A 57,671-nucleotide genomic window follows, 5' to 3' on the forward strand; every position below is an offset into this window, starting at 1 on the left:
TCAACCGATGGCAGCGGCAGTGGCGCGATCCTCAATGCGCCCTGGCTGCTGCTTAAGTTCTAGCGAATCCCAAGATTTAACCGTCTGTCTTCTTAAAACTCGTGAAATACTTTTTCAGCACGCCCTAAATAACTTTAGATAATTTAGATAAATTTATTTAGGCAAGAATATAGACGATAAAGTTTTCCCAATATTCATGCATTCATTTGCTTCTTTAATTTGTAATGAGGATGTGCCACGGTGGTTCCCATTCGCGATGACAATCCAACGAAGATTACGCCCTACGTCACTTATGTATTAATTCTGCTCAACGTCGCGGTATTTATTTACGAGCTGTCCCTAGCTCCACCCGAGCTCATGGAGTTTTTTCGAACATGGGCGATCATCCCTCGGCAGCTAACCGCGAGCTTTGAAGGAACTCTCTCAGCGCAGGTTTTGCCAGAATGGCTGACCTTGGTTACGTCGCAGTTTTTGCATGGTGGCTTTGCGCATGTTGCGGGTAACATGCTCTATCTCTGGATCTTTGGCAACAATGTTGAAGATAAGTTAGGCCATGGGCGGTTTATAGTTTTTTACTTGGCCTGTGGAGTCCTGGCTGGCTTGGCTCAGTGGTTTTTTTCATCGGGGTCAGATATTCCATCATTGGGGGCGAGTGGGGCGATCGCCGGAGTTATGGGAGCTTATATCTTGCGATTCCCTCAGGCAAAAATTTTGACCCTTGTGCCGCTTGGCATTGTTCTGCTGCCATTTCGAATTCCAGCCCTCTACTTTTTAGGATTTTGGTTTGTGATGCAGGCGTTGTCTAGTGTGGCGAGCTTGTCGGCTCCTATGGATGTGGGCATGAACTCTGGTGGAATTGCCTATTGGGCTCATGCCGGCGGTTTTGTATTTGGGGCTATTTTGGCACCACTGATGGGTTTGTTCCGTCGAGGCTCGGCTGCGTAGCTGGGTGACTTGCCCTGTCCCTAGCGATGGGGCTTGTGTATTTAGAGTTGAGCTGAACTGGTTAGATTTTTCTCTTTTGTCTTGTCGTTACTGCACGGGTGGTAGTAATATAAAAGACTGTGTCAATTAAGCAAGTTTAGAGCAGACCGATGCCCAAACTGAAGACTCGTAAAGCTGCTGCAAAACGTTTTCGTAAGACGGGTAGCGGCAAGATTGCTCGGCGTAAAGCATTTAAGAACCACCTCTTGCAACACAAGTCTCCGTTGCGCAAGCGTCGCCTTTCTAAGACGGCGATCGTCAATGAGCGCGATGCTGAGAATGTGGAGTTGATGCTGCCGTATTTGTAAGAAGCGGGCAGGAGCTGTGAGGTTCGATGGCTCTTTGGCTTAGCTTCTTAGGGTTAGATAAATCAGATTTCTTGGACTAGAACTAGAGGATAGTGAGCGATGACACGGGTTAAGCGCGGCAATGTTGCTCGAAAGCGCCGCAAAAAAATTCTGAAGCTAGCTAAAGGGTTTAGAGGTTCGCACTCTCGCCTGTTCCGCACAGCCAATCAGCAAGTGATGAAGGCTTTGCGCAATGCTTATCGCGATCGCCGTAAGCGCAAGCGTGATTTTCGTCGGTTGTGGATTACGCGTATCAACGCGGCGGCCCGCCAGAATGGTATGAGCTATAGCCAGCTAATTGGCAGCTTGAACAAGGCCAATATTCAAATCAACCGCAAGATGTTGGCTCAAATGGCGGTGCTCGATCCCACTAGCTTTGGCAAAGTGGTTGAGCTTGCCAGTCAGGCAAAGGGTTAGGTTTGTGCGCGGTCTGTTCTCGATAGTGTCGAGATGGGCGATCGCGCTCTCTATTCTCTCTGCTTCATCGCCAGTCCTCGCCGCCGATCTCGTTGAGATTCGGCAGCGAGGATTTTTAATTGTTGCAGTCAAGGATAATGTGCGGCCGCTAGGCTTTCGAGATAGCACTGGCGAACTTGCCGGAATGGAAATTGAAATTGCTCGCCGTTTGGCAACTGAACTATTGGGGCGTAGCGATGCAGTCGTATTTCAGCCAGTTTCCAATCAAGAGCGTATTTCAACATTGCTAGCAGATGAAGCCGACTTGGTAATTGCGCAGCTATCGATTACTGAGGGACGGGCTAGATTGGTGGATTTCAGTCAGGCTTACTATCTGGATCGCACGGCATTTGTAACGCGCCAACCTTCGCTTGGGCAGATCTCGCAGGTGAGACGAGGAAGAGTTGCGGTTCTTCAAAATTCCAGCACCGTGCAGTTGGTGCGATCGCGCCTACCCAATGCGCGTTTGGTTGAGGTGGCCTCTTACCAACAGGCAAAAGAGGTGTTGGATTTGGGACAGGCAGATGTGTTTGCGGCCGATTCCAGCGTTTTAACGGGATGGGTGCAGCAGTTTCCTACCTACCGCCTGTTGCCTGAACGATGGGCGGGTGAGCCTTTAGCGATCGCAATGCCGCGTGGTAGCCAATATCGAACATTGAGGCAGCAAGTGAATGCCGCAATTGATCAGTGGAAGCAAGATGGATGGCTTGCAGAGCAGATCGAAACTTGGGGATTATAAAATTTGCTTTGGCCAGGTCGGTGCGAATGACGAGTGCTAAGGGCTCAAAAGTTGCGCCTTGACATTTTGTACCCTGACATTGAGCGCTAACGTTTGGACCTTAGATTTTTCAGCAAAAAGAACGGTTTTACCGTAACTGCCAAGACAAGTGTGATGGACAGTGTCAGCACCAAAAATGCGATCGCAACCGCTTGTGCCAAAACAGACTCAGTTTCAGATTCAACAAACCCTGCAATATCTGTCATATCAGTTGTTGCAATACCAGAAGTTACGTCGGATGTTAACGGTTCGATTCCATTGCCATAACCCGGTTTTGTAGCCGTTCCCGAGCATCGCTGCTTTAACCACTGAACACTGCTTTGCATGGCTTGTTGTCTGGAGTATGTTCTATAGATAAAAACTATGGAACTCGGGTGTAGCATTTGTCTTTACTAACTAACTTTTCCGCAAATCCTTCTGTAGGGGGAGGACTGATAGAAACATTAATTGATTCTTTACATCTTATGGATATCAGTTGAAGCTCTCTTCACATTACGAAGTTTTTTTCTGGTGTCAGGACAAAACGTTGCTTTTCATTGCTTAGAGTTGCCAAGCAGGATTCCAGTACAGCACAACAGACCTTCTGCCGGAGTGGTCGTGTGCTGCCGCGCAACGATTCATGAAAGATTTAGCATTAAACAGCCATTCATGCAGAAGGTTTAATGATCCATATGACTATGAAGCTGGCGATCGCCGCTTGATCGATAAAGTTGAGTAGATCGAGTAAGCCTGGTTCGTCCATTTGGATGCGTTGACGTTGAATTGGGCCGTCAGCGCGAGTAGTAGCCCAGCTTTAGGTTTCCGCCCAATCCAACCAGCCACACAAACACCACAATCCAATGCATGAGAACAATGGGATAAATTGATCCGCTCAGTTGATACAAGCCGGTGAGGCCCAACCCCAAAAGGCTTGCCATGATTAAGAAAACGGGCGAGAGAAAGAGTGGGTAGGCTCGTTTATAAAGCGTGATGGCATTGAGCGGATGAGCCACGATAAAAACGGCCAGGCTAATGATGAGCCATAGCGTTTGGGCGGATGCACTTGCGCCTTCGCTGGGGTGGGGAATGATGAGAACTCGATACCCCAACTCTTCTAGCAATGCTGGTGCAAATAGCGTCATGAGCGCGGTTTGCCAAATTTGGTGGGGACTGTGATCTCGCCAGGTGGGAGTGAGGAGCTGGTAACGTACGCCAAGCAAAAGCGCGATCGCCGTAAACGCCACAAACACAGCTCCAGTGATAGCCCAGTCTTGCCAGGTGGGAATTGTGATGAAGGATTGAATGATTCGATTGAGCAGTAAGGTCATAAGATTGGGCGATCGCGAGTATTGGCCGCAAAGTGATGCTCACCGCAGGACTGAGAAGAATTATCGGCGGGCTCGTTGCGGCGTCGTTGAGAGTTCCAGACTAGTATCGCAGCCAATAAGATGATTAGGGCAAACACCCCGCCGCGAAATTGGCGTTTACGAGTGAGCAATCGGCCAGAAGATCTAGGTCTCACAGTCGGTATCCTATTGCAAAATGCTGTGATTGAACTTGGAATAAAGGATTGATGGAAAGAGATACGTTGATGAATTACAGATAGGGTGTTGCGATCGCCAGATGAGCGGTAGGAAACCCGAAAGCTTTGCTTTTCAAATGCATGGATCTGAAGAATAGACGATGACTAGATACCCAGTGATGGGGGAGCTAAATCAAACCTGGCATAACAAACAACGCGCCTGATCTATACAACAGAAGGGCTCTGGCCCATGAATATCCGTTTATGTTACTAAGGGAAATGCCATCGTTTCGGTTATCAATTTTTTCAAAAAAGATATTTAACTAAGTTTACACAAGCCACCACCAATATGAATTAAGAACAACAGTAAGAATACGGGAAAAACAGCGAATTCTAGCGCGTTCTATGAAAAATGATTTATGTATTTGGAGGTATTTTTTTAATCTCTACTCAAAGTTCTCGACAAATCCTCCTGTCATGCAGTTAACTTCATGAAGGCTTGACTAGGCATCTGCAGAATCATGCAATGTTGATTGATTTTGCTGGTGGCCTGGAGTTAGTTCAGAGGCTTGTGAGTATGAATATCGACTGCTTTGGGAGCCAGCCCGATGTGGGTGTGGTTCAGGCTGATACGCTGATGCCAAAACTAGTGAGCCAGCCTACTCAAACGGGTGCGTCGCTCAATTCGGATGTGGATGCTGCCGCATCGCTGGCGTTACCGCTAACCAGCACAGAAGACTCATTTGGGCAGATGGCCTCTTCATATGTGCAGAGTTTGGCCTCTAACCTTGGCAATCAGGTCGTTGCCAAGCTGACCAATCTAACGGGAGCAGATAGCTCTGTAGGGTCTGCGGAAACGGCAGACAGTCTACTTCAACAAGCTAGTGCTTCTGCTAGTACCCAAGTGCTAAAAGCTGCATTAGTTTCTCCTTTCCGAATTCAAGCGGAAGATATGCAGCTTGATACTTATCAAATCGAAGAATCGTCCGCTGCCAACAGCAACAAACTGATTAGCCTATTTACCGAAAAGGGCTGGAAAAAGACCGGAACAGCAACGAGTGTTTTTCAAGGACCGGAAGGAACCTACGATGTGGTACTGGGTTACTTTGATGAAAATGACGGCGTTGCCTCAATTGAAGCGAAGATTAATGGCAAATCGGTTAGCCAACTAAGTTTAGATAAAAACCTGTACTGGACGACCTCGGAGCGGAGCTTTACAACCGAGGCGATCGCCACCAAGGTTTATCTGAAACCGGGCGATACGCTTGAGCTCATTGGCAAAGAAACTCAGGGAGAATATGCCCGCATTGACTATGTGGAATTTGTGCCTGTTGCAGGAGCCAGCAAGCCACAACCCACCCAGCCAGATGTCAGCGTCGTTCCCAAAGATGAAGTTCCCGGTTCTACAGGTGGCTCTGGCGCATTGCCCACCGACAAAACGGACTCGGGCGACGGCACCCAAGGAGAAGTGACCGTGCCCGATGCTGCTCCACCCTCTAGCCCTGGCCCTGTGGTTTCCAACCCCTCGACGGGCGGCACCGTTAACTCCGTGCAAACCATTGCCGATGACATGACCTTGCCCCATGCAGGGCGTCCTAGTGGGGTGCCCGAGTTTTGGAGTTGGGGCAGCGGTCCCAATATGTACTTGGGCAACGACCCAGGGGAATTTAAGTCCATGACGGCCTGGGGACAACTGTACGAAGATGAAGCTGGAAATCCAGCGACGAACACTCGCGTGCAGCTTCAAGGAATGAAGTCGTACATTCTCAGTAAATCGACGGGTGAATGGCAACTCGTCCAGGAAAATGTCATTGAAGGGTCTGCCTTTTTGGAAACTTATGCGGACAACGTCAACACGCCACCCGATCTTCAATTTGAAGAAGATGGTACGGTTTCGGTGACCGCTGGCGATGGCTATAACTTCCATTTCTGGCCGAAGGGCACACGTCCTACTATTGACCCAGATGATATTGCGGGTGTATTTACCACGGTGCAGGCACGGTTGATTGTGGATGACGCCAATAAGCCCGACGATCGCGCATCGGCGAAGTATTTGCTCAGTATGGGTGGAGACTATTGGCTGGATGAAACCGGCGGTTGGGATGACTTTAAAACCAATGGTGGTATTGCAATTGGGCGATTTAAGTATGTGACATCCAATTGGCAAGCGTTCAATATGAGTACGCTAACCGCAGAGCAACTGCAAGACAATCCACCTCCCATGGATTAATCATGTTCGGTGATCTTCCTCTAGCAATCGAATAGATTGCTTCTCTCAAGCGTGAGAGAAAGGAAATCAGTGAAAGCCTAAGCAAACCTGAGTTTTGAATAAGCGGAAGTGCCCATTTTTGCGTGCGCGTCGCGCACACAAAAATGGGCTTTTCTGAGGGTTGCGCGTCGCGCAACCCTCAGAAAAGCCCTTAACCGAAACTGACGTTAAGCCAGAAGCCCGTGCGGGGTTCACACGGGCTTCTGGCATTGGACTGGGAAGCGAAAAAGCTGATGTCTGCAACCGATTTGCGGCTTACGCTTCTAGCATTTGCAGGCGGTAAAGACTGGCGTAGAGACCGTTGTGTGCCAGCAGTTCTTCGTGGCTTCCTTGTTCGACTAGTGAGCCCTGTTTCAAGACCAAAATGCGATCGACGCTGCGAATGGTGGACAGGCGATGCGCGATGACAATGGCGGTGCGATCGCTCAACAAGGTTTCCAATGCTTCTTGAATGAGAGACTCGGTGACCACATCTAAGTTTGCAGTGGCCTCATCCAGCACCAAAATACCAGGGTTGCGGATGGCTGCCCGAGCAAAGGCCAACAGCTGCTTCTGCCCACCTGAAATGTTCGCGCCCCGTTGGCGTAGTTCAGTTTTGTACCCTTGGGGCAACTGTTCAATAAACGAGGCAACATTGGTTTGCTCGGCGGCACGCTGAACCTCGGCCATGGTGTAGTTTTCGCCAAGGGTAATGTTGCTACGCACATCGCCAGCAAAGATGAACCCATCTTGCAAAATAACCGTCATGCGGCGACGCAGCTCGGTTTGGGGCAAGTCGCGAATATCTACGCCATCCAGTAAGATGCGCCCTTCGGTTACATCGTACAGGCGGCAGAGTACGCGAATGATCGAGCTTTTGCCAGCTCCAGTAGGGCCAACGAGCGCCACTTTTTCGCCAGGACGAATCGTAAAGCTAAGGTTGCGCAGAACGAGTTCGTCTGGTTTGTAGCCGAAGGAAACGTTATCGAAGCAGATTTCGCCAGGAACGTTGAAACTGGCGATCGCATTCTCTTGAGTGGCCGCAGCAACTGCCGGAAAGCCTCCCGCCTGAACCGTTGCAGCCAAAGCCGGATCGCGAATTTCGATCGGCTCAGTCAGGATATCGCTAATGCGTTCGAGGGCCGTAAACCCTGCCTGGATAGAGGTAAACTGCTCGGCAAACTCACGCAATGGATCAAACAAACGCTGCGCATACAAAATAAACGAAGCCAAAATTCCAAAGCTGAGGGCATCGCGAAGCACTAGCGTACCGCCTAACCACAGCACAGCGGCGATCGCCACTAGCGAAATCCACTCCAGCGTGGCCGATACCGACGAATCAAAGAAAATGGTGCGATCGACTTCGTTGACGTAGCGGCGGTTAATTTTGTTGAAGAGTTGGGAATTGAACTGTTCGCGGCGGAACAACTGCACCACACTCACTCCCACAATGTTTTCTTGTAGGGTGGCATTCAGCGCCGACAGCTCCTCGCGGGCGCGATAGTTGGCCTGACGGTACTCCCGCTGAAAGTAAATAACCAACACAGTGATGGGAATCAACATGCCCAACAGCATGAGAGCGAGTTGCCACTGCAAGACAAACATGGTGATGGCAATCACCACCAGCGAAAATAAATTCCCAATAATGCCGATTGCGCCTGTGGAAAACACATCTCCTAGAGCATCCACATCGCTTGTGAGACGGGTAATCAGCTTGCCTACAGGGGTGCGGTCAAAAAAGCGAACCGCTAGGGAGGTGACATGGACGAACAAGTCGTTGCGAATATCAGCCGTAATCTGTTGCCCCACCTTTTGTACCAAAAAGCCCTGAAACCCGTCTAACGCTAGGCGAACCACAATGGTAATGAACAACAGAATTGCTAGCAGATTGAGACCTGCTCGCAGCCCCATACCCTGTAAAAAAAAGATGACGGGCTCATTGCGAATGAGCGAAATCGCTTGCCCAACCAAAATGGGTTGCAGTGCCTCACCAATGGAAACGGGGATCAAGAGAACTAGGGCGATCGCCAGTGTTTTTCGATGGCGCATGGCATAGGGAACTAGCATTTTCAGCAATCGCCAGTCGGTGGGGCGAGGGCGACGCGGCTTGCGTTCCTGATCATCGAATGAGGCAACGGTCATGGTTCTCAGGGCACAGAAGACAGCTTTTCAACTGTAGCGTAGAGCGAGGATAGTGCGCTGATGCGGGGTGCAAGCGCACTATCCCCGCTCCCAAGTTCTATGAATACCTGAGTTTTGGATAAGCTGAAGTGCCCATTTTTGCGAGCGCGACGCGCTCGCAAAAATGGGCTTTTCTGAGGTTTGCGCGTCGCGCAAACCTCAGAAAAGCCCTTAACCGAAACTGACGTTATGAATCTGCCGGCTTGAAGCTTGGGGTACAGCGCGTAGAAATTTCTCTCATACTTAGCCATGGTGCTGTACGGGTTCGCCGCAAGGGAGGCAAAGCGAGCAGGAATGGTCAAAATGTCAGGATTTGTGGATACTTCTGCCAATTGACTTGACAGTCTTTGCATTCATGAAGAAAATTAAAACATCGTTTTATAACAAATGTTCGATATAAATTCTGCCCCATGCACCATGTTTGCGGCAGGGCTGCTCCCGCTCCATCATGGATGGACAAAAGACGATTGTTTGGTTAACAAACAGTTAAATTTTGCGAAGATGGAAGCCGTAACCCTTGAGTGAGTGCGATTTCGCTTGGGTTGTAGAGCAATGCTGACTCGATGCATTGCTGAGTTGCTTTTTCCCTCGGCCGCTGCCGACGCCTGAACTCGTTATGCCTAAAATTGTTGACCACGATCAGTACCGCAAAGAGCTGTTGAATAAGTGTTTTAATTTGTTTGCAGAAAAAGGGTACGCCGCAATTACGATGCGTCAAATTGCGGAAGGGTTACAAGTTTCGACAGGAACGCTCTATCACTACTTTCCCAATAAGGAGGCGTTGTTTGAACAGGTTGTGGAGGAGTTGGCGCAGCGAGATATTTTGCAAGCAAAAGCCGAAGTAGATAGTGGGCAAACATTGGGCGATCGCCTTCACATTTTGTTTTCCTACTTCGAGCGCAACCGAGACCACTTTTTTAAGCAAATGCTGTTGTGTGTTGACTTTCATCAGCACCTTCAGCGAGAGGGCGCTGAACCTAGCGATTCGATGAAGGGCGTGTCAGAACGCATTGAAAAGTCCATCACCAATTTAACGACAGGACTATTGGGTGTGAACGATCCGCACTTGGTCAGTTTTTTGATGACCTTTATTGATGGCCTGATGTTGTCTCAAATGTATGGCTGCAAACCGGTTGATTTTGCGGCTCAGGCTCAGCTTTTAACGAATCTGCTAGAGGCGTACCTCGAAAAACGCGCCCAAGAGGAGCTTTTGCTTTCCTAGGCACATTGTGGTTGACAAGATTGTAGTATTTTTGTATTAGTCTGCTGGGGGGGTTCGTGTTCATTGCTCTGTTTTATAACGAATGTCCGATATAAGGAGAGAAGCAATGGTTCAGGCAGTCTATTTGATCCTCTGTGTGGTTGGTGCAGCACTGCCCTATTCCCAGTTCATTCCGTTTCTGGTGGAGCATGGGGCTAATCTTTCCCTGTTTTTGCAGTATTTGTTCGCGAATCGCATCTCAAGCTTTTTTGGCTGGGATGTGGTGATCTCGGCCATGGCACTGCTGGTGTTTGCTGCAATTGAAGGACGACGCTTGCAGATGCGAAATCTTTGGATTTACGGTGTCGCTACGTTGCTTGTTGGAGTGTCGTTTGGGTTGCCGTTGTTTTTGTGGATGCGGGAACGCCAGCTTGCGCTGACAACGAATTCTGCGATTAGTTACTCATCGATTCAGGAGGCATAAAGTATGGCGCGATCGCTCACCCCTAACCAATCTCGGCAATTATCAGAACGGGAGCTAGAAGTTCTGAATTTATTGGTAGAAGGACGCAGTAATCCTGAAATTGCAGCGGCTTTATACCTGAGCCCCAACACGGTGAAAACCCATGTTAAAAGCATTATGAATAAGTTTGGTGTGAATGACCGAGTTCAAACAGCCGTGTTTGCCCTGCGGAACGGCTTTGTGTAAGGGGTTTTGGATGACTAGCGATTGCCGTGTGATTGCGAATGCGATCGCACGGTATCCTCTATCTCTTAGGCTACTTGTATGGGATGGTGAACGCTTGCAATAGAATGCCTCGATCTGGATTAAGAACGAGAAAATGAACGTTAGGGAGATGGGCGACGACTCGGTTTTTGTACCTTCGGGCGATCACTCTTGTCTGTTCGTTTGATGGGTTTTTTCTTGGCGTCGTAGCGGCTTTTATTATCTAAGTATTGCAAGTAGCCCACGAGCTTGTTTTGCCCAACGACATACACATTCGTGACCGGCTGAGTTTTAATATCCACAACTGCATGCGAAAACGCCACAATTGGGGTCACATATCCCAAATTCTTGATTTGTTTGATGGCGATCGCTTGTTGCCGCGCTTGATGCAAAAAGTTTTTTTGAAATGGCCGACGTCTTTTGTTTTCCGGCGTGTGGAATAAATAGTTGCCGTTGCTTTGCACCAATCCCGCGTGAGACTTTACTTCAACTACATAGCCACGACCGTTAGGGGAAAGAAGAAATGCATCCACATCCCCTAGCTTTGCAATATAGGAGCCGTATTCGATTTGCCAGCCTTGATGTTTTAGCGGCTCTAGGATCGCTGCGATCGCTTCTTCACCCGTTGCGCCTTGCTCGTTGCGTCTGGCGCGATCGCGTAGCTTCGCAACCTCTCGCCAGCCAAACATAATAGGAAGCGGAACACATGCATAGGCGAGCGGGGATAAACCAAAACCAAAACTCTGGCCAAACAGTTGAACAAGCAGCAAAACCATCAAAATGGCAGCGGAGAGTTTTACCAAAGCCAACAACATTTGATGCGCTTGCTCGTGATACGCCTGAGCCCGACTGCGAACGTATTCCCCTGGTTTTGGCATTGTGATGTTTCCTGCTGTGGATCTCAGGATTCCCATTCTGCCGTTTAAACGCTGCAAGCAACCGCTGCACTTTATTGCCAATAGCTTCACAATGAATGGCCTTAAACGGGTGTCTCAATTCGCTAACAAAGTCGCGCAAAAATTTAGCTAAGATGGGAGACTGAACTCGCTTCAAATCCTTTTGAGAGAATTATTATCCAGGGCTATGAGCAAAGGCACGCTGTTTGACAAAGTTTGGGATTTGCATACGGTCGGTACCCTTCCGTCGGGGCAAACGCAACTATTTATTGGGCTGCACCTTATTCACGAAGTCACCAGTCCTCAAGCCTTTGCTATGCTGCGCGATCGCAATCTAAAGGTGATGTTTCCTGATCGCACGGTTGCCACCGTCGATCACATCGTTCCCACCGATAGTCAGGCGCGTCCCTTCATCGATTCCCTGGCTGAAGAAATGATGCAAGAGCTAGAGCGCAATTGCAAAGATAACAACATTCGCTTTTACAACATTGGCTCGGGAAGCCAAGGCATTGTGCATGTGATTGCGCCAGAACAGGGGCTCACCCAACCCGGCATGACCATTGCCTGCGGAGACAGCCACACCTCCACCCACGGAGCCTTTGGGGCGATCGCTTTTGGCATTGGCACCAGCCAAGTGCGCGACGTGTTGGCCTCGCAAACGTTGGCCTTGGCCAAGCTCAAAGTTCGCAAAGTAGAAGTTAACGGTACGCTCAAACCCGGAGTGTACGCCAAAGATGTGATTCTCCATATCATTCGTAAGCTGGGTGTAAAAGGCGGGGTGGGCTATGCCTATGAGTACGCAGGCACCACCTTTGAGCACATGAGCATGGAAGAGCGCATGACCGTGTGCAACATGGCGATCGAAGGCGGCGCTCGCTGCGGCTATGTCAATCCCGATGCGGTCACGTTTGAGTATTTGAAAGGTCGTGACTTTGCACCGACCGGGGCAGATTGGGGCAAAGCGGTGGAATGGTGGACCAGCTTGCGTAGCGATGCTGATGCGGAATACGACGATGTGGTGGTGTTCGATGCAGCAGACATTGAACCGACCGTGACGTGGGGGATTACCCCTGGACAAGGCATTGGCGTGAGCGAAGCTGTGCCAACGGCCGATTCCTGGGCTGAAGAAGACCGAGTGCTAGCGCAGGAAGCTTATAGCTACATGGATTTGGCTCCGGGCGCTCCCATTAAAGGCACCAAGATCGACGTGTGCTTTATCGGGAGCTGCACCAACGGGCGCATTAGCGATTTGCGCGAGGCGGCCAAGGTGGCCAAGGGTCGCCATGTGGCTGACGGCATCAAAGCTTTTGTGGTGCCTGGGTCGGAGCGAGTTAAGCAGCAGGCTGAGTCGGAAGGGTTGGATAAAATCTTTGAAGCGGCGGGGTTTGAGTGGCGCAATGCAGGCTGCTCGATGTGTCTGGCTATGAACCCCGATAAGCTGGTGGGTCAGCAAATTAGCGCTTCCTCTTCCAACCGTAACTTTAAGGGACGGCAGGGCTCGTCCTCTGGCCGAACGCTGCTCATGAGTCCGGCGATGGTGGCGGCAGCAGCGATTAAGGGCCAAGTTACCGATGTGCGTGAACTCCTGTAGCGATCGGACGTTGAACTGCTCATAACACGGCTGACAATGGGTTTATCCCGACATTAAAGCTGGGAGGTTGTCCACAACAGGTGGATATGCGGCGCGATTTTTGATGTCCTGCTGGAGGGTCGCCGTTGGCGCTGATGAATCGGTGGCTTTCCAGCCTGGCACATGCTCCACACTTGGCTTGAGGTCATGTCAGTTGTGGATAAGCGGAAGTTCTCATTTTGGCGCGCCCAACACGCACACCAAAGTAGGCTTTTTTGAGGGTTGTGCACCGCGCAATCCTCACAACCAATTCTTCAAGTGTTTTGATCTGTATCTGAACGCGGATTTGCCAGAGCTACAGCTCTATTCTGGAAGTGGATAGGGAATGTTTGCCAAACCATGATTGGAGGTTGCTTTATGCTGACCCGGTGGTTGGTTCATTCAGTACTTCCTTGGGTGGTGATTGCCGCAGGGTTTGCTCTGGAAGTCGGGGGCTTGCAGTGTTCCTCAACGCGACAGTCGAGACGCGAGCCAACAGAAGAAATTCAGCGCGATCGCCCACTCCTAGAACAGGTTGCTTTACAGAAAATTCAGCATTTGGAATCGTTGGCTTGGCGATCGCCATTGGCGCATTCAACTACGCTGCCGTTTGGTTATGTAGGCGGCTACATTTTGGTTTCAGCCGATCTGCAAAATACAGGTGCAACCAAAACGGTGCTGCTCGATTTAGGCTCGTTTATTTGTATCGTGCTAGCTGTGTCTTTATGCAGCGGATTGAGGTGCATCGATTGATAAATGCCAATTTGAGAAATTGAGCCAATCCATGGTGTAGAGACTAATAGTACGTTGCAAACACCCCCTAATTGCATATGAAATTGAGTCATTGGACTGATCGATTACTTCTGTCTGGCTTGGTTGTGGCGATCGCTGCCTGTAGTGCCCCTCCCTCCAATTCCACTGCACCTCAGCCAAGCGCTTCTCCCTCTTCTCCTCCTGCTGCCGCTGCTGATTCTGGCAGAGATGCCCAGCCAGTTGCGAGTGCTCCCGCTGCAAGCCCATCGCCTGCGCCAACGGTCTCCTCATCACGGCCCAAAACCGAATTCCAGCCCGATCCCGACAATCCTGACCTGTTCCGCGATGTGATCCCCACGGAGCCCATTCCAGCAACCGGACGGCTGACCGTACGCGGCGACTTGCGCCAAGCAGATGAATCCCTCCTGTTTGCTCAATGTCCAAGTGATAGTGCCCCCTATGCGATCGCGGCGAGTGGCAACTATCGAATTCAAATTTGCTCGGCTGAGTACGATCCCTGGCAGCCCAAGTACTACATTGGCCAAACCCATGATGGAACCGAAGAACTTAAAATTACCAGCACCAACCCCGACGAAGCGCGGCAGCTAATTTTCCAAAATGGTGGCTATGTATACAACCTATATCGCGATGGGGGCCAGCCTGACATGCTCAATGCCTACTTAGAGGTGTACACTCCTGAAGGCAAAATCTACGCTGAAGCATTGCACTACATCTACGAACGGCAAGACATGCCGCAATAGGGTCGCCAACCGTTGCCGTTGCCTCCAAAAGGGCGCTCGAAAGGGTAGATGAGCGATCGCTACACAAAACTTAATGACAGTGCTAGGGTTGATTTGCAGCAAGTAGTTTGTGGAGTATTTTCGGGAATGAATCCTCAAATCAGAGAACGGTTGCTAATGGGACTTCTCTGTGTGGCTTCTGTATCTGGAACCTTGATGTTATTTGGAAGTGTGCCCCTTGTGGCGCGGGTTGCGGCCAGTCTGGAACATGCCTTGCCTTATCGCGCCTCATCCACCACTCAGGGCCATCCTAAGGGGCTCTAGTGGCTTTGCCTGGGTTAAATTTGAATCTTTTGCGAAACCATCTGTGGTTTTTCTGGAACCTCTTTCGTCTGCAATGCTATGAAAGCGAGTTCAGAAACCTGATCCACCATGAGTTTCGGTCGTGAGTTTTGATTCTGGGCTTTTCTAGAGGGTGCGCGCCGTGTAACCTCTAGAAAAGCCAACTTTGGGGTACACAACGGACCGAAAAACTGAGTGCGTTGGCTTATCTAAACCAACGTTAACCAGAAGCCTTAAAGTTCTCTACAGCGGTGCAACTTCTGCTGGTTTACGCTTGTGCGATCGCCGTGACGCTGTGCGGTTGTCTGCGCCAGGGGCTTGCCTGGCTCTTGCAGCCGTTTTTTTGCAGGACTGACGCAGTTGAATGATCTTTCGTATGAAGTGCGTAAGCCCTATTGGGGTTCGCATTATCTGTTTGGCGATACGGGTTCAGCCTATGTTCAGCGGTGCCGCTTTTCGGTAGGATGTCGGGGGCGAGTTTACCAGATACGAGATGGCTGTTGGTACTGGTGACGGACTTGCTGAACTTCTGGCTTGGTCAGAAGTTGCCAATCTCTTGCCCAATTCACGAATGCAATTGCTGTAGATGCTGCTGTGGATGGATTTTTGAATTTGAATAAGCCAGCCGGACTCACCTCGCATGATTGTGTGGCGCGAGTGCGGCGATCGCTCAAAATGAAGCGAGTGGGCCATGCCGGAACACTAGACCCGGCAGCAACAGGCGTATTGCCCATGGCGGTAGGACGCGCCACGAGGCTGCTACAATTTTTGCCATCTGATAAGGCATACCGTGCTGTAGTGCGCTTTGGCGTGCAAACCACGACAGATGATTTAGAAGGCGATGTGTTGTTGCAGGCTCCGGCCCCTTGGCTCACGCTGGAGGCTGTACAAACTGTACTGTCTCAATTTGAGGGAACGATCCAGCAAATTCCGCCTCGCTACAGTGCGATTCAGGTTGGGGGTAAGCGGTTGTACGACTTGGCTCGGGCTGGCGAAGCGGTGGATGTGCCCGTGCGGACTGTGGTCGTGCACGGCATTGAGGTGTTGGGCTGGCAAAGGGGCGATTTTCCCGAACTGGAGGTGGCGATCGCCTGTGGATCGGGCACCTATATTCGCTCTATTGCCCGTGACTTGGGCGATCAGCTCAAAACCGGAGCAACGTTAGCCTCACTCTTGCGAACCCACAGCAGCGGCTTTGACCTGGACCACAGCCTGTCGTTAGACGATTTGCAAACTCAAGCCGCAGATGCGATCGCCCAGTCCTCCACATCGCCCAGCTTCCTCACGCAGCCAGCCCTGGCTTTGGCCCACCTGCCTAGCATTTCCCTTGCAGACTCGGAGACCCAGGCATGGCTTCAAGGCAAACGCCTATCGCTTCCTACACCACCCATGTTTATGGATGAGCAACCCCTCTGCATCATTGGTCCAAACGATACCTTTCTCGGCATTGGCCGCTACTCCACCGATACTCACTTGCTTATCCCTTGGGTCGTTTGGAACTAAACTTCTGGATTAGGACTGACGCAGTTGAATGATTTGTGGAGCGCTTAGCGCTCCACAAATCATTCAATCCCCTGGTTTTTCGGATGAAGTGCGTAAGCCCTAGGGATCTCAACTTCTGACTCTCTAGCCAAGTTCCTGCTCCGAGGGACTTCCCCCCTGCTAACTGATTTTCGCTGGCATAGCGTCATCTAAAACCAGTTGTCCCCCGCTTCCTGGGGGGCTCGACTCCCCCAGTCCCCCGCAAGGGGTTGACCGCTCAATGCCAATCCGCCCACCGGGTTAGGGCTGGGGCAACGTCGCAAACAGCCGCGAATTGGGCTAGCCGTCCGCCCCATCGAACCGGGGCCGCTGTCTCCATCCTCATCCCTACGCCCTCTATACCCTAGCCTCTAGTACCCAAATCTTAATTTCTTTCCGACTCCTATGCTTCCACCTACCATTCGCCTCATTGCCACTGATATGGACGGAACCCTAACCTGTGAGGGCAAATTTTCGTCTCGGCTGCTTCATGAGTTGGAACAGCTAGCTGCGGCACAGATTCCAGTTGTGATTGTGACGGGGCGGTCGGCTGGTTGGGTAGAGTCGGTTGCCCACTATCTGCCGGTGGCGGGAGCGATCGCCGAAAATGGGGGACTGTTCTACACGGCCAATGCTGCTCAGCACGAACTGTTGGTGCCACTGCCTTCGTTCGAAGCCCATCGTGCCAAGCTGGCGCATATGTTTGCTGAATTGCAGCAGCGGTTTCCCCATCTTGTCGAATCGAGCGATAACCGGTTTCGCATCACCGACTGGACTTTTGATGTGACAGACTTGAGTGTAGAAGACCTGAACTGGATGAACGATCACTGTCAGCAGTTGGGATGGGGCTTTACCTACAGCACGGTGCAGTGCCATATTCGGCCATTGGCTCAAGATAAAGCAATCGCTTTGCAGCATGTGTTGCACAGGTACTATCCCGACCTTACCTCTCAGCAGGTCGTCACCGTTGGCGATAGCCCCAACGACCAAAGCTTGTTTAATCCTGAGATGTTTCCCTATTCGGTTGGGGTGGCCAATGTGCGTCATTACCTTGCTCAGCTTTCCTTTGCTCCAGCTCACATTACTGCTGCTGCTGAGGTGGATGGCTTTTGTGAAGTGATGCAGCAGGTGCTCGCTCAGTGATGAATTTTGCTGGTGGTTCGATGACCATTGAAGTTAAATAAAATCGAGACATTCGGCCCATCTTCCGAAAACCAGTCAGAATTGATGGTATTTCCGCTTAGTGGCGTTGCATTGAGTTTGTTTGCCCATTTTGCCCGTTGAAATCATGACTAAGAAAAACGAAACCCCAGCTCTCATTCTTTCCCTTTTGGTGACGTTGGCGCTGATTGGGGCTGGCCTGTGGTGGTTTGGTCGGCAGTTAAATCTTGGCAATGTCGTTCAACCGGGAGAAACGGGTTCATCCACGGTCGATCGGCCAGGGTGGGGTTCTCAGGGGCCAGTGGCGCAACGGTTTAGTGCTGGCGATCGCATTTTGCTGCCAGACTTGGCTACTCCAGAAAAGGAATCGGCTGTTCAGGCGATCGCTGCCGGAGACTATGCCCAGGCTGTATCCCAGTTAGAAGCCTCGCTTCAAACCCAGCGAAATGATCCCGAAGCGCTGATTTACTTGAATAATGCCCGGATTGGCAATGCGGATGCCTACACCATTGCCGTGGCGGTTCCGGCGGGTGCTTCGCCCAACTCGGCGCTAGAACTGCTGCGGGGTGCAGCCCAAGCTCAAAACGAAATGAATCAGGCTGGCGGGGTGAATGGCACGCCCATTCGGGTGGTGATTGTGAATGATGACAACGATCCCAGTACGTGCGAGGCCGTTGCCCGAGCCTTGGTGCAAGATGATTCGGTGCTGGGGGTCATTGGTCACTTTGGCAGCGAAGCGACGCTGGCAGCGGCTCCTGTGTACAACGAAGGCGGTCTGCCGATGATTTCGCCAACCAGTACGTCGATTCAGCTATCCGGCCAGGGACAGTACATTTTCCGTACGGTCCCCAGCGACAAGTTTACGGCTACAACCCTGTCGCGCTATCTCATCAATGGCTTGGGCGATCGCAGTGCGGCTGTGTTCTACAACTCCCAAAGCGGCTATAGCGAATCCCTTAAAAATGAGTTCACCACGGCGTTGACAACCGATGGTGGGCAAGTGGTGATGGAATTTGACTTGTCGGCGGGATTTGACGCAGGGCAGGCGGTAAGCCAGGCGCAGCAGCAAGGTGCAGAAGTGTTGGTGCTAGCGGCAAATACCGCAACGCTCGATCCGGCGTTACAGGTTGTGGCTGTAAACCGGGGTGAGCTGGAAATTTTGGGAGGCGACAGTTTGTACAATCCTAAAACGCTGCAAGTGGGTGGCCCCAATGCAGAAGGCATGGTAGTCGCCGTGCCGTGGATTATTCAGTCCACTCCCAATTCTGAGTTTGCTCAAGCATCGCGCCAACTCTGGGGAGGCGATGTTAACTGGCGCACTGCCATGACGTTTGATGCGGTGATGACGCTGGCTGAGGCTCTGAAGCAAAGCCCCACCCGAGAGGGGCTCATGACGACGTTGCGATCGCCCGGGTTTGCGGTGGAAGGCGCAACAGGCACGGTGCGGTTTTTGCCATCGGGCGATCGCAATCAGGCAATGCAGTTAGTGATGGTACAACCGGGCAACCGCTCTGGCTACGGTTACGATTTCTACCCACTTCAGCCTTAGGTCAACCTGAGTTTTGGATAAGCTAAAAAGCTTTTAGCCGAAACTGACGTTAGGTCAGGTGGAGCGATCGCATCTGTTCAGCACCTCATTACATGAATTCGACAAAACAAAAAGAGTGCCCACGGGATCAGTCAGGCACTCTTTGATGGCTTAAAAGCGTTCAACAGGCTATCCATTTGCTTGTTGGCGCTGCTTTAACACAGCCGAATCTGCTGGTAGGGCAATCAAATTGTCACCATAGGTGCGAATCAGTCCTTTTTGGCGGAGCTTGCCCATCAGTCGCGTCACTGTGACGCGGGTAGAACCAATGGCGCTGCCAATTTGGGCATGGGTGAGCGACCAGGGTAAATAATAGCCATCATCACTCGGTTCACCAAATTCTTCGATCAGCAGAGTGATGAACCCCAGGAGGCGGTCAATGGTGCGCCGCTGTCCCAAAGTGCTGAGCCACAGAAGTTTGCGTTGATGCTGATAGCGAAAAGCATCCAACACTTCACGACGAAAATGAGGCCAGTTATCGAGATCGTGCCAGTACAGCCAAATGACTGAGGTTTGATCGACATGGGCAAAGGCCTGCAGCGTAAAAGGAGACTGTGCCACAATCTCAAACGGTTGTCCGGCACCAACAAAGCCCAAAAATGCCTCTTCAGAATTGACCCGAGGTAAGCGAGATGAGGCGTTGGATGTGCTCACTTGCGCCTCTCCTACCAATCGCACCGAACCTCGCTGCACCAGGTACAACAAGCCAGGTCGGGCGGGAATTTTTTCATCTTTGGCGAAACTGCGGCTGCGGTAATGCTCTTGCGCCCAATCGAGAATACGTTGCCAGGTGAGAAAAGGTCTTGCCGTTTCTGAGGGTGTCGTCGAGGAAGGAGGAGAGACGGAGTGCATAGGTGGGGTTCCTAAGATTCAGTAAGAATGCGGTTGACTCTAGGCATTCTTGAGGGCGGTTCAGGGCTGCGACGAAGACAGGAAAGGCTAAGAGAGTAATAACTATCAGTAACTAAAGCGGTAACTAAAGTATTACTACTAGCTTACGACTCAGTTCCTGTAGCTAAAGTAAGAAAATTTACGAGGCTGGAAGGTAGTATTACACTTTATACCCCTCCCTTTTATGCCAGATTCACCAGGAATCCGCAAACTTTTATGAGACTTTCACAAAAGATTCAAATTTTTATACCTCTACGGTGGGTTTTACGCAGTGTTCTCTCTGATTTGGTTGATGGTTGTTTGGTTAATGGTTGAATGAAGCCGAATCATTTAAGCGCTGCAACGTCGCCTTTGAGTTTGCAAGGGGCCGTGTGGAAGGGACTGTTGCCTATCTATTTACAACATTGGCATGAGGGATGGGGTCAATTCGAACCAGCGCTAGATGTACTTGGTGAACCGACTGTAGGGTTGGTATACGTAAAACGCGTCCCAGAGCAGATTTGCTACGCTTGGGCGATCGCCCATTCCCTAGCCTCTAGGCTGCATCTTGCTCCTACCGACATTGCCATGCAGCTCGCGCAGCGATTGAACCAATCGATTACTGACTCCGCCTCTGCAACGGGCCCCAATTGGGCATTGCCAGATTGGACTTCGTTTGAGGGAAGCGATCGCTCATTCACCTTAGCTCAATTCGTGTGGGCGAGTTGTAGAGTGCGTGCCCATTCTTCGGGGATTGTGCAATTGGGGGTGGGTGACTACGGTGTGGCGGTATGGCTGCATGGCATGAGCCAGAGGTGGCTGTATCCCCCACCGCGGCTGCGGGAAAGTCCTGTTGCGGTTGAGATTCTCCCACAAGTTACGCGGGTTTGGCTGATTCAGGTTGCCCATGGGCGCTGCTGTTCGCTGTTGCGACTGGCGGCTGATGCTGGAATGATTGCATTGCAGATTGCAGGGTCGCATGAGGGCGGGTGGCGCATTCCTCAACCATTGCCATGGCTAACAGATGCGGGCGTGTTGCAGTGTCGCGATCGCATTGAGTATGAGTTGGTGCAAAGGTTGGTTGCTGTGTTGGACGATGCTTGGGCTGAGAGAATCACACCCAAAACTGCGTTACGACATGCCGAGCATGTCAGCGATCGCCTGAGCCAACTCGATGCGGCGTATCCATTATTTGGAGCGACAAAAGGGATTGGAGACGCAAGAGGGAACCTTGTCGCGCGGGTGCAGGTGCGCATGGGGTTGGTATGCATTGCCAAAGAGGTTTTGGGATGGCTGCTGCACACTTGGCTGGGAGCCGAAGCACCTACAGAACTGTAGCGCGATCGCCCGGTTTATAGAGGCGAGTTGATATGAGATACGACGGAAATTGTGGATTGTTCTGTTTTATGTCAAGTTTTACGGAGTTCCTGACCTGGGTTCCCAATCAGTCAAATTTTTTGTGCGAAAGACTAACATTTTTCTTCTACTTCTGATATACTAACGACCAGTGTGAGGAGCGAACCAGCAAGGGCATCGAGACGAAACACGGTCAGTCGTCGATGCCCTTTCTGATTTCTACTTTTCCAGAAGTTTTTCCTAAATTCAAAGCAATTTGCATTAGCCTTTCCGAACTTGGTTGCTGGGAAGGCTAATGCTTTTTTTAAGTTGGTGTTTTTTGGATTGAGGTAGAGGATGGAGCAACGGCTGAGTCGGGCGGCACGCGATCGCTGCTTTAACAGTCGCTACTTCAGCAAAAACTCCTCAATGGCTGCGGCTGCACCTCCAACTTCGACTTCGGGGGCAATCCAGTTGGCGATCGCCTTTACCCCATCCGGGGCATTGCCCATGGCAACTCCGATCCCTGCATATTGAATCATTTCCAAATCATTAAAGTTGTCGCCGATCGCCATCACCTGCGCTGGCTGAAGTCCCAATATCTCCTCTGCCAGATATTGAACCGCAGCGCCTTTATTCACAAGCGGGTTGGCCGCTTCCAAAAAGATATCGACCGATTTAGTCAGATATAGCTCAGTAGGGCGATAGCGCTGACGCAGTGCTGCCAACAATTGGTTGATCAAATCAACATTTTGGCTTTGCACCAGCACCTTGGTGGGATCAACGCTGAGCATATTGCGCAAATCGCCAACGGGGGTGGGCTCAACGTGCGATCGCTCCGCATAGCGAGCGGTTTCTTCGGTCAGTTCGCGAACATACAGCTCATCTTCGATATACAAATGCACCGAGAGTTGATCGCGGTGTTCTGGCTGTTCAAAAAAGTCCAACAGTTGTCGCACATAGTCTTTGGAAACGGCCCAGTGACGATGCACATGGGCCGTGGCTGGATCTTTAATCAGCGCCCCTTGATACACCATGAGCGGCAAGTCGGAGGTGAGGTCATGGTGAAATCTAAGCGCTGAGCGAAACATCCGCCCCGTGGCGATCGCCACCCGAATGCCCCGTTGCTGTGCAGCCCGAATCGCCTGAATGACGATCGGCTCTATTTGGTTGGAGCGCCCGACAACTGTTCCATCCAAGTCAACCACGAGCAGTTGAATATCGGCCATGAACTCACCACAAAATGTTGACGTTTAGAGCTTACGCAATTCATCCGAAAGACTAGGGGGTTGAATGATTTTTGGAGCGCTTAGCGCTCCAAAAATCATTCAACTGCATAAGTCCTGATATTGCCAGCGGCAAGGGCGATCGTCCTTAGGGATTCATGACAAGAATAAAACCTCGCCAAACGAGAAACCCAATCAGCAACCTCATCATGAGACAGGCTGTTTGGCCTGACTGGAGGGTTCTTCAGTCACTAAATACTGACGATTTTGCGATCGCACCACAGCAGCTTCATCATTGTAGAAGAAGGACAGCAACGCATAGCGTGTTCCTTGCAGCACTGAGGTCGCCTCATGCAGCAGCGAACACGAAAATATGACCGCTTCACCCGTATTGGGACGATAAAGCTGCGACCCAAACTCAGGAAAGCGCAAATAGCCCCCTTCAAACTCTTCGGTATTGAGATTGATCGTCATCGCAAAGCGACGATGGGCCGTTCCCTTGGTTGTGTTGTCGCGATGCCGATTGAAAAATCCCTGATTGCTTGCGTCGTAACAGGCGACAAGATGCCGCTCAAACCGTGTGATTTCGTATTGATAGGCTTTTTGGATTTCGGGCTTGACCCGGCGCAGCATGTGGGAATTGAGCGTTTCTAATAACCCCTGATCCTGAATATTAAAATCACGCCGCCGTTTGAAGCCATCATCCATCACGGCAACCGTTTTGCCATCGACTTGCCGCATAAAGCCAGAAGGCTCGCCACCGTTAGCCTTGTATTGTGAAATGAGGTGGCGACACATCTCCTGACTCAGCACATGGGGAATGAATAGCACCGGAGCCTGTCGCTGGGCTACCACCGATGGTGGAATCGGCGGTAAGCTTGCAACGAATTCCACCACTTGGGCAACGTGGGTTTCTGGCTCGGTGATTGGAATGATGTGAATGATCTGCATGCGTTCGTTTAGCACAAAGGTGATGGGCGAAAACCGCATGTAGGAGCCATTGTCGATAGGGGTGGCAATACCATAAAGCCGACTGACTTGCCGCTCAAAGTCCCAAATGAGCTTGCAAAAGGCGGTGCTTTCGGGGGTGGAAATGTGGTCTTGGTCTTGCGCATCAATGCACACGCCAAAGAAGGGAACCGTGAGTTTGGCAAAAATGGGTTGGGCGGCACAAAACCCCTCAATGACCTGGTGCATGCCGGGAAGTTGGGTACTGCCAAAAAAGCTTAAGACCGTGCGATGCCCACCCACCGTATCGAAGTGGTAGGTCGGGTTGACATTAGACGGGGCAATAAACCACGGAGCCGGATCGCCAATGGTGAGGTGGGTCATAGTGCTGCGCCAAACTCGACAGGTAACTTTGCGGTTGTGTATTGGTTGTGCGATCGCCCATGGGGTTTTCCCAAACGAAGCACCAACAAAACCAAGCTGTTGAATGAATATGTTCTATTTATTAACCTCTAGTGGCACAACATTTACGCCAACTTCAGACAAAACTTAGAAATTGACACATGGATACCGTTGGCCGATGGAGCATATGAGCCGATGGAGCATATGAGCCGATGGAACATATCAATTGCGGAGAGGCGCAGCCATGGAGATGGGCGATCGCTAAGAGACAAGTTCCCTATCGGCTAGCCTTGAGCTGTCGTGAGGCTGCTTTTGTTGCAGGTACCACATGAGTGTGGCAAACAAACCCACGCCAACGATATATTTTGCAAGGTCGGGCACGGCGGGATTGGGCGAAAAGAAGCCTTCGATAATACCCGCAATCACCAGCAGCGGAATAACGCCATACAGCAACCGAATCGCCTTGAGACCATAGTGCTTGAGTGCATCGATGCGGCGATCGCGTCCCGGAAACAGCAGCGCTCGACCAATGAGCAGTCCCGCTCCCCCCGCTAAAAAAATAGCAGGCAGCTCCAGCGACCCATGGGGAAACACAAAAGCCCAAAAGGGAAATGCCAGGTTGTTTTGCCCCACCAATGTGCCGATCGCGCCAATCATGCAGCCGTTGAGCAGCATGATGTAAGTGGTGAGCAGTCCTGCCGTGATTCCTCCGGCGATCGCACTCATGGCCACGCGAATGTTGTTGATCATGATGCTGCTAGAGGCAAAGGGCTCAATGCCGATGATGGAACCCATCCACAGTTCGCCGCGATCGCGCACTTGCTGCACAATCTCATCGGGCACAATCACGTTCATAAAGTTGGGATCAACCCAGGCATACCACCACGACACCAGCCCCGCCACCACAAACATGGCAGTTGCCAGCGCAATGTATCCTGCACACTCCTGCACCGTAGCCGGAAACCCCCATCGGTAAAACTGCCATAGCGATCGCCACTCTTGCCGCCGCGATCCTTGATAAACCTGGGTATAGCCTCGGGTGACCAACCGCTGCAAATCTTGCACAACCAAATTGCCGACTGATTGGGTGCGCGCCCGGGCCAAGTCTCCCGAAACCGAGCGGTACAGGCTGGCAAGCTGGTGAATTTCCTGAGCCGTGAGCGATCGCAACCCGCGCTTTTCCGCCCGAGTGAGCAGGGCATCCAACTGTTTCCAGCTTGTTTCTCGCCGCGCGATCCAACGCTGAACATTCATGCGGTTACCCCGACGAATCCCAATAAGTAAAGCAGGCTTAACACAGCAGGCTAATCCTAGAAATGAATTGGAGACTTCTGTCAGCGTAGACTACCATAGCTTCAACGCTACGCGTTCTGTTCCTCCTGCGTTTCTCATTTACTATGACACCGGGCTTAGAACCACAACCCCTGCCGCAACCTCTAACCATTGGCAATATTGTGAATGCAGGGTTTCGCCTATATACAACGCGGTTGAAGCCGTATCTCAAAGTTGCTGCCATTGGGTCGCTGTGGCTGATGTTGCCGTGGCTGTTGGCTATTGTCGTCGCCATTTTTTACGCAACGGTGCGCGACTATTGGGCGTGGCTGGGGCTAATCATTCCTGCGCTGCTGGTGGTCCTCTTCATGTCGCTCACGCGCTATTTAGCCGAGTCGGCGGCGATCGCCCGTTTAGCCTATGGAGAGTTAATTAACCAACCCGAGACGGTGCAAGCAGCGCGGCGCTATACCAGCTCACGCAAGTGGAGCTTTTTTGGCGTCAACATGCTCCTGGGCCTCATGTTTACGGCAGTGTTCGTTGCAATGTATTTGCTGGCGGCCCTGTGCGTTGTCGTCATTTTTGCGGCAACGGGCGGCGTTGATTTTTTGCTCAATCCTGGTCCGGCGGCGGCGGTCAATCCTGGCTTATTGGTGTTGACCGGGTTGATTGTCCTGGTGGTGCTGCTGCTGCTGTTGCTGATTGCCTCGTGGTTTAGCGTGCGGTTTGCGATCGCCGAATTGCCCTTGGCGATTGAACCCGGGCTGACCGCGACCCAAAGTATTGGTCGCAGCTGGAACCTGACCAACCGCAATGTGTGGCGCATTTTTCTGGTCATGTTTGTCACGCTGCTGATTACGCTTCCGGTTCAGCTTGTGCTGCAAATTGTGCTGGCTTTGGTTCAAGGGGCGATCGCATCCTTTGTTCCGAGCGATTCCCCATCGTTTGTGCTGTTTTCCAACCTAATTGCTCTGCCGTTAGGAATTGGGGTAGGCATTTTGCTGCTGCCCCTCTGGCAAACCATCAAGGCTGTCATTTACTACGACCTGCGCAGCCGCTCCGAAGGGATTGATCTGGTATTGAACAACATCCCGCAAGACGGTTCAGGAAAGGAATTCCCGCCGGTGTAACCTATGCGCTTTTTCAATCGGGTGACGGTGCCCACTCCCGAAAGCACCGAACTGGATTTTAGTTTGGCTGGCATTGGCAATCGGGCGCTGGCGTTGGTGATTGACTACCTCATTTTGCTCACGGTCCTCATGACCTTTTGGATCGTGTGGCTGCTCATTTCAATTCAGCTGTTGTCCTACCTTTCCGAGGTCAGTTCTCCCTGGGCAAGTGGGCTAATCAATTGGCTGTTGGCGATCGCCCTGTTGCTCAATTTCGTCATTTCGTTGGGCTATTTCGTCTTTTTTGAAGTGAAGTGGCGGGGCCAAACTCCGGGCAAGCGCTTTGCCCACATCCGCGTCATTCGCGAAAATGGCACCCCGGTTGGCCTATCGCAAGCCGCCTTGCGAGCCCTGCTGCGGCCTATTGATGACTCGTTTTTTATCGGAGCGCTCTTCATCTTGCTCAGTGCCAAAGAAAAACGCATTGGCGATATGCTGGCGGGCACTATCGTGGTGCAAACTCAGCCAAGTGGCAATCGAGCGGCGATCGCCACATCAGATACCGCCAATCAATTGGCTAGCCAACTGCCTCAGCTCACACAGCTCGCCAACCTCTCGCCCGACGATTTTGGGGTTGTGCGGGAGTACCTGCGCCGCCGCAAAACGCTAGCTACCAAAGCTCGCACCGAGCTGAGTATGAACCTCGCTCGCCAAATTCGCGATCGCATCCAGCTCGAAACCATTCCGCCTGATTTAACCTCCGACGACTTTCTGGAAGCGGTTTATATGGCATATCAAGCCCAAAACCAGCACTAGGCCATGATCCCTTGACAAACCAGTTTGTATCCTGGATTACTTAACCTTGTCTTTACACTCGGCGACTAGAATGCAATCGTTTGTTGAAAGGAATCTCTAGAGCTATGGCATTTAATTTTCGGAACAAGCGATCTGTTGCGATCGCAACCATGACAGCCTTCACGTTGGGTCTGGCCGCCTGTGCCCCCAGCACCACCGACACCTCCTCGGGTGGCACCGAAACTGAAACTGCAGCTGCCGGCTCAGATGTCAGCGGCACCATTCTCATCGACGGTTCCAGCACGGTTTATCCGGTTTCTGAAGCCATGGCCGAAGAGTTTATGGCAGCCAACTCTGGCGTTCAAGTGACCGTGGGTACCTCTGGTACGGGCGGTGGCTTCGAAAAGTTCTGTAGTGGCGAAACCGATATCTCCAACGCCTCCCGTCCTATCGACGAAGAAGAAATTGCAAGCTGCGAAGCGGCTGGCATCGAATATGTGGAACTGCCCGTTGCCACTGATGCGTTGACCGTTGTGGTCAACCCCGAAAATGACTGGGCAGAGTGTCTTACCATCGAGCAACTCGAAACCATTTGGAGACCCGAATCTCAAGGCACCATCTCTAACTGGAACCAGGTTGACCCCAGCTTCCCCGATGCTCCTTTGGCCCTGTACGGCCCTGGTACCGACTCTGGAACCTTCGACTACTTCACCGAAGTGATTGGTGGCGAAAGCGGAGCCAGCCGTGGGGACTACACTGCCAGCGAAGATGACAACGTGCTGGTGCAAGGTGTGACAGGCGACACCAATGCCATTGCCTACTTTGGCTATGCCTACTACGTTGAGAACACCGATAGCCTCAAGGCTGTCAGCATCGACGACGGCAACGGCTGCGTTGAACCGACTCAAGAAAACGTGCTGAGTGGTAACTATACCCCCTTGGCTCGTCCCTTGTTTATCTACGTTTCTCGTGCATCCCTCGAAGAAAAGCCCCAAGTGCAGGCATTCATAGACTTCTACCTTGACCCTGCAAATAAAGAATTTGTGGGTGAGACCGGCTACGTTACCCTCACCGATGCGCAATACACTGAAGCAAAAGGTCTGCTGGACAAATAGTGACGAATTCGGTCTCTTTGATGCGTCCAGCGTGACTCGCCAAGGGATTTAATGTTTGTAAGTAGCGGGTTTAGCAGCTTTTATGCTCAAAACCCGCTACCCAAAATTTTCCGATCGCAACACGACCAAGGCCATCTCATCGTAGGATGGGATTAACATGTAAAGGGTCTTGACGCAGAGCGACCTTTTTCAGAAAGACATCACTCCCAGGTAATTTTTATGACCGAAAGTTCCATACCTCCCGGTCAACAGCAATCCGGTGTATGGCATCCAAACCGGGCTGCGAGCAAGCGCAACGAACTGATTGTAAAGGTCCTTACTGGAGCCTTTGCCGCCATTTCAATTCTCACCACAATTGGGATTATTTACTCCTTAATTGGAGAAACTCTCCGGTTTTTTCAGCAGGTTCCGCTCTGGAACTTTTTGTTTGATACCGAGTGGACTCCACTATTTACCAACTCTCGATATGGAATTGGGGTGCTCATCAGCGCAACGTTTTTGACCTCGTTCATTGCGCTGTTGGTTGCGGTTCCCTTGGGTATTTTAGCGGCTGTGTGTTTAAGTGAGTATGCACCCACAGGTGTACGAGCTTGGCTAAAGCCCGCTCTTGAGGTCTTGGCGGGTATTCCAACGGTGGTGTTTGGCTACTTTGCCTTGCTGTTTGTTACGCCAATTTTGAAGGCTTTTATTCCTGGGTTGCAAACGTTTAACGGACTGAGTGCAGGGCTGATTTTAGGAATCGCTCTGCTTCCTACGATCGCATCCTTAAGCGAAGATGCCATCTATGCCGTTCCCAGTAGCTTGCGCCAAGGTTCCTACGCGCTAGGGGCAACCAAGAGGGAAACCATTACTAGTGTTGTGCTGCCTGCGGCCTTGTCGGGGATTGTGGCCTCGATTGTGCTGGGGGTGGCGCGGGCAGTAGGCGAAACCATGATCGTGACTTTGGCGGCTGGCCAAAACCCCAACCTCACGCTTGACCCACGAGTTGCCATTCAAACCATGACCTCGTTTATTGTGCAGGTGGCTGGTGGAGATATTGCTGTCGGAACGCTGAAATACGACACGTTGTTTGTCGTTGGTACAACGTTGTTTTTGATTACTCTGGCGTTGAATATCTTTAGTTTCTGGTTTGTGCGGAAGTATCAGGAGAAGTACGAATAATATGACGACGACTGATCCAAACCTAACAGAACGCTCTGGAACGCAAGCCGCCGGAGGATTCGACGTTAACCTTGAGAAACGGTATTTTTACGATCGCATCTTTAAGATTGCAGCCTGGACGGCCACGTTGATTGGCTTGCTTGTGCTGGCGGTTTTGCTCATCGATACCTTTGTGGATGGCTTTCCTCGATTGGGCTGGGATTTTATTACCAACTTTCCTTCACGACGACCTGAGCGTGCGGGGGTAGCTTCGGCTCTTGTTGGTACGGTATGGTTACTATCGATTACAGCCCTGTTTGCGTTCCCAATTGGGGTTGGTACAGGCATCTTTTTGCAAGAATTTGCCACAGATAACTGGTTTACCCGTGCGATTGAAATTAACATCAGCAACTTGGCTGCGGTTCCATCTATCATTTACGGGCTGCTGGGTCTGGCGATGTTTGTGGAGGTGCTATCGCCAATAACGGGTGGTCGTACCTTGCTGTCGGGTGGGTTAACGTTGGCTCTGTTGATTCTGCCTGTGATTATTGTGGCCACCCGGGAGGCTTTAAAGGCGGTACCAGATAGTTTGCGGATGGCCGGTATGGCGTTGGGCTCTACCCGCTGGCAAACGGTTTGGGCTCATGTACTGCCTCAGGCCATGCCTGGAATTTTGACCGGGACGATTTTGGCTCTGTCTCGGGCAATCGGAGAGACCGCTCCTCTGATTGTGATCGGGGCGCAAACATTTGTGGCGTTTATGCCCAATAGTTGGTATTCATCTTTTTCGGCGATGCCCATTCAAATTTTTAACTGGACCTCTCGCCCCCAAGCGGAGTTTCATACGAACGCGGCGGCAGGTAGCATTGTGCTGTTGGTGGTGTTGCTGATGATGAATGCGACTGCAATTTATTTGAGAAACCGGTTCCAAAGAGCACGATAGGCTGTGGCTGACGTTATGGCGATCGCGCATTGCTTGATGTTGACGAAATTAGGGAAACCCCAAGGCAAATGAACACAACCTCACCCATCCGAACTGATGTCGCGTTTCGTGTTGAAAATGCGAGCTACTACTACGGCTCAAATCTTGCAGTCCGCGATGTTTTCATGGATGTACCGGAGAGCAAAATTACATCCTTAATTGGCCCTTCTGGCTGCGGAAAAAGCACGGTGCTGCGGTGCTTTAACCGATTGAATGATTTGATTTCGGGGGCGCATGTAAAGGGCAAGATTACCTACCGTGGCGTTGATTTGTACGACAAGAGTGTCGATGCAACGGAACTGCGGCGGCGGATCGGGATGGTGTTTCAAAAGCCAAACCCCTTTCCCAAGTCAATTTACGAAAATATTGCGTTTGGGGCACGGATTAACGGTTACCGAGGCGATATGGATGCACTCGTTGAGCGATCGCTGCGGGGTGCGGCACTTTGGGAAGAGGTGAAGGATAAGCTGAAGGAGAGTGGCTTATCGCTATCGGGTGGTCAGCAGCAGCGATTGTGTATTGCCCGCGCGATCGCCATTGAGCCCGAAGTGTTGTTGATGGACGAGCCTTGCTCGGCTCTCGATCCGATCTCGACCTTGCGGATTGAAGAATTGATGCAGGAGCTGAAATCGAATTACACCATCATTATTGTGACGCACAATATGCAGCAGGCTGCTCGCGTGTCGGATATGACGGCTTTCTTTAATGCTCAGGCAACTGAAGCGGGCGGCAAGCAGGGATATTTGGTTGAGTTTGCCCCAACGCAAACGATCTTCAACAATCCGGCTCAACAAGCAACCCAAGACTACGTTAGTGGTCGGTTTGGCTAAGCGCGATCGCCAAACTAAGTTGTCTGTCAATCGTTGAGAAAAAGCCCTGTACAGCAGGGCTTTTTTGTTGTGAATTCAGCATGAACTGGGTGGATTGAGGATAACGACGGCTTGAGCCATGCAGCAGGCAAATGTAAGGAGGGGCGAGAGTGAGTCGTGGGATGCGGCACTTTATCCCACGGCAGCCAAGCACGCGGTTTCACCTAATAAGTGATGGGGTAGGGACAAAATGAAATTGCTCAGCTCGTCCAACCGTTGATAGGGCTTGCTAATAAAGTGCTGATTTTCAACCCAATAAAAGAGCGCTCCATCATACTGCATAATTTTGAGAACGCATCCCCGATCTTGGGCCAATCTGAAGATCTCGTTAATGCTAGGGGTCATACTTTTCATCTATCTGTGCGCATAATTCATTTAATTCTTCATATATTCTTTATCGACCCTTTAAGTTTTGATTCCGTATTATCCACAAAAAATGTCGAGTGGATTTGGGATGACTCCGGGTTTTTGCGAGGATACCAGGGCTGACTTTGGCGATCGCTTCATCAACAGGCCGAGTGAGATTGTCGAGAGAATTGCGTTTTTGGTGCAAGAATAGTACCTTTGACCTAACATTTAGGTAGTCTCTGCATTGGGAATTGTTGTTGTCTGCCAATGTTGAGATCGCTGTTGTCAGATGTTCTGGACTTACGCATTGGTGTTGTGGGGGGGGGGGGGGGGGGGCCCCCCCCCCCCCCACAACACCAACACACCAGATTTAGTGGGCTTGCGTAAGTCTTGATGTTGTTATAAATCGAGATATTCAGTCGAGATATTCAATCGCATGCCGATTAAGCCGTCTCAAATTTTGCATTGCTTGACCGATAAGCGCGAAGCCTTCACCGCGTTTGATGCCAAAGCCGTTAAGCGGATGAATGAGTATCATCAAGCATTTGAGGATTTTGTTTCCCAAACGGAAGAGGAGCGATCGCAGTTGTTGCAAGGGCATGCGCCAGCATTGGGAGCGCGTCCGTTGGAATCGTTTGCAGAGACGGATGGTGGGGTTGTACGGAGCGGCCTCCGCTGGAACAACCGTGAAGAAAGTCTGGCCTGGGTGCGCGATCGCCTCACGGGAATCACCACATTTGCGGTAGACGGCTCACAGATTTATCCCGGAAAAGATTTATCAATTCCTGTAGCGTTGGTGCAGATTGGCTGGTTTGAAAATCAGCATTTGCCCATGGGGGGATACGAAAAAGACATTCGTCTTGATGTGCTGACGCCGCACGACTTGCAGGCAGGCAACAGTGGTGAGCCTGTTGATCGGCGGGTGAATATGCGTCGATTTGAAATGGAGACGCAGCGGCTTGTGGAATATATGGAGGCTCACTCTGGGCAAAAAAACTGTTTGCTATTTTTGGATGGGTCGCTGGTTGCGACGTTTGCGCGATCGTTTGAGCCAGAGGTGCGGCAATTTTACATTGAAGCTTTGTTGGCGGTTCTGCGAGCCAGCGAGGCCCATCGAGTGCCGCTGGTGGCCTATATCGACACATCCTATGCAGATGATGTAACGGTGATGCTGCAAAGCTTGTATGACTTGCCGCGTTCCAACAGCATTCACGATGCCAATTTGGTAAACCGCTTAGGGATGGAGTGGGGCGATCGGGTTCCCTTATTTCTGTGCAAGCGGGCCGATATTCTGCAGGAATATGCCGAACACAGCGATCGCATTGCCTTTACCTATCTCAAAACCACGCGAGACAACTACCCAGCCCGACTTGAAATGCCTTTGTGGATGGTAGAGGAGGGATTGCACACTCAAGTTTTGGACTGGGTGCGCGCCGAAGTGGTAATTGGTGCGGGCTATCCGTACGCGATTGAAACGGCAGACAAAACGGCGGTGCTTCAAGCGGGCGATCGCCAACTCTTTTTTCGGGTGCTGCAAGAGTGGCTTGAGCAAGAGCGGCTCAATCTGCGCCTATCGCGCAAAATGGTCAGCAAAATGCGCCGACGCTAACCTGCTGCTGGGGGATGAGGGCTATTTGTTGACTTCTCAGACACCCTCTTAAATTTGTTTTGCAAACTTTAGGTAAACCTGATGGCATATCGGTTTACCTAAAGTTTGCTGTCAGTTTCTTCATGGTGCTTGAAAACCCTGACGTGGGAATGCTCTACTAGAGGCAACTTCGATTTAGTGCTGTTTTCTCGTGTCATTTGCGATGCCACCTCAAGATATGTTGGCGTTAGCCCAACAGGGCGATCCAACCGTACTCACCAGCATTTTTAACCACGCGTTCAAGCCGATGGGCATTGAGGCGCGAGTGGCGAATCGGTCTCAGGCGTTGCATGTGGTGCTGCGGGCTGCCCACATTCCCGACCAGGCTAGGGCGATCGCCCTAGTGCAGCGGCTTGTGACGGAATTAAGCATTCAAGCGGTCGATATGCTTCAACTTTATGCCCATCAGATTGGAGCAAAGCAGTTGGCTTGGCAACACACTTTTACGCTGCGTCCGACGGGATCTTCCTCGCAGATCTGGCTTGATGCTCAACCGCATCTTCAGCGCGGGGAGGACACCGCACCGGGTACCATAGAAGCGATCGCCCCAAACGAGGCGGATCCCATTCCCGACTTTGAAAACCCGTTTGAACACCCGCCTATCTTAGACACCATGAGCCCAAACGAATGGTTTGAACAGCCACAAGCTCAACCCTCAAACGAGCTTCCCTTCAAAGAAGTGGAGCCTTTGAACCTGCTGCCTGAGCAACCCCTTGCTACCCCAAAACCAGCGCTTGATTTGGCGACTCCTCCCGAAGAAGATTGGCTAAAACGTCCAGAATCAGCCATCTTAATTATTTTTGTGATTTTGGTGGCGATTTGGGAGTTTTATTTGGAGTTGGTAGAAGGGGATGGTTCGCTGTCGAGTGTGGGCTTGGCGAAGCGGCTAGGAGTGAGCCGAAGTACCGTTAGCCGGCGCAAGCGCGACTCCGACTTTAGTGCGTGGAGCCAAAGCTTAGATCCAGATGGAATTGCCTGGAGCTATCGCACGGGGCGGTTTTTGCCGCAGTGGTAGCCAAGTAGCCAGCTTTCAACGGCGATAAAATGGCTATAAAAACTGTTCTAAGACGCTGGATGTGAGCTGACCAGTTTTGCGCCAACTGAAATGCTCGATATGGGCAAATCCAGCGTGCCGAAGTTGCGATCGCGCCGTCTCATCGGTGGCAAGTTGATGCATTGCTGCGGCGATTGCGCGAATATGCGTTGGGTCTACCAATAGGGCGGCTGAACCTGCCACCTCGGGCAAGGCTGCCACGGTCGAAGTAATGACAGGCGTGCCACAGGCCATTGCTTCCAAGACAGGAATGCCAAACCCTTCCCATAAGCTGGGAAATACCAGGGCGATCGCTCCAGCAAACAATTGCAGCAACTCTGCACTGGGCACATAGTTGAGCCAGCGAACTTGGGGCGAAATGCCCAGCGATCGCGCAAGTTGCATCAGCTTTGGAGTGTAGCGTCGATCTACAGGGCCAACCAGCCTTAGTTCATACGCTTGACGATTGGGCAACGCCGCAAATGCCTGCAACACACGGGCCAGGTTTTTATGTGGATCATGCCGACCGACGTACAAAAAGTAATTGTGCCGGGGCATGGATACCGGATGAAAGCGCTGGTCATCATAAGCCAGGGGAATGGGAGTGATGTGCCGAGCCGAAATGCCAAACCAATCCATAATGTCTTGTGCGGTTGCCTTGGAGTTACAGACGATGTGAGTTGCTTGTTGCAACACCATGGGCACGTAGAACCGAAAGTAAGGCGTTAACGGTGAGGTCCAGCAGGGAAATCGCAGCGGAATCAGGTCGTGCACCATCACTACAGTGCGACATGAGGAAAATAGCGGAGCTTCTGGTACGGGTGAAAATAGCAGTTGGCCTCCATGCTGGTGATACATCTTGGGAAGGTGTACCTGAGTCCACCACAGTCGGTTGATATGGCCCCGTTTGCCATGGTCTGCACTCATACGGCTTGAGATGGGTTTGTGGACCCAGGTGCGATCGCTCGGGGCGGTTTCAAGTTCGGCAATTCCTGGAGGCGCTAAAAGTAGTGCAGGCTCAAGGGTTAAATTGGAGACGAGGTTGATCGCGTAGTTGGCGATACCAGTGCGACGAGTGCCCACAAACGATAGGTTAATCACACAGGGTAAGCGCATCAAAAACTGTTGAAGGACGAACAAATAGAAATCGGCCAGCGTCAAGCGACCAGTATCAAGCGACCAGTATCAAGCGGCCAGTTAGTACGGTTGGGCAACTAAATTGCCAAATGAAGGTGAAATGCAGGCAAGGCTGCGTTCGAAACAGGTTGCAACCATTTGTATGGCGGCTTCCATGGCGGCTCCTATGGCGGCCTGAACTTAGGTTCTAGATGTGACTAGGCTTAGCCTGTACCAAGGTACTGTACCTTGGCTCCAAAAAAAGTTGACCATCATCCTATCCTAGTTCTACGTCAGCGTGATTCGATAAGGATGAGCTAAACTCCTGCATGGCACGTTTTTGTGCAGTGACTCCTCCCATGGGTTCCAAAATTTATTTCATCACAATCAATTATTACTCGGCAAAATTGTTGCGATCGCTGTTGCATTCTATTCAGCAAGCGGCAGATTCGTCGGGCGATCGCGCCTTCGAAATCCTCATTGTGAACAACTCTCCCGATGACTCTGAGGTGGAATCCTTGATCCATGCTCCTTCTATATCGCTCATCTCACCCAAAATTAATTTGGGCTTTGGTGGAGGCTGCAACGTCGGAATTCAAGCGGTGTATCAGCGCGATCCTCAAGCCATTGTTTGGTTGATTAACCCCGATGCCTTGCTGACTGCTGATGCGATCGCCTATGTACGCCAATGTTTGCAACAGGAACCTGCGATCGCAATTCTGGGCACTCGCATTCAAGACTTGGAGGGTCGCCTGTGGTATAGCCAAGGCACCTTCAACCGTTGGACAGGCTCCCTCAAGCATCGGTTCGACACCGTTGACTGCACGCCATCCCCACCTGCAACTCATCCAACCCGCTGGGTGTCGGGCTGTAGCCTCATTCTCAACCTGGCAACCTTTGACCAGTGTCCCAGCTTCGACACCACCTACTTTTTAGATTACGAAGATGCCGACCTCTGCGAACGCTATGCCCAGCAGGGTTACCCTGTTCATGTAACCCAAGCTGTGTTGGTGCATCATCATGTGTCGGCCATTACTCAGCGCAACCTCACGGCTAAGTTTCAACATGCTGCCTTTAGCAAGCTCTATTTTCTCTATCGCCATGCCACTCCCCTTGCTCTGTGGGCCAATATGGTCTACATCATGGGCAAGGTGCTGTGGCACTTACCCCGCCGACCCGACATTGCTCATGGACGATTACGCGGCCTCTTCGATTTTTGGCAATGGCGATATCATTCCGCTCAGCCAAATACTCCCTTTCGGCCTCGGTCTAGCTTTACCCGCGCACCAGCAACCACAACCGATGGGCCAAAGCTCTAAAGGTTTTCCATTGCGATCGCCATGGGCAGTATCGGAAAAAGATATACATCAGCGGTGGCCAAAACAGATGCGACTTGCGATGGCAAAATGTGTAGTACACATCTGCCCAACGGTTCAAGCGCAGCTTTTTTTGCTCTACTGAAAAGTCGTTATATAGCACCACCTGCGGGCTGACAAATACTGGAATTCCGTTGCTGCGTGCCCGCATCGTAAATTCTGAATCGGCATGGTAGTGCGGCAGCCAACGCTCGTTGTACAAACCAATTTGCTCAAACACACGGCGATGAATCAAAACTCCGTTGCCGGGTAGCGCTTCGGTTTCCATGACCTCGCGTTGCCTCACCTCGTCTGGCAGGTCTTGTTCTAGAACATCGGCATCGGCCAACCGCAAAAAGTCGGGAGTTCCCCAGTCTGTGTAGCATCCCAAACTCCAAATGCGATCGCGCTCCGCCAAATAATTGATGCGATTCCCCAAAATCCAACAGTCACAGCGTTGGGCTATTTTCACCAACTGCTCAATATGATCGTCTGCCAAGATGGAGTCATCGTTCACGGTGAAAATATATTCCGCATCAGTCGTCAACGCTCTTTTGACTCCTGCATTCGTCGATCCGGTCCAAAAATTACGGGCCGAAACCGACAGTACGGTTACTTCCGGATAATGTTGCTTCACCGCTTCTTGGGTGCCATCGGATGATGAGGCATCAACAACAAACACGTGAAGGTAAGAATATGTTTGCGATCGCATCCGTTCTAAAAAACGCAGCGTCTTCGCCTTGCGATTGTAAGTTGGCACCACAACCGCAACGGCTGGATTGTTCACAATTGCTAGCGCTTTGCTATCCCACTTGCCCACTCGCCTACTCAATCCAACAGTCTTGATTCATCATACGGCGCTTCATGGTTGAACGCGTGGACCGGAGCTATAGACGGGAATATATTTGCTCTGTCTCAATTCTGACAAGATAGAGTGTGTAGCCAGCCGCGAAACCGGAGCGGTTTCAACGCTCTGGTGTTCGTTTTAGTAACTGCGCATTCTTAACAGAAAATGCTGGACAGACTTCGGGATTTTGGACATCAATCCGAAGCGACCTGAGATGGTGTGCCTGATGCCAGCGAGCTGAGGTATCTAATGGAATTCTGACGGGGCCATTCGGCGCAACAAAACGGATAACAGATTGCTCGTCAGGGCCTCCGAAAGACTTGCTACCCCAGTAAATCTCCAGCGTTGGGGCTGATGCTTGAGGAGCAACTGAACTGCCTAAGCATGCAAAATCGAAACCTAAAATGTCGGCATCTGTACCATTCAATTGAAAAAGTTGAAGGTCATATCGAATGCCCGGATCTTTATCCGTGACTTGATAACCCCCATTACCCAAAGGCGAAACATTTTGTAGTGCTGATGGGTTGGCGATGTTTGCAACCGGTTCTACCTGTGTGGATTGCTCCGCAATATGCCGAGGCAGCATCATTGCCCACGGTGGAGTGGTGGGATAAATCGGTACAAAAACAAACTTCCCATCTGCTGCTGGCTGCCATTCTTCATTTATGAAGCTTTGACGGGCAACAGCTTGCATTAAATTCTGTTCAAATGTTCCAATTTGCCTCAAATTACCGGCGTGCCTCTCAATATTTCCATATGAGGATGCCTGATTGGCACCACTCAGTAATACAACGAAGGCGATCGTCAAAACCCCCAACTGCATAGAGCGCTTCAGGAAACAACTTGCAATATCCTGAACGAGAAGAACCACTAAAAAGATTGAGAGTAAATTTTGGCCATAGTAATAGCGATCCGGCCAGGTTGTTGAATATCCATTGAGCAAACTCGTTAACCCTGGCCGAAATACCACCGCCAAGAGTGAAAATATCGCCAAAGAATACACTCCAGCCCAATACATTTCATAATTTTTAGGATTGGCAAATTTGATAAATAGTGCAACAACAGCAATCAATAACAAAACTGTAAATACATCATTCATATACCTGTAGAACGGATATATGACGGGATATAGAATTGAGCGAGCAAGCACCATTTCGATCAGGCTTGCGGGTGTCCAGGAAGAATCCAACCCCCCTGTGTATGAATTTCGGCTAGCCAGCATGAAAAAGAGCTGAATGCACAAGACTGTGCTTAACCCTATTAAGCTTAAAAATGTTCTATCGCGGAAAATGCTTTGCCATGAGCTTCCCTTTTTCCATACCTTCTTTAAATAAGGGAAGTAGGCAATTGGTTGAAGCATAAAAACGACTGGGTTTGTGGCTGCACAAACCCAAATGCAAATATCTAACCCCAAAAATATCCAAATGTTTTGTTTGGTATCACCCTGTTCAAGTCTTATATTTCTATAAGCAATTAGAATAAATGCGAGATATACAAAGGCGTATCCTAAGTTTAGAATTCTTCCAATTACCTCAAAATCTGAGCCGCCTAGTGGGAAAAAACTCACCGCCAAGGCGAGTAGTATTAGATATCGCATGCGCAACTTTTGGTGAAGCAGCAGGATCGGAAGAGCCGCAACAAAAGCAAGAAAAGAATACGAGGTAATCGCAATGATTTGCGGAAGATTTAGAACATTACTCCCAAAAATTAATTGATTAATCAGAATGGCGATGCCAGTAATAACAATATTGCCTAAAACCAGGTAGTCCGCTCTAGCCTCAAAGAGAGCGGGGAAAAAACCGTGGCTCAAAATTGGGCCGACATACGAGCGTCCATCCTCGGCATAAAAAACAGGATTGAAAAATGCATCAGGATTGCGAATAAAAAAGATAAGGCATGAAATACAAAAGATGCCAATGAACAATTGGGTTCTTTTCAACATAAAAATCTGGTTTTGTCAGAAAGAGCAATGTACAAAGCTTGGGTATTTATTCGGTCTAGCTTTTGAGCTTGCTCGACGTGACGTTAATGTCATTTTTACGAGTTAGAACCAAGCTACGGCTTTCTTTATCGATTAGATAGAATGGTCGATTTTGATTGCTAAGGAAAAGTCTGGAAATATATTCGGAAAGGACGCTTAAAATCATAAATAAAATGAAAAACATAAGCGAGTTTTGTAAGGATAATGTTGTCCAGCCTTCTGCAACATTATCCTTGAATATATTAATTAAAATGACATAGAAACTGTAGATGATATTTAAAGATGCGGCTAAAAGCGCTATGACAGATAGGAGACGAAGTGGATAGTGAGATGATAAGAAAACAAGACGCAGTGCGCGAGCGATCGCATCTGAGTAACTTTGTCGATATAAAGAGCCTGTACGATTAATTCTTTGATAGTTAAACGTGGTATACGCTAGTCCTGAAAAAGCAGCGATAACTGGAAATAGACTATAGCGATCGCTATTATCTAAAAACGAATTAATTGCGCGGCGAGTATAGAGCCGCAGAGTTGAGATGGCAATTGGTAAATCTTCTTTTGTAATGTAGCGGTAGAAACGAAAGAAAAATCGACTCATGAAATGGTAAGGACTTGATCGATTAATTCGATCATTCCTTAAACCATAGATCACATTAATTCCGCTATAGCTGAGATCAATCATCTTAATTAGAGGATCGACCGGATCATACGCGGCATCCATCGTGATGACCACATCACCAATGGCATTTTCAAGCCCGACAATAAATGCACTTTCATGAGGAATAGAGCGGGCTAGACAGTAAACTTGAATATTTTTTAACTCAGCCTGAAGCTGCTCAACAATGGTAATCGTTTCATCTTGTGAGGCGTTATCGACGAGTACAATCTCATAGTCTTTAAACTCTTGGGATAAAATATTAGAGACATCACGAAGATAATCTGCAATCCATCCACCTGCATTATGAATGGGCGACACCACAGAAACCAATAGATCTGACTTTTGGGGATTGCTTATCTTCATAAATGAATCAATTTGCCTGGTATTTCAAAAACGATTGAGTTTGAGTAAAGACTTTTCCTATGAAAAGACATCAGATGCAGCGATAAAGGCGTCGTAAATATTATCGATCTTAGAGCCTAAGACGGAGATAATATTGGGCTGATGTGTATTCTTTTCAAATAAGATGGGTCTGCCGTCATCGCCTTCGTTGCGAACTAAAACAGTCTTCACCTCAAATAAAGAATCGCAGTGCCGAGCCTCGCCTAAGCATGGCATAAAGCGTTGTGCGTCACGCAGCATAAACCCAAATGTGGTTTGTTTACTATAAGCGGCTAAGACTTCATAGGGATTCAGCTCAGGATGAGTGGATTCTAGCCATGAACTGTGGGGAGTGTAGCGAACGTGAGACAACGTTGAGAGCCGACGATCGGGAAATGGCATAAATGAGAAAAATGGCCCGTCCATGACAGTAACCGAGATGTCTTGTATCTCCTCGGGCAATTGCACGAGAGCCATCTCTGTGATTTCGTGCTTGAGTTGATGATGAGTTTTTTGAATGCCTTGAATTTGATTCAGCCCTGCATAGGTACAGTTCACAACATAACTACAACATAGATGGTTGCCAACATCATCAATGACATCCAATGGTTCGCTAAGGTTGTTATGGGGTTGAATGGCAATAACTTTGGTGTTGCACTTAATGATGACTCCTTGAGCGTCCAATCGTTGTCTCAGTAAACGCCTTAGCACCGCTGCATCAAATGCGTATTCCTGAGTTTCGTAAACTGCCGCGATCGCACGGGGCGAAAAGAGTTGTGTAAATTGCTTTCTGGCCGGTTGAATTGGAGCTTCAATCGTTTGGCAAAAGGTTTCAAATTGTCGAGGACTAACTTTTGAATGATGACGGGCGATCGCATATAGCTTGACAAACTCAGTCGCGATTGCTGGTCGAAACTCGTGTAAAAACCGAGCAAAGTTTAATCGGCTACGGTAGGCTGTGCTAAAGCTGCGGGGATAGTGGTAACCGCCATGCAGTCGAGCCTGGTTATGGTAAGACGCGCGGGTGAGTAAATCTGACGCTTGCTCGATTAAGACAACAGAAGCGCCTTGATCGGCCAAGTGACTTGCTAAGCTACACCCGTAGAAGCCACCACCGATCACAACAATTGGGTACTTCAGCGGCTTGATCATTACCTTTAACGGTGATGCGAAGTGGGACGATAACCGCCCAAAGCAGCTCGAAATAGCTGCATTAACATGCTCCAGTGCGTTTTCAGTCCCTTAATTTTGCTAGGGGTTGGGCCAGCGTTGGGATACCGCCTTGAAACTGGAATTTCTTTGACCCGGTAGCCAAGTTGAGGAGCCATAACCGATAGATAGTAGTGCAGGTTGTACGTATCAAAAATATGCCGAAACGGCTGCACTCGTTCATCGATTAAAAACTGTCGGCTGAGGGCACGAAAACCATTGGTGGTATCGGTGTAACGAAACCCTGCTCCCAAGCTAATGACAGGTGCATGGATGAGCTTGACAGAAAGCTTACGGATGAGTGGGGTGTTTTCTTCAATGCCGCCAGGAATATAGCGGGAACCTTGCACATAGTCCCACCCTTGGCTGAGAGCCTCAAGAAAAGCTGGAATGGCGTCTACTCCATCTTTGTTGTTGCCGTCTATGATGACGACTCCTTCGTATCCTTGGGTGAGAGCGTAGGCAAAAAACATGCGCAGTTGGGCACTCAGCTTTCCCGAACCTGTTTTGGTCAGGAGGGTTCTAACATGGCAAGGCTTTAAGTTTGCATCGGAAACAGAACCATCCCGACTGCCTCCATCGGCAATTACGATATCTGCTAACTGATGCAATCCTAATTGGTGCATCGTTTTGAGCTGCGTTTGAATGCGATCGCCCTCATTGATAACAGGAATGCCAATACAATAACGTGCTGTTTTGGGAGCATATTCCGTGATGACAAAATCTGGAACTTGCCATGAGGTGTGAAGCAGGTCTGACTCCGATGGCTCTGACCTTTTTCCAGTACGTTCAAACGCGAGATCCAATTCCTCATCCATCAACGCTTACGCTCCATACACCTGCATCACATAATCTAGCGCCTTCTCTACCCCTTGAATAGGCTGCTCAGTGGCCCTCATTTCGATCGAAATCCACTTTGTCCAGCCTAGGGTATGCAAGCTGGCCGCAACGCTCGCGTGATCAATGACGGGCTCTGCAAAGGAGCCCAAATGAGGCTCGCTGATGTGAATATGTTCCAACACATCCATGCATGAGTCGAGCGATCGGGGAATATCTTCCCCAGCCAGGTACATGCCTGCCACATCAAGATGCAGCCGAAATCCAGGAGAATTGACGGCTCGAACCAACTCGGCCCCTTGAGCACTGTGGGTTACAAAGTCGCATCCATAAAGGGTGGGATTGGGCTCAATACACAGGCAAACATCCAAATCCGCACAGTATTGCCCCACTTCTTGAAAAAGGTCAACCGCTTGGGCAAAGGCGTCAGTTTCGGACAATGGGCCCCGGAGTCGGTTTTTAGGAGCCCCAAATACGAGAGGCCTTGCGCCCAGCTGGGCAGCCAAATCTGCCACACGCTTTAAGTGCTGCACTAACTTGGCTTTGGTGTCTACTCCACCAAATACCTTCAAATCAGGGCAGGCATAGAGAATGGCCTGTAGGGAAGAACACTGTAGCCCTTGTTCTTCCAGACGATTGCGAAACTTGGTAATCACATCTGCTGTCAATTGCCAATCGGGGCTAATACGAGTTGGCGCTACTTCAATTGCAGCGACTTTGCGGTCCGCAAGCAAAGACAAGATGGTCTCATCGACTTCATCTGGCCATGCAATGTTCGAAACCGTCAATTTCACAATGTTTACCCCTTATTGAGTCGATACTCAGCAACAAATCTCCCAATGTCCTCTAAAACAGTTTCTTTCGAGAGAAGATAGCCGCGATCGCCACCAAGCACATCATCATAACAAGTTTTAACGTCATAACATGCCTGTGGAGTAGCCGCACTGCCCACCTTGACATTAGAAAAAAAACGAGAGGAAATTTCAGACGTTTGAATTGGCTCTGTTGCCAACATCACTAACATAATTTGAGATTGAATGACTCGCTGAACATCTCCCCACAGCCGAGTAATGTCGTACCATTGAAACCGGCTATCTGGATTGATCTTTTCTACCTCATTCTCATTCAGGAGATCAAAAATCACATTCTTCTTCAATCCTGGCCCAAACAAAGCCGGAAGGCGAATCACGAAACTCTCTCGAAACTGAGAAATGACAAATTGTTCTAAATAATAACGATTTCTTCCATAGGCATGGTTTTCCGCACTACCGCAATCAAATGTTTCATCAACATTCTGCACGCGAGGAAATACATCAATCGAGGAAATTAAGACAAATTGTCGAGATTCAACTTGCTTTAATTTCGATATCAAATTCTGAATTAGTGCTAAGTCTTCATCAGGGTTTTGGTTTGCCCACCATTTTTTAGCCTGAGGAGCAGCACAAATTAAGGTTTCAAACGTTTGCCCACAAATGGTGTCGATATTCTGAGTGTTATAGAAGCGATCGAAATGAGCCAGGCTGCTCAGATTGCTGCCGACAAAGCCCGTATGACCAATTAACCCATTCAACGCCTATACCCCTTCGTTAAGAATAGCTATCAACAATTAGTTTGAAGACGACTGTAGCAAGAATATTCGCCAACAAAAAAGACCCAAGTTTTGATCCTAATTGATAATAAAATGCGGACTTTGCTGGAAAAAGTTTGCGTTGTAGTAAGGATCACCTTGAAAGCTATCAAGATAAACATTCCATCGTTCGCGAATCCGCTCAAGCTCTCCTGGCTTTAGTCCAGGCTTTCGAGTCACAGATTCATGATGAGTGAGTTGAGCATGTGGAGTAAAGACGTTGCGATAGCCAGCCTGATGCACTTTTAAGCAAAAATCAACATCGTTGTAGTTCATCGGAAAACTTTCATCAAAGCCTCCAACTTGCTCAAACACTTCCCTTCTCACCATTAAGCAAGCAGCCGTAACAGCTAAGTAATTCCGATTCACAACATTGGAACCAAAGTATCCCAAGTGGCTTTCATGAGCGTTATAAAAAGCGTGCCCTGGATTTCCCTCTAAGATCAGGACCCCAGCATGCTGAATATTGCCATTTGGAAAAAGTAGCTTGGCTCCAACACAACCAACCTCTTGTTGCTGGGCTAGCTCCAACAAGGACTCAAGCCAATCTTGGGTGATCACTTCGGTATCATCGTTGAGCAAAAGAATCAACTCGCCTGAGCTCGCTTGAACACCAAAATTGATGCGATCGGAAAAGTTAAATGGTTCTGCACGTCGAACAAGCTTTACCTTAGGAGATTGAAGCATTGTGTCAACAACCTCATCTGGCGCATCGTAACCATCGACGACAACCACCTCATAGTTGGAGTAAGTGGTTTTTTTCAAAATACTTTGAATGCAGTTTTCCACAAATGCTGATTTTTTTTCTGAACCAGTCATTTGCTTCCCAGCGGTGGGAATTACAATACTGATCAGAGGATTCCCCACGATATGACGGCGAACTCTAAAGCACCCTGGTTGGGGCAATTCTTCAACCCTTCCAGGGTAAGAACTCCGCTGAACCATATCTTCTAAAGCTCGCTTGGCAGCGTTATAAGCCCAAGGTTTGGCGGTTTCTCCTGAAGCCGTTGAACTGGCCAATGTGCGCCAGTGATATAAAATTTTAGGGATGTGATAGACGTGATTCGTTTTCTCTGTAATTCTTAAAACTAGGTCCCAATCTTGAGCCCCATCGTATTCACTTCGAAAACCTCCAACAGCTCGAACTAGCTGAGTTCGGTATACTCCAAAGTGGCAGGTGTACATGCAACCTTGCAGGTAGTCGGGTGACCAATCTGGCTTAAAAAAGGGAGCAAACCGTTGGCCTGATTCATCAATTTTATCTTCGTCGCTGTATATAAAGTCAGCATCTGGATGTTGATGAATGAGCTTTGCATTTTCATAAAGGGCATTGAGCGGAAGCTCGTCGTCGTGATCTAAAAGCCCAATGTAATCTCCTGTTGCGAGATCCAAACCAACATTACTAGATGCAGAGATTCCGCCACGTTCTTTGCGGAAACTGACTTTTACTCGTGGATCAAGTTGAGCGTATTTTTCAAGAACTGGCTGAATCGCTGGCAATGTAGACCCATCGTCAACAATGCATAATTCCCAATTTTTATACAACTGGTTGCGGACGGACTCAATCGCTCGAACCAGAAAGGCGGGCTCAATGTTGTAGACAGGTAATATAATTGAAAATCTTGGTTGATACGAAAGCTGTTGAATGTCTGCTTGTATTGAAAGAATATCTTTTTTCGTTAGCGAATTTCTCGTAATCCAGGCTTGGTAATTTTTTCGAACTTTGAGCCTGCGTATGATGAAGTTGAAAGTCACATGAAACGCATGAGCAACTCCATGACTTTGAGAAATTTCTTTGAAGGTCTTGAATTTTTTTTGTAGCCTATCTAGGATTCGCATTATAAAACTCAAGTATCAATAGAATTGAAATAAGTCGCCGGACAGTTCAAAAGCTCTTCATCAAAGTCGGGAGCAATCACAGTAACTTCATTTTCACCAGGTGACAGGAAGGGCTTGATATCGATGAAAAAGCCCACTTTTCCGTCATTTGCTTTGACATCTTCTCGGGGTAGATTGGCGACTGTTGAAGCGACTTTTTTCTGATTGATCAGAATGTCGAGCTGGATTTCATCCTGCGATGAGTTTGAATAAGCCCAGCCTCTAACAATGCCATCTGTAATCGGTTCTAAAATCCCAACAACTGGCATTTTTCTTGCCCGTTTTAGATATTCAGGTCTATCTAATTCAATGGCTTTTTTCACTTCTAATAATTTTTCGTCGTCCATGGGCACGTTGCAGAAGTGAGCTAGATGCTTCAAAAAGCTATCTTGCTTTAAAATCGCTTTTTCATAAGAAACAAGCAAGACAGGATACTGAGTTTCGGCACAGAAATTGATGAGAGTTTCGTATTCCCTATTGGTTCTGGTGAGATTTCGGAGAACATCAGTATTCACTGAGATTGAGTTTCTGACAGCGATCGCCAAATGATCTCTAAAGACGATGACAAAATGAGGGTTACGAAGCTCATTCTGAAAGCTGTCAATATAGTTCATCGCCGTAGGCCGCTTCCAACCCCATATCTGAGGACACTTCTCATTACGGCTTTCGACAATCTGCTTGAATGTCTCAAGGTCGCCATTCTCGAGAGCCTGATGAACTTCGACGTCTTCAAGTACGGCTGGGTCGCGCTTGTCACCCATGAAAACACCCATCGCCTCTAAAACTCTTGCAACCATGGATGTGCCACTTCTGGCAACGCCGAGGACAACAATTGTTTTGGGGTTTAGCCGATGCTCATCTGTTTGGTTGAGAGTGTATATTCCTAAATTGATTAGCTTCTGTATTGACATCTCGATAACCAGTCCTATTCTGCTAGCCGTTGAGAACAAATTGACGCACGTGGCGTATGGCGTTGACAGCCACTTTTCTGTTTTTGATATAGCAATCCGCTTTGTTTAAATGCCCTTATTCAACCGCGATCGCATATCCACCTGACTGCAAACTCAAGTTCTTGTTGTAATAAGGGTCTCTCTCAATTAAATCTTTCCACCTCTCTTTCATATAATCCGCTTCCCCTTCAAAGCGTGCTCTCTTTTCTGGGGTGTCTTCATAACCTCTACTCTTGGACTCGTAGTGATAGAGAACAACGTGAGGTAGATACACGTTTTGATATCCCTTCTCAATCAACTTGAAGCAAAAATCAATGTCATTAAATGCAACCTTGAGTGCTTCTTCAAATCCACCAACTTCTTCGAAAACTGAGCGCCTGCACATTAAACAGGCTGCGGTCAATGCCGAGTAGTTGTTGATGGTTTGAATTTGGTCGAAATATCCTGGGGAATCACCAGGGTGATACTTATGGCTATGCCCAGCGACGCCACCAATCCCGGCAATAACGCCAGCATGTTGAACCGTATCGTCGGGATAGAGGAGCAAAGGCCCGACAGCGCCAATGGATGGGCGTTGTGCTTGCTCGACCATGGCTTCGAGCCAATCTGAATGAATAACCTCGGTGTCGTTATTGAGGAATAACAGGTATTGACCTGTCGCTTTTTCAACTCCAAAGTTGTTCAGTTTTGAGTAGTTAAACGGGATGTCGTTGGTGAAGACCTGGAACCGCTCTGGTTCTTTCGTTTTCCACTTTTGGAAGACATTAAGAGCCTCTTCTTCTGTGGTGCCATTATCAACTAGAACGACTTCAAAGTTGGGGTAAGTTGTTTTGGTGAAGATGGAGATTAAGCACCGATCAAGCACCGCACCTAAGTCTCGAGTTGGAATGATGATGCTGACGCGATCGCACGTTTTGATGTCGTACCGGATGAGGTAATGATTGTTTGGGGTTGTAATGACTTTTCCTGGTTCTTGCCGCCTGGCGATCGCATCTTCTAGAGCTTTTTGGCCTGCAATCAAAGCGTAATCTTTTGTATCGATAGAGCTAGAGGTAGAGCCAGCGTGAATTCGCCAGTGATACAGAACGTTGGAAATGTGGAAGATATTCGACGTCTTTTCTGTAAACCTCAGCACCAGATCATAGTCCTGCGCTCCTTCGTAGCCAGGGCGGAACCCACCAACTTCATCCACAATCTTTTTGCGATAGACCCCCATGTGACAAACGTACATTTTTGATAGGAGTGTATCTGGACTCCAATCGGGTTTGAAATAGGGATCTCGCAAATAATTTTTATCGTCAATCTTATCTTCATCCGAATAAATGAGATCGGCTTCGGGATGATGGTTGATGAGATCAACAACTTCGTATAAGGCGTCTCCAGTTAAGACGTCATCATGATCGAGTAAGGCAACGTATTCACCTGTGGCGATTGCAAGTGCAGAATTTGATGCTTCGGAAATATGGCCATTCTGTTCCCGAAAAACAACCTTGATCCGAGGATCGGTCTTAGAGTAACCCTGGAGTAGGCTTTTGATTCGAGAATCAGTTGATGCATCATCTGCAATACATAGTTCCCAATTCTGATAAGTCTGACCAATAACGGATTGAATTGCAGCCTTTAAAAACTCCGGTTTGGGATTATAGACTGGCATGATGATGCTAATTAGCGGCTGCTTAACAAAGCTGGCGGCCTTGCCAATAAGAGCTTGAAGTTCCCGTTTGCCACGATAGTTTTTATCTAGCCACACCTGATAGCGTGGATTATCGCTCAGTGGCTTGCCTTCAATCCAACTAAAAACTCTTCTAGAAAGCTTATTAAGCTGCTTGATTTGTTTAACCAGACCTCGGTTTTTCTTCGCCTCAATAATTTGATGAAGCGCGTGCAGAGACTCCACATTTGGAGTAGGGCGTCTACCCTCGGCTGCCCCAGAAAGAACGTAATGCAGCAGTGGATTGACCCTGGCTTTGGCTACATCCGGGTATTGTTCAAGATAGTACTGACTGCTGAAATGAGGATTGGGATCTCGATCTTCAAATGCTCCATGATGCAGGTAATGAAGAATTGGATCTGCTCCACCCAGCAAAACATCTATATTCTTTCGAAGGTAGTAGCTTGCATCAAATAAACCACTCGTTTCCACTTTGATTGTGTTTTTCAGGGCTTGAATTTCTGCATGAGAACGCAATGTTAATATGCGAAATATCAACATAATTCTGCGTCTAAAGAAATGGAAGCCAAGGTTCCTAATCCAAGAACGCCATGACAAAAAGCCAGATGCTTTTTCAAGCAAAATAAAGTTTTGTAGAACTTCCATCTGGCGATTTAGCTCTTTGACCTCATCAGACAACGTCTCTATCTGTTCTTGGCTAGTTGAGAGTTCGTGAGATAGGGTACTGACCTTTTGTTTACTATCAAGAAGCTTGGTCGATAGGTGTTCTACCTGCTGAACCCGTTCAGACAATTCCTTCGAGAACTCAGTAACTTGCTCATTGAGAACTTGAAGATGATTGGAGTAATTGCTGACTTCTTGCTTATAGCTTGCCAACTCTTGGTTGAGTATCAGTAGACTATCTTGGTGGTCTTTTTGTTGATGCTCTAGAAGTGGGCTGAATGCTCGATTAGCTTCTTGAAAAGCGTCGTACATTTTGTCCAGTTCCTCGTAGCTTACAGAGTGAATGTTGTTGCTTGCACGTATTGCCCAATCGTAGGTTTTAGCTACCCAACTAGGCACAAAAGGATTTTGAAGAATATCTGCAAAATCGCTGTGATGATGACGCAGATCAGGTCTCAAAAACTGAGCGATCGCAGCTTCTGCCTCGGTAGAAACTTCTCCAAAGCACACTTCAAGCTCGCGTTCTACCTTATGGATGGTTCCACGCCAGTCATTCAAAAGCTGTTCATAAGTAACAAAGGCTCGCTTCTGGTTTCGGGTATGGCGTTCTGCGGCTAAAAAGTGCTGTAACCAGAGCAGTACTGATTTCGACACCAAAAAACCATCACGTTTCTCTAAAGAAGCCGCAACCTCTAAGGGATTTCGAATTGGGAGGATAAATAGAGGCTCAGCCCCATACTCATGGACAACGTGGGTCCAAAATGGAACGAGCCGACAAACTCTAGGATCTTTAATCACGAACAACGGATGATCCTGAAAGTTGCTCGTGACGAGTTTTAGGGCTTTTGCATGAAGCTTAGCAGCAGCTTCAGACCCAAACCATCGCTCAGGAAAATCCGTGTAGTCGTCCCATGCAGAGTTTGCTGACCTTAGAACCTCTTCATTGAAGTGAACAAGATCGGCGGGCTCCCAAAAGCCAGTCTCATTGTTGTTTTGCTTTGGGGGCATTAGCTTGTCTGGGAGAAACGCGCCACAAAGATTTAGCACTCTTGTCAGTGCTGACGTGCCACTGCGATGCATTCCTAAGATAAAAATGGCTTGCTTCGTATTGGCTGGGCTACTACCTCTGCAGGGTTGATCTTCCATGGTTGGCGACGGCGGCTATGGCAAATGGGAATAGAACTCAGAGTTTGGATCTTTGAATGTAGTTTTAAGCTACCATCTTGCGTGTCTTGCTAATGCTTAGATTTCAAGCCAATATTCGAGATCTCGTTCAAAGAAACGCGATAGGTTTCGAATTTCTTCTCGATACAAATCCTTCAAATAAAGTTTAAGAGACGGCCTTTTGTCCAACGCGTTAGATATCACAACAAATGTATCGCCAATTAAAGGGGGACGAACAACCGCTTGTAACTCATCAAGGGGGAAGTCCTGCCAGATGGAGGGAGAGACCTCAATATGGTTGGATACATCGGCTAAGACTTTTTCAGGATGAGTGCGGATGTCATCAAAGAAAATGGTGAGTAGAGAAGAACTAGGATAGATGGAAGTCCAATTTTTGATGCTTCTAAGGTAATTACACTGTGATCGAGAAGTGTGACATAAAAAGTGATCAATAAACCATTGATCAGAAGCCTCGTGCATCTCCATTTGGGATCTAATTAGAGCCATGATTGCTGATGAGAAGGCTCGTTCAATAGGGTTGCGAATGCTGAAAATCAACCGCACGGAAGGAGCCACTTCGTAAATTGATTGAATAATATTGGGCTCCAGTATTCCATAAGCCGGCGTGATTTCTCCCTGTTTGATATGTTCAGGGCAAGGTGGAAATAGCTTTAACCATGCATCGCCCCCGTCTTGCGATCGCCTATCCCAGAAATGCACTTCCTTACCTGCTGGAAACTTGATCTGGGGATGGCGATCTAAGTTCTTGTACAGCCAGGTAGTTGCTGATTTTTGAGCCCCTATACCCAAAAAATGTATCAAACGATTGCTCCTCGATCTCGGTACTTCATGCAAAGTAGGCTATTGAACACATGGCACACACAGTTGACTCTATCAACCTATCGTTCACAGGCCGTGAACTGGGCTTATCATTCAGCCTTTAAGTTGAACTATGAAAGGCAATCAGGGTTTTGTTAATGCTGATAGTTGGTAATTTGGTTGCCGAAAAATCAATATAGCCATTCGTCTGCCTTTTCTTGATGGGGGCGATGCGAAACATAAGTGCGTCTGTAATGCGATGCAATTGCTCTCGTTTGTCTTTTAAATAGCCTGATGTTCCCGCATTGAGAAAAAAGACACCGGGGCTAAGAGCGGCTTGAAAGTGGAACGTCACGTTTAAGGTGGAGCCAGATTCAACGTACTCAAGGCCATCATCTGGCAAGGGATGGGTGACAATGCCACCTAGCTCAATGCCTGTAACCGATTTAATCATCATTCCACATCGAACTTTGTAGGCGGGTTGGGTAATGTTGACTTTGTAGGTATAGCGGTACAGGTGGCCTGAGGTTAAAATGTTGACCCGTTGGTTAGCCTGATTCAGAATTTTAATGTCGTAAATTTCGGCTCCGTTTTGCGTGTAGTAAACGGTACTTTTGGGCTGTAGATTCGGGTCAAAATCATCATCAATTCCCGGAAATTGGGCTTCGGCAGAACAAAGGAGTTGCCCTTGGCCTTGAGCAGTAGGTTTTGCTGTAGAAATGACAGACATACTGCCGCTTTTCGACGGTATGTCTTGACTGACAGATGAATCGCTATCGCTGTCGAATGCTTCGGGGCTTTGATCCAGTCGTCGAATTTCATCTCGAACGGTTTGCAATCTATCGGTTGGAGCGTAAATGAGCTTTTGATATTTGCTGACGGCAATTTTGGGTGTGGCGGTTAACAACCGCTCTCCTTTGTCGAGGAGGATGGCGCGATCGCACAACTCAACGATGCGGCTTGCTGAATGCGACACAAACAAAATGGTGCTGCCCTGTTTGCGAATTTCATCGAGACGGGAATAACACTTGCGTTGAAAGGCTTCATCCCCAACTGATAACGCCTCATCCACAATGAGAATATCCGGATCAACATTGATGGCAACAGCAAAGGCCAACCGCGCGTACATCCCGCTTGAATAGGACTTTACCGGCTGCTCAATAAAATCACCAATGTCTGCAAAGGCTGCAATTGTGTCGAACCGACGCTCAATTTCGCTGCGAGATAAGCCAAGAATGCTGGCATTCATAAAGACATTATCTCGACCAGTAAACTCGGGGTTAAACCCAGACCCCAGTTCCAATAAAGCCGCAATACGCCCGTTGACGGTGACTTGCCCATGAGTTGGCTGCAACGTTCCACAAATCAGTTGAAGAAGCGTAGATTTGCCTGCTCCATTGCGCCCTAATATGCCAACTGTTTCACCCCGATAGACTTCTAAATCGATCGAGCGAACTGCCCAAAATTCTCGGTAGTACTGTTTGCGATCGCCCACAACAAGCTGCTTGAGCCGATCGGATGGTTGATTGTAAATTGCAAACGCTTTACTAACCCCCTGCAAGCGAATGGCCACCTCAGGAGTTGAAGAGTCTAACGGCATAGGTGATGGCTGCTCGGTCATCGTTCTACTCTTTCGTTACTACAACACATCAGCAAAAGCAGGACGCAATTTACGATAAATCCACAACCCTCCTACAAAGATTACCAGCGAAATGCCAGAGGCAAACAGCCACTCTCTCCAGTGCTGAATTTCGCCTATGAGGATGATATCTCGATATAGCTCGGCGACTGCTGCCATCGGGTTGAACCATAACACCAACTTTTGAATTGGCTGTGGAATCAATGACGCGGGGTAAATGATTGGTGTTGCATAGAACCAAATGTTGAGAACAATCCCAATCGCCTGAGGAATATCCCTTAAAAAAACCGAAAGTGCTGCAGCTGCATAGGTTAAGCCTGCCGTCAATAGCAACTGCGGTATCCAAGCTAAAGGCAGCAGCAGCAGTGTTAGATGAATTTTTTGGGTTAGGACAGCCACAAAAGCAATGAGAATGGCCAATCCAAATGTACTTTCAACAAAGGCTGAGAGAACAGGCACGGCTGGCAACAACATGAGCGGAAACACAACCTTGGTTACCAAATTCTTTTGCCGGATTACAGCAGTGGCACCCTGGATGAATGCGCCCGTCACGGCAGTCCAGGGGAGTAATCCCGCAAACAGCCATAAACCAAAGGTTAAGTTTTGGTTTTGGCTGGGTAGACCTTGGGCGCTAAGCCGAACCTGAAGAACCACCGAAAATACGTAGGTGAAAATCAGCAGTTGAGACAGCTGGCGCACAATAGGCCACAGGCTACCTAACGCTGTACCTGTGTAATGAGAGCGCAGATCTCGCTGAACCAACCCCTTGAGCAGATTTAGGTTTCCCCACTGCTGTTCGGTTAAAGGAACGGCGTTTTGTATCTCGGCTATGCTTTGTGAGAACCTGCGCCTAAGTTCTAGCAACGTCAGCACCTAAATAACGGATCTCAGAACTGTTGATGGTGTTATCCAACTTAACATTCTGGGTGTGTTCGTCAGATAGTATACACTGCGATTCAACAAGGCGGCCTTTGCCAAGGCGATCGGAATTTGAGCTTCGTTAAAGCTGCGCTTTATCCAGGAATTCAGGGGCTTTGCTTGTGAGGCTTTATCGGTCTGAACCCTGTTGCATAACGATAAACCAAGTGTCTGAACGGCGAAAACTGTAAGATTCGGTTGCGTCCACGGTTCCGGCGATTTGGAGTTAGGGCGATTTGACTGAACGTCAGTTTTGGTTAAGAGCTTTTCTGAGGGTTGCGCGTCGCGCAACCCTCAGAAAAGCTCTTTTTTGTGTGCGTGTCGCGCATGCCAAAATGGGCCCTTCAGCTTATCCAAAACTCAGGTTGAGTTAGGGCGATTTGAGTTCGTCTACCCAACAGGCGACGAGGCATCGCTGCTTTTGATCGCGCGTTTGGCCTTGCCAGCAGCGTGTTAGACAGCGTTGTTCGCTGCGGGGTTGGTGCAGAGTGGATTCTGGGTTATGGTCGGTGGTGTTTTTTGGCAAATGATTTGGGCATTGATGAGGGTTTTCGGTGGGCGGGTCGGCGCTGCTGTAGGCTTCTGAGCTAGGGTTTTGAGAAAGATAGATGCGATTGCCCATGGCGTGAGGAATGAACGAAAGTGACGTTTCACATGATTGGTAGCTAGTTTTACGGTAGATGACTGCTTGGCTCAAAGCTTCGTTCAAGCGCGTGATCTCATCGGGTGAGCATTTCACAGGTAATGTTGCCCTGAATTGGCAAGAATGGGGTGAAGGGCGATCGCCCGAATGGTTGAGCTTGGTTTGGGATGGTTTCAAAGAAGGGACCATCGCTTGATAAGATGACCAGGGAGGATGCGATCGCACCTAACACTGGTTCTCGCAAGTCTTTCAAGGTTTATTTCATTTCAAAATTGGTAGCGAAGCGAGCGCATGATTACTGTGGCACTGCCGAAGGGCGGCTTGTTGAAAGACAGCATTCGCATGCTGAAAGCCGTTGGGCTGGACTTTAGCGCATTTTTGGACGAATCGAATCGGCAGCTAGAAATTTGGGATGCCAGCCACCAGGCCAAAGCCTTGTTGGTGCGCAACTACGATGTGCCCGTGTATGTGGAGTACGGTCAAGCTCAGCTTGGCGTCGTTGGGTATGACGTGTTTCGAGAAAAGCAGCCGCGAGTGGCGCATCTCATTGATTTGGGTTTTGGGCACTGTCGCATGTCGATTGCGGTTAAGGCTGACAGCCCTTATCGTTCGGCACGGCAACTGCCACCCCACTGCCGCATCGCGTCAAAGTTTGTGCGCTGTGCTCATGACTATTTTCAAAGCATTGATCTGCCGGTGGAGATTGTGCCGCTGTATGGCTCGGTAGAACTGGGGCCGATAACGGGCATGTCGGAGGCGATTGTGGACTTGGTGGCTACTGGCCGCACGCTGCAAGAGAATAATTTGGTCGAGATTGAAACGCTGTTTGACAGTACGGCGCGGCTGATTGGCCATCCCCTGAGCTATCGGTTAAATGAAGGGAATATGCAGTCGGTGATTGAGTCGATTCGGCAGCAGGTGAGCCAGCCAGTTGCCTAAGCTGGCCTGAAAGATTTGCCAAAAGCTGATTAATCAGCTTGATTTTTCTGTAAGACATAGGAAAATCAGATTTTAGTGCTGGGCTGGGGCGATCGCCCACAACCCTGACAGAACTGACGCAGTTGAATGATGGTTGGGGTTTAGCGCTCCAACCATCATTCAACCCCCTGATTTTTCGGATGACGTGCGTCAGTCCTAACTAAGTAGAGTAAAACAGGTCTGAAGATGAAGTACTGGCTGATGAAGTCGGAACCGGATGTGTACGGCATTGATGATTTGCAGCGCGATGGCGAAACGCTGTGGGATGGCGTACGCAATTACCAGGCGCGCAATTTTTTAACATCAATGGAACCGGGCGATCGCGCCTTCTTCTATCACTCCAATACGTCGCCACCGGGCATTGTCGGCATGATGGAGGTGGCAAAACCTCGCGTGGTCGATCCAACCCAGTTCGATGCGAAGAGCAAGTACTACGACCCCAAATCACCTGAAGAAAAGCCCCGCTGGCATACCGTGACGGTGTCATTTGTGGAGAAATATCCCACAGTGGTGACGCTAGAGGCGTTGCGGCAGGCATTTACCCCTGATGAGCTGCTGCTGGTGCGCCAGGGCAATCGCCTGTCGGTCATGCCGATTGATGAAGCTGTTGCCCAAAAAATTATCGAGATGTCGCAATAGCGATGTGCCTGCAAACTTACCCTTGGCTTGCAGGCGGGTTGTCAATCTGCTGCCAGATGAAGGCAACCAGATGAAGGCAGCTAGCGCTTGCCACGATTGAATTTGGCTTTTAGGTCTTCGAGGCTGGGTACCGGTTTGCTGGACTGAGATTGGGTGCGATCGCCAAGTTTTGCAGCCGATTTGGTCGCCTTTGGGGCTGGCTTTTCTGTCGTTTCCGATCGCATGGATAGGCTAATGCGTTTCAGAGCCTCGTTCACCTCTAGCACACGCACTGTGACGATTTGTCCAACTTTCACAATCTCCTTGGGGTCTTTGACAAAGCGATCGGCCAGTTGCGACACATGCACCAAGCCGTCTTGATGCACGCCAATATCCACAAATGCCCCAAAGTTTGCGACGTTTGTAATCACGCCTTCCAACGTCATGCCAACTTTTAGATCTCGGACTTCCTGAATATCGTCGCGGAAGGTGGCATAGGCAAACTGAGCGCGGGGATCGCGTCCGGGCTTTTCCAACTCAGCCAGAATGTCGCGAAGCGTAGGTTCACCAATGGTATCGGTGACGTAGCGCTTTAGGTCTAACGCTTTGAGGCGATCGCTCACCTGGGTCACTTGGTTGAGGGGTACTTGCAAATCCTTGGCGATCGCTTCCACTACCTTGTAGCTTTCGGGGTGCACTGCCGTGTTATCCAACGGATTTTTGCCCTCTCGAATGCGCAAGAATCCTGCTGCTTGCTCAAAGGCTTTGGGGCCAAGCTTGGCAACTTTCAGGAGTTCACGGCGATCGCGAAACACTCCATTTTGGTTGCGGTACTGCACAATATTGTTGGCCACGCTAGCCGAAATGCCCGACACGTAGCTCAGCAGTTCTTTCGAGGCCGTGTTCAGGTCTACGCCCACGTAGTTCACACAGCTTTCCACCGTTTCATCTAGCTTTTTCTTCAGCAGCTTTTGATCGACATCGTGCTGATACTGGCCAACGCCAATGGATTTGGGGTCAATCTTCACCAGCTCGGCTAGGGGATCTTGCAGGCGACGCCCAATGCTAATGGCACCCCGCACGGTGATATCCAACTCAGGAAATTCGGCGATCGCCACCTCACTGGCCGAGTAGATGGATGCTCCCGATTCATTCACCATCACCTTTACAGGCTTAGTGTCGAATGATTGCAGCACCTCAGCTACAAAGGCGTCGGTTTCCCGGCTGGCGGTACCGTTGCCAATGGCAATCAAGTTGATCTCGTATTTCCGAATCAGGTTTGCCAGGGTTTGCCCAGCCTTCTCTCGCTGACCCGCGCCCGTATGGGGAAAGATGGCTTGATATTCCAAAAACTTGCCCGTTTGATCAATCACGGCAACCTTGCAACCGGTTCGGAATCCAGGATCGAGTGCCAGGGTGGGCTTCATCCCCGCAGGCGGCGACAGCAGCAGTTCCCGCAAGTTGGCCTCAAACGTAGTGATGGATTCGGTATCGGCCCACAGCTTTTTCTCGGCTATGACCTCCCCTGTGAGGGAAGTCCGCATTAGTCGGTTGAAGGCATCGCGCAGCATCACTTGGTAAAAAGCCCGTACA

54 protein-coding genes (1 of these 54 running past the window's edge) are annotated in these 57,671 nt (G+C 49.5%); 27 read left to right on the forward strand and 27 right to left on the reverse strand.

What is annotated here, in order from left to right:
* Positions 1-240: 240 nt before the first annotated feature.
* The 4 genes from ACQ4M4_RS08850 to ACQ4M4_RS08865 all read left to right on the forward strand — a co-directional run bounded on the left by ACQ4M4_RS08850 (position 241) and on the right by ACQ4M4_RS08865 (position 2,526).
* The gene (locus ACQ4M4_RS08850) at positions 241-945 is read left to right on the forward strand and encodes a rhomboid family intramembrane serine protease (protein ID WP_430684125.1); all 705 of its coding nucleotides are present in this window, start codon (positions 241-243) and stop codon (positions 943-945) included.
* Between the two features lie 149 nt (positions 946-1,094).
* Positions 1,095-1,292 carry a 50S ribosomal protein L35 gene (gene rpmI / locus ACQ4M4_RS08855; RefSeq protein ID WP_430684126.1) on the forward strand — a complete coding sequence of 66 codons (198 nt, stop codon included), beginning with the start codon at positions 1,095-1,097 and terminating at the stop codon, positions 1,290-1,292.
* A gap of 99 nt (positions 1,293-1,391) precedes the next feature.
* Positions 1,392-1,748 carry a 50S ribosomal protein L20 gene (rplT, locus tag ACQ4M4_RS08860; protein WP_430684127.1) on the forward strand — a complete coding sequence of 119 codons (357 nt, stop codon included), beginning with the start codon at positions 1,392-1,394 and terminating at the stop codon, positions 1,746-1,748.
* Between the two features lie 4 nt (positions 1,749-1,752).
* Positions 1,753-2,526 (forward strand): transporter substrate-binding domain-containing protein, encoded by a 774-nt coding sequence (locus ACQ4M4_RS08865; protein WP_430684128.1) that lies wholly within the window; start codon positions 1,753-1,755, stop codon positions 2,524-2,526.
* A gap of 86 nt (positions 2,527-2,612) precedes the next feature.
* Here ACQ4M4_RS08865 and ACQ4M4_RS08870 read toward each other — a convergent pair whose 3' ends face one another.
* The 3 genes from ACQ4M4_RS08870 to ACQ4M4_RS08880 form a co-directional block, all read right to left on the reverse strand.
* Positions 2,613-2,891: a hypothetical protein gene (locus ACQ4M4_RS08870; protein ID WP_430684129.1), complete on the reverse strand. Its 279-nt coding sequence runs from the start codon at positions 2,889-2,891 to the stop codon at positions 2,613-2,615.
* A gap of 444 nt (positions 2,892-3,335) precedes the next feature.
* Positions 3,336-3,872, reverse strand: coding sequence for a CPBP family glutamic-type intramembrane protease (locus tag ACQ4M4_RS08875; protein WP_430684130.1), 537 nt, complete (start codon positions 3,870-3,872; stop codon positions 3,336-3,338).
* Positions 3,869-4,066 carry a hypothetical protein gene (locus ACQ4M4_RS08880; RefSeq protein ID WP_430684131.1) on the reverse strand — a complete coding sequence of 66 codons (198 nt, stop codon included), beginning with the start codon at positions 4,064-4,066 and terminating at the stop codon, positions 3,869-3,871. Before ACQ4M4_RS08880 ends, ACQ4M4_RS08875 begins: the two co-directional genes overlap by 4 nt.
* A 577-nt stretch (positions 4,067-4,643) precedes the next feature.
* On the opposite strand from ACQ4M4_RS08880, the gene ACQ4M4_RS08885 reads away from it, so the two are divergent.
* Positions 4,644-6,296: a hypothetical protein gene (locus ACQ4M4_RS08885; protein ID WP_430684132.1), complete on the forward strand. Its 1,653-nt coding sequence runs from the start codon at positions 4,644-4,646 to the stop codon at positions 6,294-6,296.
* Between the two features lie 294 nt (positions 6,297-6,590).
* Here the strand turns inward: ACQ4M4_RS08885 and ACQ4M4_RS08890 are convergent, their stop codons facing one another.
* Positions 6,591-8,456: an ABC transporter ATP-binding protein gene (locus tag ACQ4M4_RS08890; protein WP_430684133.1), complete on the reverse strand. Its 1,866-nt coding sequence runs from the start codon at positions 8,454-8,456 to the stop codon at positions 6,591-6,593.
* A gap of 655 nt (positions 8,457-9,111) precedes the next feature.
* On the opposite strand from ACQ4M4_RS08890, the gene ACQ4M4_RS08895 reads away from it, so the two are divergent.
* From ACQ4M4_RS08895 to ACQ4M4_RS08905, 3 genes are all read left to right on the forward strand, one after another.
* Positions 9,112-9,717, forward strand: a complete 606-nt coding sequence (locus tag ACQ4M4_RS08895) for a TetR/AcrR family transcriptional regulator (protein WP_430684134.1) — start codon at positions 9,112-9,114, stop codon at positions 9,715-9,717.
* Between the two features lie 106 nt (positions 9,718-9,823).
* Entirely contained in the window at positions 9,824-10,180 is a 357-nt protein-coding gene (locus ACQ4M4_RS08900; protein WP_430684135.1) for a DUF2834 domain-containing protein, read from the forward strand.
* A 3-nt stretch (positions 10,181-10,183) separates the two neighbouring features.
* Positions 10,184-10,405, forward strand: a complete 222-nt coding sequence (locus tag ACQ4M4_RS08905; RefSeq protein ID WP_430684136.1) for a response regulator transcription factor — start codon at positions 10,184-10,186, stop codon at positions 10,403-10,405.
* Between the two features lie 140 nt (positions 10,406-10,545).
* Here ACQ4M4_RS08905 and ACQ4M4_RS08910 read toward each other — a convergent pair whose 3' ends face one another.
* Positions 10,546-11,301 (reverse strand): nuclease-related domain-containing protein, encoded by a 756-nt coding sequence (locus tag ACQ4M4_RS08910; RefSeq protein ID WP_430684137.1) that lies wholly within the window; start codon positions 11,299-11,301, stop codon positions 10,546-10,548.
* 205 nt (positions 11,302-11,506) lie between these two features.
* Here ACQ4M4_RS08910 and leuC point away from each other — a divergent pair, with 205 nt between their 5' ends.
* The 7 genes from leuC (at position 11,507) to ACQ4M4_RS08945 (ending at position 18,994) form a co-directional block, all read left to right on the forward strand.
* On the forward strand, positions 11,507-12,910 hold the full coding sequence (gene leuC, locus ACQ4M4_RS08915; RefSeq protein ID WP_430684138.1) for a 3-isopropylmalate dehydratase large subunit: 1,404 nt from the start codon (positions 11,507-11,509) through the stop codon (positions 12,908-12,910).
* A 396-nt stretch (positions 12,911-13,306) separates the two neighbouring features.
* On the forward strand, positions 13,307-13,681 hold the full coding sequence (locus tag ACQ4M4_RS08920) for a hypothetical protein (RefSeq protein WP_430684139.1): 375 nt from the start codon (positions 13,307-13,309) through the stop codon (positions 13,679-13,681).
* 77 nt (positions 13,682-13,758) lie between these two features.
* Positions 13,759-14,442: a hypothetical protein gene (locus ACQ4M4_RS08925; RefSeq protein ID WP_430684140.1), complete on the forward strand. Its 684-nt coding sequence runs from the start codon at positions 13,759-13,761 to the stop codon at positions 14,440-14,442.
* A 171-nt stretch (positions 14,443-14,613) separates the two neighbouring features.
* Positions 14,614-14,745: a hypothetical protein gene (locus tag ACQ4M4_RS08930; RefSeq protein ID WP_430684141.1), complete on the forward strand. Its 132-nt coding sequence runs from the start codon at positions 14,614-14,616 to the stop codon at positions 14,743-14,745.
* Between the two features lie 612 nt (positions 14,746-15,357).
* The gene (gene truB, locus ACQ4M4_RS08935; RefSeq protein WP_430684142.1) at positions 15,358-16,266 is read left to right on the forward strand and encodes a tRNA pseudouridine(55) synthase TruB; all 909 of its coding nucleotides are present in this window, start codon (positions 15,358-15,360) and stop codon (positions 16,264-16,266) included.
* A gap of 423 nt (positions 16,267-16,689) precedes the next feature.
* Positions 16,690-17,427 (forward strand): HAD family hydrolase, encoded by a 738-nt coding sequence (locus ACQ4M4_RS08940; RefSeq protein WP_430684143.1) that lies wholly within the window; start codon positions 16,690-16,692, stop codon positions 17,425-17,427.
* A gap of 145 nt (positions 17,428-17,572) precedes the next feature.
* Positions 17,573-18,994 carry an ABC transporter substrate-binding protein gene (locus tag ACQ4M4_RS08945; protein ID WP_430684144.1) on the forward strand — a complete coding sequence of 474 codons (1,422 nt, stop codon included), beginning with the start codon at positions 17,573-17,575 and terminating at the stop codon, positions 18,992-18,994.
* 168 nt (positions 18,995-19,162) lie between these two features.
* Here ACQ4M4_RS08945 and ACQ4M4_RS08950 read toward each other — a convergent pair whose 3' ends face one another.
* Positions 19,163-19,885, reverse strand: coding sequence for a Crp/Fnr family transcriptional regulator (locus tag ACQ4M4_RS08950; protein ID WP_430684145.1), 723 nt, complete (start codon positions 19,883-19,885; stop codon positions 19,163-19,165).
* A 354-nt stretch (positions 19,886-20,239) separates the two neighbouring features.
* On the opposite strand from ACQ4M4_RS08950, the gene ACQ4M4_RS08955 reads away from it, so the two are divergent.
* Entirely contained in the window at positions 20,240-21,241 is a 1,002-nt protein-coding gene (locus tag ACQ4M4_RS08955; protein WP_430684146.1) for a hypothetical protein, read from the forward strand.
* A 404-nt stretch (positions 21,242-21,645) separates the two neighbouring features.
* Here the strand turns inward: ACQ4M4_RS08955 and ACQ4M4_RS08960 are convergent, their stop codons facing one another.
* The 3 genes from ACQ4M4_RS08960 to ACQ4M4_RS08970 all read right to left on the reverse strand — a co-directional run bounded on the left by ACQ4M4_RS08960 (position 21,646) and on the right by ACQ4M4_RS08970 (position 25,068).
* Positions 21,646-22,467 carry a Cof-type HAD-IIB family hydrolase gene (locus ACQ4M4_RS08960; RefSeq protein ID WP_430684147.1) on the reverse strand — a complete coding sequence of 274 codons (822 nt, stop codon included), beginning with the start codon at positions 22,465-22,467 and terminating at the stop codon, positions 21,646-21,648.
* Between the two features lie 204 nt (positions 22,468-22,671).
* A complete protein-coding gene (locus ACQ4M4_RS08965; RefSeq protein WP_430684148.1) occupies positions 22,672-23,796 on the reverse strand; it encodes a 2OG-Fe(II) oxygenase in 1,125 nt (374 codons plus the stop codon).
* 279 nt (positions 23,797-24,075) lie between these two features.
* Positions 24,076-25,068 carry a stage II sporulation protein M gene (locus tag ACQ4M4_RS08970; RefSeq protein WP_430684149.1) on the reverse strand — a complete coding sequence of 331 codons (993 nt, stop codon included), beginning with the start codon at positions 25,066-25,068 and terminating at the stop codon, positions 24,076-24,078.
* Positions 25,069-25,211: 143 nt separating this feature from the next.
* Here ACQ4M4_RS08970 and ACQ4M4_RS08975 point away from each other — a divergent pair, with 143 nt between their 5' ends.
* From ACQ4M4_RS08975 to pstB, 6 genes are all read left to right on the forward strand, one after another.
* Complete coding sequence (locus ACQ4M4_RS08975; protein ID WP_430684150.1) at positions 25,212-26,216, forward strand: glycerophosphoryl diester phosphodiesterase membrane domain-containing protein; 1,005 nt, start codon at positions 25,212-25,214, stop codon at positions 26,214-26,216.
* 3 nt (positions 26,217-26,219) lie between these two features.
* Complete coding sequence (locus ACQ4M4_RS08980) at positions 26,220-27,011, forward strand: RDD family protein (RefSeq protein WP_430684151.1); 792 nt, start codon at positions 26,220-26,222, stop codon at positions 27,009-27,011.
* Between the two features lie 104 nt (positions 27,012-27,115).
* Complete coding sequence (locus tag ACQ4M4_RS08985; RefSeq protein WP_430684152.1) at positions 27,116-28,105, forward strand: PstS family phosphate ABC transporter substrate-binding protein; 990 nt, start codon at positions 27,116-27,118, stop codon at positions 28,103-28,105.
* Positions 28,106-28,324: 219 nt separating this feature from the next.
* Positions 28,325-29,266: a phosphate ABC transporter permease subunit PstC gene (gene pstC, locus ACQ4M4_RS08990; protein ID WP_430684153.1), complete on the forward strand. Its 942-nt coding sequence runs from the start codon at positions 28,325-28,327 to the stop codon at positions 29,264-29,266.
* Between the two features lies 1 nt (position 29,267).
* Positions 29,268-30,188, forward strand: coding sequence for a phosphate ABC transporter permease PstA (gene pstA / locus ACQ4M4_RS08995; protein WP_430684154.1), 921 nt, complete (start codon positions 29,268-29,270; stop codon positions 30,186-30,188).
* A gap of 68 nt (positions 30,189-30,256) precedes the next feature.
* Positions 30,257-31,057 (forward strand): phosphate ABC transporter ATP-binding protein PstB, encoded by an 801-nt coding sequence (gene pstB, locus ACQ4M4_RS09000; protein ID WP_430684155.1) that lies wholly within the window; start codon positions 30,257-30,259, stop codon positions 31,055-31,057.
* 171 nt (positions 31,058-31,228) lie between these two features.
* Here the strand turns inward: pstB and ACQ4M4_RS09005 are convergent, their stop codons facing one another.
* Positions 31,229-31,441: a hypothetical protein gene (locus ACQ4M4_RS09005; RefSeq protein WP_430684156.1), complete on the reverse strand. Its 213-nt coding sequence runs from the start codon at positions 31,439-31,441 to the stop codon at positions 31,229-31,231.
* A gap of 439 nt (positions 31,442-31,880) precedes the next feature.
* Between ACQ4M4_RS09005 and ACQ4M4_RS09010 the strand changes: the two genes are divergently transcribed.
* Both ACQ4M4_RS09010 and ACQ4M4_RS09015 read left to right on the forward strand, forming a co-directional pair.
* Complete coding sequence (locus ACQ4M4_RS09010; protein WP_430684157.1) at positions 31,881-33,053, forward strand: DNA double-strand break repair nuclease NurA; 1,173 nt, start codon at positions 31,881-31,883, stop codon at positions 33,051-33,053.
* A 190-nt stretch (positions 33,054-33,243) separates the two neighbouring features.
* Complete coding sequence (locus ACQ4M4_RS09015; protein ID WP_430684158.1) at positions 33,244-34,107, forward strand: hypothetical protein; 864 nt, start codon at positions 33,244-33,246, stop codon at positions 34,105-34,107.
* A 33-nt stretch (positions 34,108-34,140) separates the two neighbouring features.
* Here the strand turns inward: ACQ4M4_RS09015 and ACQ4M4_RS09020 are convergent, their stop codons facing one another.
* A complete protein-coding gene (locus ACQ4M4_RS09020) occupies positions 34,141-35,241 on the reverse strand; it encodes a glycosyltransferase family 4 protein (protein WP_430684159.1) in 1,101 nt (366 codons plus the stop codon).
* Between the two features lie 359 nt (positions 35,242-35,600).
* On the opposite strand from ACQ4M4_RS09020, the gene ACQ4M4_RS09025 reads away from it, so the two are divergent.
* Entirely contained in the window at positions 35,601-36,560 is a 960-nt protein-coding gene (locus ACQ4M4_RS09025; protein ID WP_430684160.1) for a glycosyltransferase, read from the forward strand.
* Here ACQ4M4_RS09025 and ACQ4M4_RS09030 read toward each other — a convergent pair.
* The 15 genes from ACQ4M4_RS09030 to ACQ4M4_RS09100 all read right to left on the reverse strand — a co-directional run bounded on the left by ACQ4M4_RS09030 (position 36,517) and on the right by ACQ4M4_RS09100 (position 54,735).
* A complete protein-coding gene (locus ACQ4M4_RS09030; protein WP_430684161.1) occupies positions 36,517-37,416 on the reverse strand; it encodes a glycosyltransferase family 2 protein in 900 nt (299 codons plus the stop codon). The genes ACQ4M4_RS09025 and ACQ4M4_RS09030 overlap by 44 nt on opposite strands.
* Positions 37,417-37,561: 145 nt before the next feature.
* Positions 37,562-39,385 (reverse strand): hypothetical protein, encoded by a 1,824-nt coding sequence (locus tag ACQ4M4_RS09035; RefSeq protein WP_430684162.1) that lies wholly within the window; start codon positions 39,383-39,385, stop codon positions 37,562-37,564.
* 55 nt (positions 39,386-39,440) lie between these two features.
* Entirely contained in the window at positions 39,441-40,445 is a 1,005-nt protein-coding gene (locus ACQ4M4_RS09040; protein WP_430684163.1) for a glycosyltransferase, read from the reverse strand.
* A 57-nt stretch (positions 40,446-40,502) separates the two neighbouring features.
* Positions 40,503-41,615 carry an FAD-dependent oxidoreductase gene (locus tag ACQ4M4_RS09045; protein ID WP_430684164.1) on the reverse strand — a complete coding sequence of 371 codons (1,113 nt, stop codon included), beginning with the start codon at positions 41,613-41,615 and terminating at the stop codon, positions 40,503-40,505.
* A 5-nt stretch (positions 41,616-41,620) separates the two neighbouring features.
* Positions 41,621-42,490, reverse strand: a complete 870-nt coding sequence (locus ACQ4M4_RS09050) for a glycosyltransferase family 2 protein (RefSeq protein WP_430684165.1) — start codon at positions 42,488-42,490, stop codon at positions 41,621-41,623.
* 6 nt (positions 42,491-42,496) lie between these two features.
* Entirely contained in the window at positions 42,497-43,303 is an 807-nt protein-coding gene (locus ACQ4M4_RS09055) for a sugar phosphate isomerase/epimerase family protein (RefSeq protein ID WP_430684166.1), read from the reverse strand.
* Positions 43,304-43,308: 5 nt separating this feature from the next.
* Positions 43,309-44,079, reverse strand: a complete 771-nt coding sequence (locus ACQ4M4_RS09060; protein WP_430684167.1) for an NAD-dependent epimerase/dehydratase family protein — start codon at positions 44,077-44,079, stop codon at positions 43,309-43,311.
* A gap of 96 nt (positions 44,080-44,175) precedes the next feature.
* Positions 44,176-45,975 carry a glycosyltransferase family 2 protein gene (locus ACQ4M4_RS09065; protein WP_430684168.1) on the reverse strand — a complete coding sequence of 600 codons (1,800 nt, stop codon included), beginning with the start codon at positions 45,973-45,975 and terminating at the stop codon, positions 44,176-44,178.
* An 8-nt stretch (positions 45,976-45,983) separates the two neighbouring features.
* Positions 45,984-46,925: a sulfotransferase gene (locus ACQ4M4_RS09070; protein WP_430684169.1), complete on the reverse strand. Its 942-nt coding sequence runs from the start codon at positions 46,923-46,925 to the stop codon at positions 45,984-45,986.
* Between the two features lie 115 nt (positions 46,926-47,040).
* Entirely contained in the window at positions 47,041-50,445 is a 3,405-nt protein-coding gene (locus ACQ4M4_RS09075) for a glycosyltransferase (protein ID WP_430684170.1), read from the reverse strand.
* A 96-nt stretch (positions 50,446-50,541) separates the two neighbouring features.
* Positions 50,542-51,285, reverse strand: a complete 744-nt coding sequence (locus tag ACQ4M4_RS09080; RefSeq protein ID WP_430684171.1) for a sulfotransferase — start codon at positions 51,283-51,285, stop codon at positions 50,542-50,544.
* A gap of 118 nt (positions 51,286-51,403) precedes the next feature.
* Entirely contained in the window at positions 51,404-52,903 is a 1,500-nt protein-coding gene (locus tag ACQ4M4_RS09085; RefSeq protein WP_430684172.1) for an ABC transporter ATP-binding protein, read from the reverse strand.
* A gap of 18 nt (positions 52,904-52,921) precedes the next feature.
* On the reverse strand, positions 52,922-53,683 hold the full coding sequence (locus tag ACQ4M4_RS09090; protein ID WP_430684173.1) for an ABC transporter permease: 762 nt from the start codon (positions 53,681-53,683) through the stop codon (positions 52,922-52,924).
* Positions 53,684-54,209: 526 nt separating this feature from the next.
* Complete coding sequence (locus ACQ4M4_RS09095) at positions 54,210-54,461, reverse strand: hypothetical protein (protein ID WP_430684174.1); 252 nt, start codon at positions 54,459-54,461, stop codon at positions 54,210-54,212.
* 97 nt (positions 54,462-54,558) lie between these two features.
* Positions 54,559-54,735 (reverse strand): hypothetical protein, encoded by a 177-nt coding sequence (locus ACQ4M4_RS09100; protein WP_430684175.1) that lies wholly within the window; start codon positions 54,733-54,735, stop codon positions 54,559-54,561.
* 38 nt (positions 54,736-54,773) lie between these two features.
* Between ACQ4M4_RS09100 and hisG the strand changes: the two genes are divergently transcribed.
* Together hisG and ACQ4M4_RS09110 are read left to right on the forward strand one after the other, a co-directional pair.
* Positions 54,774-55,421 (forward strand): ATP phosphoribosyltransferase, encoded by a 648-nt coding sequence (gene hisG, locus ACQ4M4_RS09105; protein ID WP_430684176.1) that lies wholly within the window; start codon positions 54,774-54,776, stop codon positions 55,419-55,421.
* Positions 55,422-55,646: 225 nt separating this feature from the next.
* Positions 55,647-56,099 carry an EVE domain-containing protein gene (locus tag ACQ4M4_RS09110; protein WP_430684177.1) on the forward strand — a complete coding sequence of 151 codons (453 nt, stop codon included), beginning with the start codon at positions 55,647-55,649 and terminating at the stop codon, positions 56,097-56,099.
* Positions 56,100-56,179: 80 nt separating this feature from the next.
* On the opposite strand, the gene ACQ4M4_RS09115 is transcribed toward ACQ4M4_RS09110, so the two are convergent.
* Positions 56,180-57,671: the 3' portion of a Tex family protein gene (locus tag ACQ4M4_RS09115; RefSeq protein ID WP_430684178.1), read on the reverse strand. The gene runs 791 nt beyond the window's last position; 1,492 of the gene's 2,283 nt are visible here — the last part of the coding sequence; its start codon lies off the right edge, out of view; its stop codon occupies positions 56,180-56,182.

The sequence above is a fragment of the Leptolyngbya sp. AN02str genome, from assembly GCF_050565595.1.
In the GTDB taxonomy this organism is placed as follows: domain Bacteria; phylum Cyanobacteriota; class Cyanobacteriia; order Elainellales; family Elainellaceae; genus Kaiparowitsia.

Bases quoted from the DNA above. Each gene is read 5' to 3' on its own strand.
- ACQ4M4_RS09050 (WP_430684165.1), bottom strand. From the start codon at position 42,490: ATGGATGAGGAATTGGATCTCGCGTTTGAACGTACTGGAAAAAGGTCA.
- ACQ4M4_RS08945 (WP_430684144.1), top strand. From the start codon at position 17,573: ATGACTAAGAAAAACGAAACCCCAGCTCTCATTCTTTCCCTTTTGGTG.
- ACQ4M4_RS08910 (WP_430684137.1), bottom strand. From the start codon at position 11,301: ATGCCAAAACCAGGGGAATACGTTCGCAGTCGGGCTCAGGCGTATCAC.
- ACQ4M4_RS09035 (WP_430684162.1), bottom strand. From the start codon at position 39,385: ATGTTGAAAAGAACCCAATTGTTCATTGGCATCTTTTGTATTTCATGC.
- ACQ4M4_RS08965 (WP_430684148.1), bottom strand. From the start codon at position 23,796: ATGACCCACCTCACCATTGGCGATCCGGCTCCGTGGTTTATTGCCCCG.
- ACQ4M4_RS09020 (WP_430684159.1), bottom strand. From the start codon at position 35,241: ATGCGCTTACCCTGTGTGATTAACCTATCGTTTGTGGGCACTCGTCGC.
- ACQ4M4_RS09110 (WP_430684177.1), top strand. From the start codon at position 55,647: ATGAAGTACTGGCTGATGAAGTCGGAACCGGATGTGTACGGCATTGAT.
- ACQ4M4_RS08875 (WP_430684130.1), bottom strand. From the start codon at position 3,872: ATGACCTTACTGCTCAATCGAATCATTCAATCCTTCATCACAATTCCC.
- ACQ4M4_RS09010 (WP_430684157.1), top strand. From the start codon at position 31,881: ATGCCGATTAAGCCGTCTCAAATTTTGCATTGCTTGACCGATAAGCGC.
- rpmI (WP_430684126.1), top strand. From the start codon at position 1,095: ATGCCCAAACTGAAGACTCGTAAAGCTGCTGCAAAACGTTTTCGTAAG.
- ACQ4M4_RS08900 (WP_430684135.1), top strand. From the start codon at position 9,824: ATGGTTCAGGCAGTCTATTTGATCCTCTGTGTGGTTGGTGCAGCACTG.
- pstA (WP_430684154.1), top strand. From the start codon at position 29,268: ATGACGACGACTGATCCAAACCTAACAGAACGCTCTGGAACGCAAGCC.
- ACQ4M4_RS08890 (WP_430684133.1), bottom strand. From the start codon at position 8,456: ATGACCGTTGCCTCATTCGATGATCAGGAACGCAAGCCGCGTCGCCCT.
- ACQ4M4_RS08975 (WP_430684150.1), top strand. From the start codon at position 25,212: ATGACACCGGGCTTAGAACCACAACCCCTGCCGCAACCTCTAACCATT.
- rplT (WP_430684127.1), top strand. From the start codon at position 1,392: ATGACACGGGTTAAGCGCGGCAATGTTGCTCGAAAGCGCCGCAAAAAA.
- ACQ4M4_RS08870 (WP_430684129.1), bottom strand. From the start codon at position 2,891: ATGCAAAGCAGTGTTCAGTGGTTAAAGCAGCGATGCTCGGGAACGGCT.
- ACQ4M4_RS09040 (WP_430684163.1), bottom strand. From the start codon at position 40,445: ATGAAGATAAGCAATCCCCAAAAGTCAGATCTATTGGTTTCTGTGGTG.
- ACQ4M4_RS09045 (WP_430684164.1), bottom strand. From the start codon at position 41,615: ATGATCAAGCCGCTGAAGTACCCAATTGTTGTGATCGGTGGTGGCTTC.
- ACQ4M4_RS08985 (WP_430684152.1), top strand. From the start codon at position 27,116: ATGGCATTTAATTTTCGGAACAAGCGATCTGTTGCGATCGCAACCATG.
- ACQ4M4_RS09005 (WP_430684156.1), bottom strand. From the start codon at position 31,441: ATGACCCCTAGCATTAACGAGATCTTCAGATTGGCCCAAGATCGGGGA.
- ACQ4M4_RS08955 (WP_430684146.1), top strand. From the start codon at position 20,240: ATGAAGCCGAATCATTTAAGCGCTGCAACGTCGCCTTTGAGTTTGCAA.
- ACQ4M4_RS08980 (WP_430684151.1), top strand. From the start codon at position 26,220: ATGCGCTTTTTCAATCGGGTGACGGTGCCCACTCCCGAAAGCACCGAA.
- ACQ4M4_RS08950 (WP_430684145.1), bottom strand. From the start codon at position 19,885: ATGCACTCCGTCTCTCCTCCTTCCTCGACGACACCCTCAGAAACGGCA.
- ACQ4M4_RS08895 (WP_430684134.1), top strand. From the start codon at position 9,112: ATGCCTAAAATTGTTGACCACGATCAGTACCGCAAAGAGCTGTTGAAT.
- ACQ4M4_RS09065 (WP_430684168.1), bottom strand. From the start codon at position 45,975: ATGCGAATCCTAGATAGGCTACAAAAAAAATTCAAGACCTTCAAAGAA.
- ACQ4M4_RS08885 (WP_430684132.1), top strand. From the start codon at position 4,644: ATGAATATCGACTGCTTTGGGAGCCAGCCCGATGTGGGTGTGGTTCAG.
- ACQ4M4_RS08925 (WP_430684140.1), top strand. From the start codon at position 13,759: ATGAAATTGAGTCATTGGACTGATCGATTACTTCTGTCTGGCTTGGTT.
- ACQ4M4_RS09095 (WP_430684174.1), bottom strand. From the start codon at position 54,461: ATGGGCAATCGCATCTATCTTTCTCAAAACCCTAGCTCAGAAGCCTAC.
- ACQ4M4_RS08960 (WP_430684147.1), bottom strand. From the start codon at position 22,467: ATGGCCGATATTCAACTGCTCGTGGTTGACTTGGATGGAACAGTTGTC.
- ACQ4M4_RS08905 (WP_430684136.1), top strand. From the start codon at position 10,184: ATGGCGCGATCGCTCACCCCTAACCAATCTCGGCAATTATCAGAACGG.
- ACQ4M4_RS09025 (WP_430684160.1), top strand. From the start codon at position 35,601: ATGGGTTCCAAAATTTATTTCATCACAATCAATTATTACTCGGCAAAA.
- leuC (WP_430684138.1), top strand. From the start codon at position 11,507: ATGAGCAAAGGCACGCTGTTTGACAAAGTTTGGGATTTGCATACGGTC.
- ACQ4M4_RS08920 (WP_430684139.1), top strand. From the start codon at position 13,307: ATGCTGACCCGGTGGTTGGTTCATTCAGTACTTCCTTGGGTGGTGATT.
- hisG (WP_430684176.1), top strand. From the start codon at position 54,774: ATGATTACTGTGGCACTGCCGAAGGGCGGCTTGTTGAAAGACAGCATT.
- ACQ4M4_RS08940 (WP_430684143.1), top strand. From the start codon at position 16,690: ATGCTTCCACCTACCATTCGCCTCATTGCCACTGATATGGACGGAACC.
- pstC (WP_430684153.1), top strand. From the start codon at position 28,325: ATGACCGAAAGTTCCATACCTCCCGGTCAACAGCAATCCGGTGTATGG.
- ACQ4M4_RS09075 (WP_430684170.1), bottom strand. From the start codon at position 50,445: ATGGAAGATCAACCCTGCAGAGGTAGTAGCCCAGCCAATACGAAGCAA.
- pstB (WP_430684155.1), top strand. From the start codon at position 30,257: ATGAACACAACCTCACCCATCCGAACTGATGTCGCGTTTCGTGTTGAA.
- ACQ4M4_RS09085 (WP_430684172.1), bottom strand. From the start codon at position 52,903: ATGACCGAGCAGCCATCACCTATGCCGTTAGACTCTTCAACTCCTGAG.
- ACQ4M4_RS08970 (WP_430684149.1), bottom strand. From the start codon at position 25,068: ATGAATGTTCAGCGTTGGATCGCGCGGCGAGAAACAAGCTGGAAACAG.
- ACQ4M4_RS09070 (WP_430684169.1), bottom strand. From the start codon at position 46,925: ATGTCAATACAGAAGCTAATCAATTTAGGAATATACACTCTCAACCAA.